The 50,979-nt window shown below is 67.8% G+C and carries 41 protein-coding genes, 3 pseudogenes and 6 riboswitches; of the genes and pseudogenes, 13 read left to right on the top strand and 31 right to left on the bottom strand.

Annotated features, from left to right (window positions below):
• The 13 genes from BMY19_RS26930 to BMY19_RS26865 form a co-directional block, all read right to left on the bottom strand.
• Positions 1-689 (bottom strand): ATP-binding cassette domain-containing protein (locus BMY19_RS26930; RefSeq protein ID WP_100252998.1); only part of this gene is annotated, 689 nt, incomplete at its 3' end.
• A complete protein-coding gene (locus BMY19_RS26925) occupies positions 686-1,468 on the bottom strand; it encodes an ATP-binding cassette domain-containing protein (RefSeq protein ID WP_100253511.1) in 783 nt (260 codons plus the stop codon). The genes BMY19_RS26930 and BMY19_RS26925, both read right to left, overlap by 4 nt.
• Positions 1,465-2,316: a nickel ABC transporter permease subunit NikC gene (gene nikC / locus BMY19_RS26920; RefSeq protein WP_100253510.1), complete on the bottom strand. Its 852-nt coding sequence runs from the start codon at positions 2,314-2,316 to the stop codon at positions 1,465-1,467. Before nikC ends, BMY19_RS26925 begins: the two co-directional genes overlap by 4 nt.
• Complete coding sequence (gene nikB, locus BMY19_RS26915) at positions 2,313-3,257, bottom strand: nickel ABC transporter permease subunit NikB (RefSeq protein WP_100253518.1); 945 nt, start codon at positions 3,255-3,257, stop codon at positions 2,313-2,315. Before nikB ends, nikC begins: the two co-directional genes overlap by 4 nt.
• 11 nt (positions 3,258-3,268) lie before the next feature.
• Positions 3,269-4,843 (bottom strand): nickel ABC transporter substrate-binding protein, encoded by a 1,575-nt coding sequence (nikA, locus tag BMY19_RS26910; protein WP_100253509.1) that lies wholly within the window; start codon positions 4,841-4,843, stop codon positions 3,269-3,271.
• Between the two features lie 283 nt (positions 4,844-5,126).
• Complete coding sequence (locus tag BMY19_RS26905; RefSeq protein WP_100253508.1) at positions 5,127-5,783, bottom strand: class I SAM-dependent methyltransferase; 657 nt, start codon at positions 5,781-5,783, stop codon at positions 5,127-5,129.
• A 20-nt stretch (positions 5,784-5,803) separates the two neighbouring features.
• A complete protein-coding gene (locus BMY19_RS26900) occupies positions 5,804-6,568 on the bottom strand; it encodes an ABC transporter ATP-binding protein (protein ID WP_100253507.1) in 765 nt (254 codons plus the stop codon).
• Positions 6,565-7,605, bottom strand: coding sequence for a FecCD family ABC transporter permease (locus BMY19_RS26895; protein ID WP_100253506.1), 1,041 nt, complete (start codon positions 7,603-7,605; stop codon positions 6,565-6,567). Before BMY19_RS26895 ends, BMY19_RS26900 begins: the two co-directional genes overlap by 4 nt.
• Positions 7,602-8,672, bottom strand: coding sequence for an ABC transporter substrate-binding protein (locus BMY19_RS26890; protein ID WP_244535030.1), 1,071 nt, complete (start codon positions 8,670-8,672; stop codon positions 7,602-7,604). The genes BMY19_RS26895 and BMY19_RS26890 overlap by 4 nt, the downstream gene beginning before the upstream one ends.
• A gap of 14 nt (positions 8,673-8,686) precedes the next feature.
• Positions 8,687-10,888, bottom strand: coding sequence for a TonB-dependent siderophore receptor (locus BMY19_RS26885; RefSeq protein ID WP_244535029.1), 2,202 nt, complete (start codon positions 10,886-10,888; stop codon positions 8,687-8,689).
• 109 nt (positions 10,889-10,997) lie between these two features.
• Positions 10,998-11,207, bottom strand: a riboswitch (cobalamin riboswitch).
• A 194-nt stretch (positions 11,208-11,401) separates the two neighbouring features.
• The gene (locus BMY19_RS26880; protein ID WP_100253504.1) at positions 11,402-13,510 is read right to left on the bottom strand and encodes a TonB-dependent receptor family protein; all 2,109 of its coding nucleotides are present in this window, start codon (positions 13,508-13,510) and stop codon (positions 11,402-11,404) included.
• Positions 13,511-13,951: 441 nt separating this feature from the next.
• Positions 13,952-16,288: a TonB-dependent receptor family protein gene (locus BMY19_RS26870; protein WP_100253502.1), complete on the bottom strand. Its 2,337-nt coding sequence runs from the start codon at positions 16,286-16,288 to the stop codon at positions 13,952-13,954.
• 104 nt (positions 16,289-16,392) lie between these two features.
• A complete protein-coding gene (locus BMY19_RS26865; RefSeq protein ID WP_100253501.1) occupies positions 16,393-17,769 on the bottom strand; it encodes a PepSY-associated TM helix domain-containing protein in 1,377 nt (458 codons plus the stop codon).
• A 686-nt stretch (positions 17,770-18,455) separates the two neighbouring features.
• On the opposite strand from BMY19_RS26865, the pseudogene BMY19_RS26855 reads away from it, so the two are divergent.
• Positions 18,456-18,857, top strand: a pseudogene (locus tag BMY19_RS26855) (transposase); the annotation flags it as partial.
• 26 nt (positions 18,858-18,883) lie between these two features.
• Here the strand turns inward: BMY19_RS26855 and BMY19_RS26850 are convergent.
• From BMY19_RS26850 to BMY19_RS26835, 3 genes and pseudogenes are all read right to left on the bottom strand, one after another.
• Positions 18,884-19,126, bottom strand: a pseudogene (locus BMY19_RS26850) (transposase); the annotation flags it as partial.
• 193 nt (positions 19,127-19,319) lie between these two features.
• Positions 19,320-19,634 (bottom strand): Crp/Fnr family transcriptional regulator, encoded by a 315-nt coding sequence (locus tag BMY19_RS26845; RefSeq protein ID WP_244535028.1) that lies wholly within the window; start codon positions 19,632-19,634, stop codon positions 19,320-19,322.
• A 192-nt stretch (positions 19,635-19,826) separates the two neighbouring features.
• The gene (locus tag BMY19_RS26835; RefSeq protein ID WP_100253499.1) at positions 19,827-20,144 is read right to left on the bottom strand and encodes a helix-turn-helix domain-containing protein; all 318 of its coding nucleotides are present in this window, start codon (positions 20,142-20,144) and stop codon (positions 19,827-19,829) included.
• 140 nt (positions 20,145-20,284) lie between these two features.
• Here BMY19_RS26835 and BMY19_RS30650 point away from each other — a divergent pair, with 140 nt between their 5' ends.
• Entirely contained in the window at positions 20,285-20,617 is a 333-nt protein-coding gene (locus tag BMY19_RS30650) for a hypothetical protein (RefSeq protein ID WP_139215714.1), read from the top strand.
• A gap of 241 nt (positions 20,618-20,858) precedes the next feature.
• Here the strand turns inward: BMY19_RS30650 and BMY19_RS26830 are convergent, their stop codons facing one another.
• From BMY19_RS26830 to BMY19_RS30645, 7 genes are all read right to left on the bottom strand, one after another.
• The gene (locus BMY19_RS26830; protein WP_244535027.1) at positions 20,859-21,053 is read right to left on the bottom strand and encodes a hypothetical protein; all 195 of its coding nucleotides are present in this window, start codon (positions 21,051-21,053) and stop codon (positions 20,859-20,861) included.
• A complete protein-coding gene (locus BMY19_RS26825; protein WP_100253498.1) occupies positions 21,050-23,224 on the bottom strand; it encodes an AAA family ATPase in 2,175 nt (724 codons plus the stop codon). Before BMY19_RS26825 ends, BMY19_RS26830 begins: the two co-directional genes overlap by 4 nt.
• Before the next feature lie 111 nt (positions 23,225-23,335).
• Positions 23,336-23,584: a hypothetical protein gene (locus tag BMY19_RS26820; RefSeq protein ID WP_100253497.1), complete on the bottom strand. Its 249-nt coding sequence runs from the start codon at positions 23,582-23,584 to the stop codon at positions 23,336-23,338.
• Positions 23,585-24,072: 488 nt separating this feature from the next.
• Positions 24,073-24,366 (bottom strand): hypothetical protein, encoded by a 294-nt coding sequence (locus BMY19_RS26815; RefSeq protein ID WP_100253496.1) that lies wholly within the window; start codon positions 24,364-24,366, stop codon positions 24,073-24,075.
• Between the two features lie 32 nt (positions 24,367-24,398).
• Positions 24,399-24,809 carry a hypothetical protein gene (locus BMY19_RS26810; protein ID WP_139215713.1) on the bottom strand — a complete coding sequence of 137 codons (411 nt, stop codon included), beginning with the start codon at positions 24,807-24,809 and terminating at the stop codon, positions 24,399-24,401.
• A gap of 573 nt (positions 24,810-25,382) precedes the next feature.
• Positions 25,383-25,583 carry a DUF1289 domain-containing protein gene (locus BMY19_RS26805; RefSeq protein ID WP_170863053.1) on the bottom strand — a complete coding sequence of 67 codons (201 nt, stop codon included), beginning with the start codon at positions 25,581-25,583 and terminating at the stop codon, positions 25,383-25,385.
• A 435-nt stretch (positions 25,584-26,018) separates the two neighbouring features.
• Positions 26,019-26,417 carry a hypothetical protein gene (locus BMY19_RS30645; RefSeq protein WP_139215712.1) on the bottom strand — a complete coding sequence of 133 codons (399 nt, stop codon included), beginning with the start codon at positions 26,415-26,417 and terminating at the stop codon, positions 26,019-26,021.
• Between the two features lie 190 nt (positions 26,418-26,607).
• Positions 26,608-26,819, bottom strand: a riboswitch (cobalamin riboswitch).
• A 267-nt stretch (positions 26,820-27,086) separates the two neighbouring features.
• A riboswitch (cobalamin riboswitch) is annotated at positions 27,087-27,285 on the top strand.
• Positions 27,286-27,416: 131 nt separating this feature from the next.
• Between BMY19_RS30645 and BMY19_RS26800 the strand changes: the two genes are divergently transcribed.
• From BMY19_RS26800 to BMY19_RS26770, 6 genes are all read left to right on the top strand, one after another.
• Positions 27,417-29,549 carry a TonB-dependent receptor gene (locus BMY19_RS26800; RefSeq protein ID WP_170863052.1) on the top strand — a complete coding sequence of 711 codons (2,133 nt, stop codon included), beginning with the start codon at positions 27,417-27,419 and terminating at the stop codon, positions 29,547-29,549.
• A gap of 503 nt (positions 29,550-30,052) precedes the next feature.
• Positions 30,053-30,266, top strand: a riboswitch (cobalamin riboswitch).
• A gap of 117 nt (positions 30,267-30,383) precedes the next feature.
• Positions 30,384-31,142, top strand: coding sequence for a methyltransferase domain-containing protein (locus BMY19_RS26790; RefSeq protein WP_100253493.1), 759 nt, complete (start codon positions 30,384-30,386; stop codon positions 31,140-31,142).
• Positions 31,142-33,316 carry a TonB-dependent receptor gene (locus BMY19_RS26785; RefSeq protein ID WP_100253492.1) on the top strand — a complete coding sequence of 725 codons (2,175 nt, stop codon included), beginning with the start codon at positions 31,142-31,144 and terminating at the stop codon, positions 33,314-33,316. Before BMY19_RS26790 ends, BMY19_RS26785 begins: the two co-directional genes overlap by 1 nt.
• Position 33,317: 1 nt before the next feature.
• The gene (locus BMY19_RS26780; protein ID WP_100253491.1) at positions 33,318-34,208 is read left to right on the top strand and encodes an ABC transporter substrate-binding protein; all 891 of its coding nucleotides are present in this window, start codon (positions 33,318-33,320) and stop codon (positions 34,206-34,208) included.
• Positions 34,205-35,185, top strand: a complete 981-nt coding sequence (locus BMY19_RS26775; protein WP_100253490.1) for a FecCD family ABC transporter permease — start codon at positions 34,205-34,207, stop codon at positions 35,183-35,185. Before BMY19_RS26780 ends, BMY19_RS26775 begins: the two co-directional genes overlap by 4 nt.
• Positions 35,182-35,934 (top strand): ABC transporter ATP-binding protein, encoded by a 753-nt coding sequence (locus tag BMY19_RS26770; RefSeq protein WP_100253489.1) that lies wholly within the window; start codon positions 35,182-35,184, stop codon positions 35,932-35,934. Before BMY19_RS26775 ends, BMY19_RS26770 begins: the two co-directional genes overlap by 4 nt.
• Before the next feature lie 28 nt (positions 35,935-35,962).
• Here the strand turns inward: BMY19_RS26770 and BMY19_RS26765 are convergent, their stop codons facing one another.
• Positions 35,963-36,142: a hypothetical protein gene (locus tag BMY19_RS26765; RefSeq protein ID WP_139215711.1), complete on the bottom strand. Its 180-nt coding sequence runs from the start codon at positions 36,140-36,142 to the stop codon at positions 35,963-35,965.
• A gap of 230 nt (positions 36,143-36,372) precedes the next feature.
• Positions 36,373-36,582, bottom strand: a riboswitch (cobalamin riboswitch).
• Between the two features lie 146 nt (positions 36,583-36,728).
• Here BMY19_RS26765 and BMY19_RS26760 point away from each other — a divergent pair.
• The 4 genes from BMY19_RS26760 (at position 36,729) to BMY19_RS26745 (ending at position 42,555) form a co-directional block, all read left to right on the top strand.
• Positions 36,729-37,439, top strand: a complete 711-nt coding sequence (locus BMY19_RS26760; protein ID WP_100253515.1) for an adenosylcobinamide amidohydrolase — start codon at positions 36,729-36,731, stop codon at positions 37,437-37,439.
• Between the two features lie 19 nt (positions 37,440-37,458).
• A riboswitch (cobalamin riboswitch) is annotated at positions 37,459-37,667 on the top strand.
• A 139-nt stretch (positions 37,668-37,806) separates the two neighbouring features.
• Positions 37,807-40,620, top strand: coding sequence for a ribonucleoside-diphosphate reductase subunit alpha (locus BMY19_RS26755; RefSeq protein WP_244535025.1), 2,814 nt, complete (start codon positions 37,807-37,809; stop codon positions 40,618-40,620).
• A 62-nt stretch (positions 40,621-40,682) separates the two neighbouring features.
• The gene (locus BMY19_RS26750; RefSeq protein WP_100253487.1) at positions 40,683-41,798 is read left to right on the top strand and encodes a ribonucleotide-diphosphate reductase subunit beta; all 1,116 of its coding nucleotides are present in this window, start codon (positions 40,683-40,685) and stop codon (positions 41,796-41,798) included.
• On the top strand, positions 41,785-42,555 hold the full coding sequence (locus tag BMY19_RS26745) for a (2Fe-2S) ferredoxin domain-containing protein (protein ID WP_244535024.1): 771 nt from the start codon (positions 41,785-41,787) through the stop codon (positions 42,553-42,555). The genes BMY19_RS26750 and BMY19_RS26745 overlap by 14 nt, the downstream gene beginning before the upstream one ends.
• Before the next feature lie 340 nt (positions 42,556-42,895).
• On the opposite strand, the gene prpC is transcribed toward BMY19_RS26745, so the two are convergent.
• From prpC to aceA, 5 genes are all read right to left on the bottom strand, one after another.
• Positions 42,896-44,080 (bottom strand): bifunctional 2-methylcitrate synthase/citrate synthase, encoded by a 1,185-nt coding sequence (gene prpC, locus BMY19_RS26735; RefSeq protein ID WP_100253485.1) that lies wholly within the window; start codon positions 44,078-44,080, stop codon positions 42,896-42,898.
• Positions 44,081-44,091: 11 nt separating this feature from the next.
• Entirely contained in the window at positions 44,092-45,201 is a 1,110-nt protein-coding gene (locus BMY19_RS26730; RefSeq protein ID WP_100253484.1) for an MmgE/PrpD family protein, read from the bottom strand.
• Between the two features lie 80 nt (positions 45,202-45,281).
• The gene (locus BMY19_RS26725; RefSeq protein WP_100253483.1) at positions 45,282-45,518 is read right to left on the bottom strand and encodes a hypothetical protein; all 237 of its coding nucleotides are present in this window, start codon (positions 45,516-45,518) and stop codon (positions 45,282-45,284) included.
• Positions 45,515-45,766 (bottom strand): hypothetical protein, encoded by a 252-nt coding sequence (locus BMY19_RS26720; protein ID WP_100253482.1) that lies wholly within the window; start codon positions 45,764-45,766, stop codon positions 45,515-45,517. Before BMY19_RS26720 ends, BMY19_RS26725 begins: the two co-directional genes overlap by 4 nt.
• Positions 45,767-45,842: 76 nt before the next feature.
• A complete protein-coding gene (gene aceA, locus BMY19_RS26715; RefSeq protein WP_100253512.1) occupies positions 45,843-47,153 on the bottom strand; it encodes an isocitrate lyase in 1,311 nt (436 codons plus the stop codon).
• Between the two features lie 146 nt (positions 47,154-47,299).
• On the opposite strand from aceA, the gene BMY19_RS26710 reads away from it, so the two are divergent.
• Positions 47,300-48,700: a short-chain fatty acyl-CoA regulator family protein gene (locus BMY19_RS26710; RefSeq protein ID WP_100253481.1), complete on the top strand. Its 1,401-nt coding sequence runs from the start codon at positions 47,300-47,302 to the stop codon at positions 48,698-48,700.
• Between the two features lie 329 nt (positions 48,701-49,029).
• Here the strand turns inward: BMY19_RS26710 and metE are convergent.
• Positions 49,030-50,688: pseudogene (gene metE, locus BMY19_RS26705) on the bottom strand (5-methyltetrahydropteroyltriglutamate--homocysteine S-methyltransferase); the annotation flags it as partial.
• A gap of 9 nt (positions 50,689-50,697) precedes the next feature.
• The coding region (locus BMY19_RS26700; protein WP_139215710.1) for a transposase at positions 50,698-50,979 on the bottom strand (282 nt) is incomplete at its 5' end.

Genomic DNA, 50,979 nt, shown 5'->3' with positions numbered 1-50,979 from the left:
ATCCGGCCGGCGTCGAGAACTACGACCCGATCCGCGAACCGGCGCGCCAGACGGATGTCATGCGTGACGAGCAGGAAGGCGGTTCCCTGTTCATGTCGCAGGACGGCGAGGCGGTCGAGGATCTCGATCTGTAGCGGCGCGTCCAGGTTCGAGACCGCCTCATCGAGCACGACGAGCGCAGGGCGGGTAGCCAGCGCCCTGGCGAGGCCGACGCGCTGCACCTGGCCGCCGGAGAGCTGGCTCGGGAGCCGCGCGATCACGGATGGGTCGAGACCGACGAGAGACAACAGCGCATGGACCCGTGCTCGCCTCTCCGTCGCCGAGAGGCCGGTCAGATGCCGCAACGGCTCCGCAATCGTGCGGCCTACCGTATGGCGCGGGTTCACCGCCGAGAGCGGGTCCTGAAGAACCATCTGGACCGCCGACCTGAATGCTCGCCGCCCCGCGTCGTCGAGCCTGGCTAGACCCATTCCGCGAAACCGCACGACACCGGCAGAGGGGCGTTCCAGGCCGAGGAGGAGGCGGGCCAGCGTGCTCTTGCCCGAACCGCTGCGTCCGATCAGGGCGACGCACTCGCCATCCTCGATGGCGAGGTCGACGTCTGCGAGGACGGGTCGTGGCGCGCCGCGGCGCCACCCGGTGCCCGCGTAGACTTTGCCGAGCCCATGGGCGGACAGGAGGGCCGTCACCGCGCGACCTCGTGAAGGGCTCGGTGAGCCGCGAGCAGCGCCCGCGTCTCCGGTCGGTCCGGCCGTGCGAAGACTGATGCCGTGCCGCCCGTCTCGACGATCCGCCCGTCCGCCATCACGGCCATGCGATCAGCGAGGCGGGCGACGACGCCCAGATCGTGCGTGACGATCAGGAGCCCGAGGCCTCTGTCGCGCACGAGGGCTGCCAGCAGGTCGAGGATGCGAGCCTGGGCGACGAGGTCGAGATCCGTCGTCGGCTCGTCGGCGACCAGGAAGGGAGCGCTCGCGAGCAGGGCGAGCGCGATCATAGCGCGCTGGAGCATGCCGCCGGACATCTGGAACGGGTAGAGGTCCGGCACCCGCGGATCGTCGCCGAGCCCGACGGCTGCCAACGCCTCGCGCATCGCCGCCCGGCTCTCGGTGCGCTGAAGTCCCACAGCCGCGCCGGTTTCACCCGCATGGTCACCTATCGTGCGCAGCGGGTTGAAGGCCGAGCGGGGAGCCTGGAGCACGGTGGCGACCGTCCGGCCGCGGAACTCAGCTGGCGCCACCGCCGTGCCGTCGAGGTGGACGCGACCGGCGACGCGCCGGGTCCCAGGCGGCAGCGTGTCGAGGAGCGCCGCGCAGGCCAGAGACTTGCCCGAGCCGCTCGTGCCGACGAGGGCCAGCACCTCGCCCGTGCGCAACTCGAACGACGCGTCCGCGACCAGCGGCACGGCCTCGGCTCCGCGCCGGGTCTCGACGCGCAGGTTCTCGGCCCGGAGCACCCGCGGGCTCATAGGCCACGCTCCGCAACGAGTGTCGGGTCGAGGCGGTCGCGCAGCGCGTCGCCGAGCTGGTTGAACGCAAGAACGGCGACGGCGATCGCGAGCCCCGGCCAGACGACCAGCAGGGGCCGTGTCCAGAAGAAGGCCCGGGCCTCGTTGATCATCACGCCCCATTCCGGGGTCGGGGGCTGCACGCCGAGGCCGAGGAAGGACAGGCCGGCGACGTGGAGCGCCATGTGGCCGACGTCCAGGGTGGCGAGCGCCGCGAGCGGCGGCAGGACCCCCGCCAGCACGTGCTCGACGAAGACCGCCACCGGCGATGCCCCCGCGATCCGGGCGGCCAGGACGTAGTCGCGCGTCTTGAGTTCGAGGACGAGACCTCGGACGATGCGGGCGTACCAAGCCCAGTGAGACAGCGCGATCGCCGCGATGACGTTGACGAGGCCGGTGCCGAACGCGCCGATCAGGAACAGCGCCAGCACGAAGGTCGGCACGGTGAGGAACACGTCGCACAGGCGCATGAGCACGGCGTCGGTCCGGCCGCCCAGCATCCCCGAGACGGCGCCGACCCCGAGGCCCAGCGCCACCACCAGGGCGAGGGCGGCCGCGACGGCGCCGAGCGTCGTCTGCGCACCGGCGATCAGCCGGGACAGGATGTCCCGTCCGAGATGGTCGGTGCCGAGGGGATGGAGGAGGCTCGACGATTCGAAGCGGGCCGTGAGGTTCACCGCCAGGGGGTCGTGCGGCGCGGCCAGCGGTCCGAGAAGCGCCAGCAGCAGGATCACGATGGCGAGTGCGCCGGGGACCGTGACCGATCCCAAGCCCGTGCGGGCCACCCGCATGGAAGCGTTCGGCCTCACGCCGTCGCCTCCCCAGCAAGGCGCATGCGTGGGTCGAGCCAGGCATAGGCGATGTCGACCGCGAGATTGCAGAGGACGAACACCGCGGTCATGACCAGGGTGAAGCACTGGATGACCGGGTAGTCGCGGTTGTAGATCGCCGAGACCGCGTAGCGGCCGACGCCCGGCCACGAGAAGATCGTCTCGACCACGAGCGCGCCGCCCAGGAGCTCGCCGACATGCATGCCGGTGGCGGTCACGACTGGCACCAGGGCGTTGCGGAAGATGTGTCGGCGTCGAACGGTTCGCTCGGGGAGCCCGCGCAGGCGCGCGTAGAGGACGTGGCGCGTCCCCGCGACCTCCAGCATGCTCGCGCGCAGCAGGCGCGCGTTGACCGAGAGGGACATCAGGCAGATCGCGAGCGCCGGCATGACGAGATGCGCGAGCGTGCCTCGGCCCATCGGGGGCAACCAGCCCAGGGTGACCGAGAAGAGGGCTACGAGGAGGAAGGCGATCCAGAAGTTCGGCAGCGAGACGCCGAGCACGGCGATCCCGCGCACGAGGCGATCCTGCCAGCCGCCGCGATGGGCGGCCGCCCAGGCGCCGAGCGGCAGGCTCACCGCGATGGTGACGGCGAGCGCGGTCCCGGCCAGTTCAAGGGTCGCGGGCAGGTAGCCGAGGAGTTCGGGCAGGACCGGCCGGCGCGTGACGTAGGAGAGGCCGAAATCTCCCCGCAGGGCGCGCCACAGCCAATCGAGGTATTGGACGACGGATGGCCGGTCGAGGCCGAGCAGGATGTGCGCGTCGGCGAGGGCGGCGTCGGTCGGCGGGATCTGCGAGAGGCGCAGGTAGTCGAGGGCCGGGTCGCCCTGGCCGAGCCGCAGCATCACGAACACGAGGATCGAGACGCCCAGCTGCATCGGCGGGATCAGCGCGAGGCGGGCGGCGATGAAGCGGAGCATCGGCTTGCCGTTCATCGGGCTGCCGGCCGCATCGCCGCGAAGGGGATCTCGTTGATCGTCGCGCCGAAGCCGACGCCCGTGATCGAGGAACGATGGACCTCGATGGCCACGGCGTGAGAGATCGGCAGGTAGATTGCGGCCTCGTGCAGGGTGGTCAGCAGCCTGGCATAGATCCGTTGGCGCTCGGTCTCGTCAGTCGTGGCGAGCACCTCCGCGATGGCCGCGTCGATGTCCGGCTTCTCCGGCAGCCCGACCTGCGTCTGGTAGTCTGCGTGCGACGGGGTGCGCATCGAACTGATGAAAGAGGCGGGATCGTAGGGCGGCCCCCAGGTCTCGCCGAAGATCAGGCCGAAGCGGCCGTCCTTCTGGCGGGCCAGGATCGAACTCTCCTCCTCGCCGATCAGCCGGACGTCGATGCCGACGCGGCCGAGATCGGCCTGGAGCACCTCGGCGATCGCGCGCTGCTGGGCGTTGGTCCCGACGAAATCGACCTCGACGGCGAGGCGGCGTCCGTCCTTCGCACGCACGCCGTCGCGCCCGAGCGTCCAGCCGGCCGCGTCGAGCATGCGGGAGGCCGCGTCCCGGTCGAAGCCGTAGCGCTTCAGTCCGACGTCGGCGTACGGCACGCGCGGCGCGAACAGGAAATCGGCCCGCGGCTCGATCCCGTCGAGGACCGTCCGGACCAGCGTGTCCTTGTCGACGGCGTGGTTGATGGCGAGACGGACCGCCCGATCATCGGTCGGGAAGCGCGCGGAGTTCATCGCCAGCACCCGGGTCGCCAGCGGCGGCGAGACCGCTGCGGCGAAGTTCGGAGCCATGTCCCGAAGGCGGACGAGGGCTTCCGAAGGAATCTGTCCGGCCGCGCCGTAGACGAGGTCGATCTCACCCGTCTGCAGGGCGATGACGCGGGTGTTGGGATCGGGGATGACCTTGACGACGAGCCGGTCGAAGATGGGTCTCGGGCCCCAGTAGCCCGGATTGCTCTCGAACGTGTCGGAGACGCCGAGCTGGGTGTCGACGAGCCGCCACGGCCCCGTGCCGGCCGGCGCCCCGATGCCGACGGCCGTCGTACCGCCGGGGCCCATGGCCCTCGGAGACAGGAACCGGAAGGGCCGCGGCAGGGAAAGTTCGAGCAGTGTCGGGTAGTGCGGCGCCTTCAGGACGAGGCGGAATGCCAGGGGCCCGACGATCTCGGTACGCTCGATCTGCTGGATGAGATCGAGCCACGCGTGCCGCGGGCGGTTGGCCAGGATCGCGTCGAAGTTCGCCTTGACCCCGGCCGCGTCGAAGGGCGTCCCATCGCTGAAGGTGATGCCGGGGCGCAGGGCGAAATCGTAGGTCCGCCCGTCCTCGGAGATGGTCCACGAGGTCGCGAGCCAGGGCTCGACCGTTCCGTCGCCCCGGTACTTCACCAGCGGTTCGTAGACGCTCGCCTGTGCGAACATCTGATTGGGTGCGTAGAGGTGCGGGTTCAGCGGTCCGACGTTCGAGGGCCACGAATAGGTCAGTTGCCCGGCGGCTGTCTGGGGCGGTCCGAGGGAGCTCGCCGTCATCGCGGCGACGGCGAGGGACGCCAACTTGAGCATGTACGAGTCACGGTAGGAGGATCGCTATGAAACGTCATACACGACCCTAGCTTGACCGTGAACTATTTCCGGGAGAGTGCCCGCTGTGTCCCGCCGGTGGAATGCCTCCTGGAAGGCTGCCCAGCACGCCCGACCGGCATTCTGCCGGATCGAGGTGGCGAGCGGCGGCCCGACCTGAAGGTACTATTCCTCTTCGGCTACCCAGAAAATGCCGCGGTGGGCAACGGCCACTTGGACCACGGCATTGTGGTGCTGACGAAGCTTTTCGTGCTGGCCGCCCATATCAGCTCGCGATGGCAGAGAGGACGAAGACGGGGACACCACCTGGGTAAGGCGGCGCTTGGAATAGATGCTGCCAAGCCATCACGGCGGTGAACCCGACTTCCGTTAAGAGCTCCCTCGCGTCCTCCTCGGTAAGCCCGGCATGGCATGGAAGGCGCCGTGCAAGCTCGGCGGTGTAGTCCGAGCGGTCCTCGGGCGCAGCCGACCACAGACCGTCGGAGACGACGACGCGGCCTCGCGGACGCAGGGTGCGTCGCGCGACCTCAAGCGCTTCGGCGGGCCGCTGCAACGTCCAGAGGACGTTCCGGACTGTGACGATGTCTGCGCTGGCAGGCTCCAGCGGCGCGTCCGCGATGAGGGCCTGGACGAACCGGACGTCGAGACCCGCCTGCCTCGCCGCCTCCCGCGCGACGCCCAGCATCCCCGCCGAGCCGTCATAGGCCCTTACCCGGTGACCCAGGGCAGCCGCTGCGAGCGCGCACGCCCCCGTGCCGGTCCCGAGGTCGACGACGTCCCTCGGCCCGTCCGCCGCGAATGCCTCGGCGAGGACCTCCTTCCAAAGGTCCGGGGTGCGGACATGCGAGGCCGCGCCGTTGAAGTGAGGGGCCCGGGCGTCCCAGTACGCGGTCACGCCCGCGGCGACCTCGGATGTGCTCATGCCGTGTGGCTCCTTGCCGTTCAGTCCGGACGGTACTCGATGTGGGGCCGACCGCTGTGCGCGGAGACGCGGACCTCGGCACGCACCCCGAACACATGCGCGATCATGTCGGGGGTCAGCACCGCCTCCGGCGTCCCCGAGCGGACCAGACGCCCTTCGTTCAGGACGGCGACCTCGTCGCAGAACAGGGCGGCCAGGTTCAGGTCGTGCAGGGCGACGATGCTGGTGACGCCGAGCCCTCGCACCAAGGCGAGCACGTCGAGCTGGTGGCGCACGTCGAGATGGTTGGTCGGCTCGTCCAGCACGAGCTCGCTCGGCTCCTGCGCGAGGGCGCGGGCGATCTGCGCGCGCTGGCGCTCGCCGCCCGATAGCGTCGCCCAGGGCTGGTCGCGACGCGCGTCCAACCCGACCCGCGCCAGGGCGCTCGCGACCGCCGCCTCGTCGGCCTCGGTCCAAGGGGCCAGGGCACCCCGGTGCGGCGTCCGCCCGAGGCGCACGACCTCCTCGACCGTCACCTGCGCCTGCGTTCCCGAATGTTGCTCGACCACGGCGACGCGTCGCGCGACGTCGCGTCGGGACAGGGCCTCGATGTTCGTGCCGCCGAGGGTCACGACGCCGCTCCCGACCTTCCGTAGGCCGCAGAGCAGGCGCAGCAGGCTCGACTTGCCAGAGCCGTTCGGCCCGACGAGCCCGAGCATCCGTCCCGGCGTCGCCTCCAGGCTCACGCCGTCGACGATGATCCGCCCGCCTGCCCCCCATCGCAGGTCCTGCGCCGCGAGCGTCATGCGGGCCGCCGCGCGCGAATTAGGATCAGGGCGAAGGCCGGAGCCCCGAACAAGGCCGTGACAACCCCGATGGGCACGACCTGCCGCGCGATCAGGACGCGGGACAGGATGTCGGCCAGCACTAGGAACAACGCCCCGGTCACGAGCGCCGCTGGCAGCAGGCGGCTGTGGCGCGGCCCGACGACCAGCCGGACGGCGTGCGGGACCAGGAGGCCGACGAAGCCGACCGCCCCCGCGATACTGACCATGACGGCGGTCATCGCGGCCGTCGTCCCGAACAGCACGAGGCGGACCCGGGACACCGACACGCCGAGCGCGGCGGCGGCGTCCTCGCCGAAGGTGAATGCGTCGAGAGTGCGGGCATGCGCGAGGCAGACCGCGAACCCGGCGAGCGTCACCGGTGCCGCCAGCCATACATCCGGCCAGCGCACCCCGCCCAGGCTGCCCAGGAGCCAGAACATCACGCCGCGCGCCTGCTCGGCGCTGGCAAAGGTGGTCACGACCGTGGCCGTCGCGGCGTTGAAGATCTGGGTTGCGGCCACGCCCGAGAGGATCACGCGCTCGCTGGTGCCGCCGGCACCCATGGCGAGAAGTGCGATCGTCACGAGAGCCAGGACGGCTCCGAGCAGCGCGCCACCCGAGATCCCGACCGCCGCACCGCCGAGCCCGAGCACCATGACCGCGACGGCGCCAGTGGAGGAGCCCGCCGAGATCCCCAGCAGGTAAGGTTCGGCAAGCGGGTTGCGGAGGAGCGCCTGAAGGATAACGCCGCAGACCGCGAGCGCGGCGCCGCAGCAGGCGGCGAACAGGGCGCGGCTCAGTCGGTAGTCGACAAGCACGCCCTGCTGGATCGGGTTCACCGCGTAGCCGAGGCCGAACAGCGCATTGCCGAGCGCCTGCAGCGTGACCGGAAGCGGAATACGCATCTCGCCGACCGTCATGGCGAGCGCGACGGCGAGACAGAGGAGTGCCAACGACGCGAGGGCCGTGGCCACCCAGGGCAGCCACCTGGAGTCCGGGAGCGCGGCTCCCCTCATCGAGCGAGCCCAAGCGCCTTGAGGTCGTCGGCCAGCGCACCGATGCCGTCGATGGTCCCGAGCCCTGGCCGTGTCGCCGCGACATCCATGACGATGATGCGCTTCTCGCGCACGGCGGTGAGCCGGCTGGCGACCGGGTCGGTCCGCAGGAAATCGAGCTTTGCCGCGACGTCGTCGGCCGGGAACAGGCGCCGGTCCATTCGCACCAGCACGATCACGGCGGGGTCGGCGGCCGCGATGCTCTCCCAGCCGACCAGGGGCCACTCCTCGTCCGTGGTGATCACGTTGCGGGCCCCGAGCTTATCAAGGAGGTAGGCCGGCACGCCCTTGGCGCCGGCCACGAAAGCGTCGCCCTTCACGTCCCGGCTGGAGAACCAGACCACGACGGGCAAGTCGCGCGCCGGGCGCCCGGCCATGGATGCGACCGCAGCGTCCTCACGTGCCATCAGGTCGGTGACCAGCGCCTCCGCCCGGGACGACACGTCCAAGAGCTGCCCAAGCTCGCGGATGTTGCGGTAAACGAGCTCCATGGCGAAAGGCCGCGTGCGCACGCCGTCGCCCGGCGCCGAGTTGTCCTTGCCGACGCAATCGGCCGGGGAGACGTAGACGGGTACGCCCAGGTCGCCGAACTGCTCGCGTCGGGCGACCGCCCCGTGCGGGCCGATGTGCCAGGCGAACGTCGCGGTCACGAGGTCCGGTGCTTCGCCAAGCACGGCTTCGAAGCTCGGCGAGTTGTCCGCCAGCCGCTTCACCCCGGCGTTCATCGCCTCGTAGGGCTTGGCCACGGGGCCGAACCACACGGCTGTTCCGACGACGCGGTCCGCGAGCCCCAGGGCGTACAGGATCTCGGTCTGTGTCTGGCCGACCGATACCACGCGTCGGGGCGCCGCCTTCACCGTCGTGGTCGCTCCGCAGTTCTCAAGAGTCAGCGGGTAGCGCGTCGGCTCGGCTCGGACCGCGCCGCCGGACGTCAAGAACAGGACCACCGCGAGGCAAATCGGGTCGGCCCGGCGCAGAGATGTCGATGCACTTCGGCTCATGAGAGCGTCCGCCTCAGGTTTTGCCATCGTCACTCCCTCGCTCAGAACCGCACCAGCATGGAGCCGGTGATGCGGCGGGGCGAGCCGGTGTCGACGCGGAACTGGCTGACGGAGCCGACATAGTAGGCGGTGTCGAAGACGTTCTCCACGTTCAGGCCGAAGCGGAAGTTCTCGTACTTGTAGTAGGCCAGTGCGTCCGCCACGACGTAGGGCAGCAGCTTGAACCCGGAATTGGCCGCGTCCCCGGCGCGCTCGCCGGCCGCGCGCACGCCACCGCCGATGCCTAGGCCCCGCAAGGGGCCGCTCTGGACCTCGTAGACGGCGAGCATGGTGCCGCTGTGCTCCGGGATATTGAGCAGCGGTGCGCCCACTGGGAGCACGTTGTCCTTGGTGATGAAAGCGTCGGTGAAGGTGTAGCCGCCGATCACGCGCAGCTCCGGCGTGAGCTGGCCTGCGGCGGTGAACTCGAAGCCCTGGCTGCGCACACCACCCACGGCGATCTGGAAGCCGCTGTTGCTGGGGTCGGCAGTGAGCACGTTCTGACGGTCGATGCGGAAGGCCGCGGCCGTCAGGAGGAGCGAGCCACCGTAGAGCTCGACTTTGGCGCCTGCCTCGTACCCGAGGCCGGTCTCCGGCTCGAAGGGCCGCGACTGCGCGCCGAGCCCGGCGTCCGTGCCTATGTTCGGCCGGAAGCTGGTGCTGACGTTGGCGTAGAGCGCGAGCTCGGGAATGGGCTGGTAGACGAGCCCCGCCCGCGGCGAGGCGGCCGCCCGCGTCTGCTCGGCGCTGTTTCCGCCGACGCGCTGCTTGTAGAAGCGCTCGAACAGGTCGAAGCGCACGCCGGCCAGCGCCTTCCACTGTGGGGAGAGGTCGATCAGGTCCTGGGCGTAGAAGCCGGTGTCGGTCACGCTCTCCAGGGTATTGGAGGCGCGCGTCAGCGGCGGCAGGGGCTGGCCGTAGCGCGGGTTGTAGATGTCGATCGCGTACGGGAACGTGTTGAAGTTCGAGCGCAGGTAGAGCTGTCGGTTGTCGAAATCCTCGCGGTCGAAGCCGAGCAGCAGGGTGTGGCCGATGTCGCCGGTTCGGAAGCGACCGACAAGCTCGGCCTGACCGATGGCCGAGTCGTAGCTGTAGTCGCGATAGTTGCGGTCGCGGATGACTGTGCGGTTGTCGGCTCGAAGACCACGCCCCTCGGCGCTCTCGCCGTTGAGGGTGCCGGTGTTGAACTGGGCGGCGAGCCGCATCTGCCAGTCCGCGTCGAAGCGGTGGTCGAGGCGGACCTGCAGCACCTCGTCCGACTGACGGGACACCTGCCCGGGCTCGCCGAGAAAGCGGCTGATCGGCACGAACCCGAGCTGCTTGTTCACGGCGACAACGCCCCGGTCGACAACGACGTTGTTGCGGGTGATGGCAGACTCGACCGTGAGCTTGGTGTCGGGTGTGATCTGCCAGCTGAGGACGGGCGCGATGAACAGCCGGTCGTCGCCGACGAAATCGCGATAGCTGTTCTGGGCGCCCCCGGCAAAATTGAAGCGGTAGAGCAGCGTCCCCTCGTCGTTGAGGGCGCCGCCGGAGTCTATGGTGCCCCGGAACTGCTCGAACGAACCCCAAAGACCACCCATCTCGACGAAGCGGGTCGCGGTGGGCTGCTTGGTGATGATGTTGACGAGCCCGCCCGGGTCGCTGCGCCCGAACAGCGCGCCACCGGCCCCCTTGAGCACCTCGATGCGCTCGATGTTCTGGGTGTCGATGAGCGGAGGCGGGCCGCCGCGGTTGGCCGCGAGCCCATTGCGGTAGATCTCGGCCGTGGTCACGCCGCGGATGGCGTAGGCGAAAGTGCCGAGGCCGCCGAAGTTGTTCGTCTGCGTGAGGCCGGGCACGTAGTCGAAGGCGCGGTCGACGCGGGTGGCGTTGACGTCGGTGATGAGTTCACGCGGGATGACCGTCACCACCTGCGGAACGTCGAGCTGGCGGGTATTCGTCTTGGTGGCGCTCACGGCTCTGTCGGACCTGAAGCCCGGCGTCGGTCCGATCAGGCTGATCGCGTCGACCGAGCGGCCAAGGAGGTCCGGCTGGATCGGACCGCCCGCGCTCGCCTCGACCGAGAGCGCGTCGAGGGCGACCCTGGCCTCTTGGGCCTGCGCCGCACCGGTCGACAGGCCGGCAGCGAGGACCGTGCCTCGGCACAGCGTACGCGCCAAGCATCGGCCCAGCGAGGGAAACGAGGGTAGTTCGAAGACCATCAGGCGAGCCCCACCGCTTGCCGGGGCCGCGTGTCGATGGAGAGCGCGTGCGCGACGAGGGGCGAGAGGGCCCATGTCGATCAGCAGCCCACCGGACACCCCGCCCGCGAGACGAAAACCACGCCAAGGCAGGTCTCCTGGCTCACGGGTCATCACCTCTGCCTGACCTTCCCAGTGCGAGGCACCAGTGGTCGTTCTAGGCAGCGGCTCGCCGCTCACAGTTGCGGGGGCAGCTTCGGTCTCGCCCTCACGGGCCTCACCGAATTCCCTCTTAGCTCACGGTCACGAAACCGTGAGAACCTTGACAATTCAACCCGCACCTTCCCGTGCCCGAAGTCAATGGACAAGGCGAATATCGGTCAGGAGGACGGACGGCCTTCCAGCTTGTCCGCTCCTGTGTAGCGACTTGGCCACAGCCCTTCTGAGTCCGCCTGATGGATGTCAGTCGCCGGCGGACCTCGCTCAGGCGGCTGACGTAGCCCGAACTCGGACTGCGAGCGGTATCCCCCACCGTCACCACCTGTATCGCAGGCCGCCATAGATTGCCCGGCCTATGCCAGGGTTGAAGATCTCGGAGCTTGCATTAGCCACGCCGGCGATGGCCACGCTTGAGATGTAGCGCTTGTCTAGGAGGTTGCGTGCCTCAAGGTAGCCTGACCAAGCCGAGCCCTGATCGAAGCCGATCCTGAGGTTCAAGAGCGCGTAGGCGGGCACCGTCAGGCTGTTGGCGTTGTCGGCGAAGTAGGCCTGCGGCGACCACTCCACGTTGGGCCCGGCGTAGAAGCCGCTCGGGTGCCGGTAGAGCACCTCGGCGCGCAGGTAATGGGTCGGCACGCCGGGCAGGCGGTTGTTGCCATACAGCGCGTCGCGAACGAAGAAGAAGTCGTTGTAGGTGTAGGCGGCGTTGAACCAGACACGGTCTTCAACCGTGACGAGCGACTTCAGGAACGCCACCCCGAGACCGGCCTCGACACCCTGGTGAACGGTGCGGTCCGCGTTCACGATGCTGCAGGGGCTGAAGATTGACGTCGTTAGGCACTGCAGTTCGTTCCGGATCTCCGAGCGGTAGAGCGAGATGTCCCAGGTGAGGTCTGGCCGAGCCCCACGCGTACCGATCTCGTAGGTGGTCGCGGTCTGAGCACGCAGGTTCGAGGTTGCGAAGGTTGCGAAGGAATTCGCGTCGAAGGTCGGCGCTTCGGCGCTGCCCGAGACGTTGCCATAGACCTGCCACGTGGGGTCGACGTCCCAGAGCACGCCGAACTTCGGCTTCGCGATGTCGTAGGTGGAGCGGCCCGACTGGTCGCCGTCGCTCAGGAAGCGGTCTTTCCGGTCACGGACGGCGTGCAGGAAGAAGCCGCCTCCGACGAGGGCGATGTTCGGCAGGACGAAGAACGAGTTCTCGGCATAAGCCGATATATTCTCCGAACGGTCGAGGGTCGAGAAGGTCAGGGGCCCCTTCACGGCGCCGTTCAGGTTGACGAACTGCCTGTAGTCGATGGTGCCGTTGTCGACGTTCACGCCCACGACCAAGCGGTTGCGAAAGCCGCCGATGATCCTGTCGTCGGTCGCGCGGACGAAGCCGCCATAGTCCTGCACCGTGTAGTCGAGGTACTCGTAGATCGGGTGGTCGACGTGGCGCTGGACCGTGAAGACGCCGAAGTCCACGGTCGTCTCGTCGAAGCGCAGCGTGGTCTTGTTGGCGAGGCGCACCGAGTCGATGTTGCGCTGCTGGTCCTGCAGGACCCACACCGGGTTCGCGGCACGCGGGTTCGTCAGCGCGGATTGCCGGGTCACCTCGCCGGGGATGCGCTGGTTGATGGTGTTGGCGTTGACGTAGAAGCGCGTCTCGGCATCCGGCGAGAACCGGTAGCCGAAGTTGGCGTTGCCCCGAACCGAATTTCCGTCGCTGTGCTCGCGGAAGCCGTCGAAGCGGTCGCCGGACAGCGTGAGGAAGTAGTCGAATGGGCCCGACACCCCTCCGGTGGCGGCCTGCCCCTTCAGGTATCCGAAACTGCCGGTATCGATGCGGGCCTCGAAGGGGAACACGTCGCGGCCAGTCGGCGTGACCAGGTTGATCGCGCCGCCGAGCGCATTCGCGCCGAACCGCAGCGCGTTGGCGCCCCTGAAGACCTCGACGTAGCGGTAGGCGGTCGGGTCGATCTCGAAGAAGTCGACGAGGCCATCGGAGGTGTTGATCGGGATGCCGTCCTGGAAAACGTTGATGCCGCGGTTGCCGTAGTTGCGGGAGAGGCCCGAGCCACGGATGGACAGCCGGGCGTCCGAGCCGAACCTCGGCTGCACGATCACGCCGGGCACGAAGTCGAGCACGTCCTTGAGCGTCTGGGCCGGCCTGTTCTTGAAGTAGGTGTCCGGGACAAGGGCGACCCCGCCCGGCGTGCGCTGGAGTTCCGCGCGCGCCTGCTCGATGGTCGGGACAGTCAGGCTCGCCGCCTGGGCGGCCGGTGGAAGCTGCGTTTCGGCCAGCGGCCCGGCGGCGCCGGAGACGCTGAGTTCGGAAAGGGTGACGGACTGCGTCGCGGCGGTCTGGGCGAAGACCGATGTGGTGGCGAGCAGCGTCAACAGTAGGGCGGCGTACAGCTCGACCCGGGGAATTCGGTACATGACAAGAGGTCCGTGGCCTAGAGGATCGGGGTGATGCGACCGATCAGGCTACGGGTGGCGCGCGTGCGCTGGCCCTTGCTCCCGGGGGCCCGCGCGGACAGACGAGGACCTCCGGACGCCAGGTCAGGGCAACGGCTTGGCGGAGAGGCCAAGCGACGGGAACAGCCTCCATGGACGGGACGGCCGCGGATCCCACCAGATGGCTGACGACGCAGCACTTCGAGTGCCCATGGTGCGAGAGGGGCGTCTTGGCGGGACCCTCGTCGATGGCTACGTCCGGCTGGCAAAGGACGTGGGCAGAGTCGGAAAGGGCCGTGAGGCCAGCGCCGCCGAGCACCGCCTGAAGCGCGAGCGCGTACAGAGCGACCACCGCGATAGCCGCGCGGAAGACACGCCGTCGCAGGGCCTGCATGGGTGCGGGCGCTGCGCTCCTCGGCGGCATCAGAACGCCAGCCGCATGCCGCCGACGAAGTTGCGCGGGGCTCCCGCGAACACCGAGCCGGTGGTGTTGGCCAGGACGCTCGCTCCGCTCTGCAGGCCGGAGGTCGCACTGATCGAGTTCGCGAGGTTCTGGGCCGAAGCGATGTAGGTCTTGTCGAAGACGTTCCGCGCCTCGAAGAACAGGTTCAGCCGTTTGGCGTAGCCGACCAGCTCCGTCGTGTAGTGGACGTTCAGGTTCACTATGGCGTAGCCGGGCGCCTTCAGCAGGTTGGCGTTGTCGATGAAGAAGTCGTCCTGGAACACCGTCTCGACATAGGCGCCCAGACCCGCCAACGGGCCTGTGGTCTGCTCGTAGCCCACGCGCGCGAGAAGCTGGTTCGCGGGCACGCCGGGGATGTGGTTGCCCGCGCGGTCGAACCGCCTGGTTAGGCTGCCGGCGCTGAGCTGCTCGACGTACTTGGTGTAGATCTGGTCGTCGAAGGTGTAGGCGGCGGTCGCCCGCCAGCCCGGCGCGAAGGCCCAGTCTGCCCCGACCTCGACGCCGCGATGCTCCGAGGCCGGTGCGTTGAAGGTGTAGCTCAGGAGGCCGGCACCGGGCGATTGCGTCACGAGCTCATTGCGGAAGAACTCGTAGAAGCCGGTGACGCTGAACCGGACGCCGGGTAGCGGCGTCCAGTCGGCTCCGAGGTCGAAGCCGAGGTTCTCCTGTGTCTGCAGTTGCCCGTTGTTACCGGGCACGCCGGCGGAGGTGACGGTGAGGTTCGAGGCCGAGGGCGTGGCGTAGCCGGTGGCGACCCGACCCCGGAACTGCCAGTCGGTGTTGGGCCGGTAGACCAGCGCGAGTTCGGGCGCGACGTTGAGGAAGGTGCGGTCGAGGTTGGCCAGGGTGGTCGTGAAGCCGCCGGCGGCCGGGAAGCCGTAAGTGATGTTGCGGCCGTTGATCGTGGTGTTCTCGGCACTGATTCCCGCCACCGCGGTCCACTGCTCCGAGAGCTGCACCTCGATCCGCGCGCGCCCGCCGAGATTGGCCTGCGTGGCCTCAAGATCGGCGGTCAACGCGCCGAGCCGCGGGCCGCCATAGGGCGCGCGATTGTAGGTCAGGCTGTGGCTGTCCAGGGTGTTGTAGGCGAGCGCCAGGTAACCGGTCGCCGGAAGGCCGAACAGGTCGCCGCGCCGGGTCAAGTCGGTGAGGAAGTTGAAGCCCGGGAAATCACCGCGTCCCGAACTCGTGTAGAAGGGCTGATTGATCTGCCGGTCGTCGAACACGAGCTGGGTGCGCCAGGTCGTGAAGGCGTCGAAGTCGTGCTCCCAACGTCCGCCCACGATGGTGCGCCGGTCGCCGCGAAAAAAGGCGCCCTCGTCCGCGGTGACGGGCACGGTGGCGCCGTTCCGGCCGTTCAGGAGCAGGTTGTAGGTCACGCAGCCGGGTGCGGCCGCAGCGGCCGTGGCGCAGCCCCGTTGGAAGGGGTTGAGCCGGAACTGGTTGAGCGAGCCGCGCCCCGGCAGGTCGGTGGCGACCTCGTTGTTGATGATCTTCAGCGTGAAGCGGTCGTCAGCGGTCGGCGCGTAGGTGCCCAGGAAGTTGATGGTCTGGGTGTCGAACGAGTTGTGGCTGAGGAAGCCGTTGCCGCGGGTGTCGCTGGTGAACAGGCTGTACTCGAATGGGCCGCTGACCCCGCCGAAGGTGGCGTAGTTGTTGAGGTAGCCGAAGCTGCCGGCATCGACCCCGTACTCGACGCCGTTGATCTCGGACCCGCGGCGGGTGACGAAATTCAGCGCCCCGCCCGTGGCGTAGTTGCCGAAGAACGGCGACTGCGGCCCGCGGAACACGTCGATGCGCGAGTAGGCCCGCGGGTCGACGAGGTCGAAACGCGAGGAGCCGTCCGCCTGCGTGACGGGAAAGCCATCCTCCAGAACTACGAAGTTGCGCGAGACGCCGGTGGCGCGGGCGTTGTTGCCGCGGATCGAGACGACGACGTCGCGAGGCCCGTTGCCCTGCCGCACGGTCACGCCAGGGCTGTTGCGCAGGATGTCCGCCACGGTCGTGGCGGCGCGGTTGTCGATGACGCCCTCGCGCCCGAGGCTGGTGACGACCTCGCCCACGGGCCTGTCGAGGGGTGTCGGGGCGGAGACCGGCGGCAGGCCGGGTCCGCTAGTGCCGGCCGACGCGGCCAGCACCCCGCCGCCGGCGCCATTCCCCTCCGAGGTGACCGAGAGCTCTTCCAGGGCCACGGTCGAACTGCCGCCTTGGGCCTGCGCGGCGGTGATGGCTAGCGGGCTCGCGGCCAGGAGCAGGCTGAGCGCGCGGGCTCGATGGCCAGGTCGGCGATGGGACATGACGGACACTCGTCGAGCGGCGGCAAGCGGATGCGACCGCTGCGACCGGGAAAGGGGGTGGGACAGGGGCTCGGCCGGGACGCGCTCGTCCCGGACCAAGCGGATCAGGGCGCCAAGCGCGGGCGTAGGACCTGGACGGCGAGGTCGACGGCGACCATGCCGAGGATGGCGAGGCCGGTCAGCGGGAACAGGGCGCCGAGGCCGAGCACGATCGCCGTCACGGTGGCGGCGACGCGCCGGTCGCGCGGCCAGGGCGGGACGCCGAGGCGACCGGCGGCCCGGCGCTTCCACCACATCACCGCAGCCGTGACCGACAGCAGGATGGTGGCGAGGCAGAAGGCCAGCATCGCGAGCTGGTTGGCGCGGCCCCAGTGCTCGCCCTTGTGGATGCCGATGCCGTACTGTATGGCCCGAGCGACCCCGCCGAGGTCACCGAAGCGCACGTCGACGAGCGGCTTGCCGGTGTACTGGTCGAGCGAGATCATCCGCTGCGCGGTCACGTCCTTCGGATAGGCGGCCGCCGCGTAGACGCCGGTCTCGCCGACCGGCAGCGAGATCTCGAAGCCGCGGGGCATCCCAAGACCGCGCAGGATCTCGACGGCGCGCGCGAGGCCGATGGCAGCGGTCGCGCTCGGCTGCGAGACCGGCACCGGCGCGTCTTCCATCGCCCACCCGGTGGTGGTGAGCATCTCCTGCATCGGCACGTTCGAGACGGGCTTGTTCGCCCACAGCGCGCGCGGTTGGCCGACGCCGGCCTCGTTGGACAGGATGCGGACCTGCTGGCCCCACCAGACCGACCACGGCAAACCGGTCGCGGCGAGGAAGAACAGGCCGGCCCCCGCGACCAAACCCGTGACCGCATGAAGGTCGCGCCACCAGACGCGCTTGCGCGGCGTGCCGCGGACGCTGACGACGCCGCCAGTCTGATGGCGCGGCCACCACAGGTAGGTGCCGGTGACCACGAGGATGATGGCGAACCCGGCCACGACCTCGATGAGGCCGTTCGCGACCGTGCCGAAATAGGCTAGGCTGTGCAGGCGTCGCACGACCATCATGAACTCGCTGTCGCGGTCCACCCGGTCGAGCACGTCGCCGTTGTAGGGGTTCAGGTAGACGAGAGTCCTGCGCGGCCCCTCGGCCATCGTCACCACGGCCGTGGCGGCCGGATCGACGGGGTCGGCCAACGACACCGGCACGGCCGTCGGTACGGCTTCCGTGGCGTTGAAGAGCAGGACGTCCGGGCTGAGGGGACGGCCCGCCTGGGGCGTCACCGTCGTCCGGTAGGCGAACACCGTGCCGTTGATCTCGTCCTTGAAGAGGTAGAGCGAGCCTGTGACGGAGAGCAGGATCAGGAAGGGCAGGCAGAGCAGGCCGGCGTAGAAGTGCCAGCGCCACACGGCGCGGTAGACAGCGTCATGCGCCGGGCGCGCGACAGCAACGGCGGTGAACGCCGTCGCGTCGCCCTGGAGAGACTGTGACATTGGTGAGGTCCGGGTCTGAGCGATCTGGGAAGCGGATCGGTCAGGCGGTCGGCGGACCTCGTGGACTGACGGATTGGTCGGGTGGCGCACGCGCCTGGACCGAACCTGTGTCGCGCCACGGGGCGGAAGCCACGTGGATAGGGGACCAAGCTACCGTCGCGGACGTCGAGAGCAGAGGAGGAAGCAACTGCGCGGCCTGCGCCGCCGTGCAACAGGCATGTTGGTGACAGGACGTCCCTTGATCACTGGGTGCGTTTGTATCGCCATGGTCGGCGCAGATGAATCCGCCGACCGGTGCTGACGGCAGCGGGACGAGACCACCCAGGAATGCCTGCAGGACAAGCGCGTAGAGCGCGATCACCCCGATGATCGCGCGGCCTTGCATCTTCCGAGGCAGGCACCCACGCATTCGTCCACTTACGGTTCGGCGGAACGCCGGGTCAATCCACTGAGGGCGTTTAACGAGGAACAGGTCTTAGAGAATGCCCGCCAGTGGCAACCAAGAGACCATCGTGTTCCCAAGCTGGTCGTGTCCCGGGTGATGGTGTAGCTCGCCAGTAGCGGGAGAGCCCGCCTGCGTGCCGTTCACAGCGCTGTAGCAGGCGGGATCTCTCGCGGGGTGGTCATCGGCGGTTGCCGGGTAGGGTCGAGTTGCGAGCGCCAACCTCGAACTTGAGAGACCCCCGATGACCGACGAGATGATGGCCCTGCGCGGGCTGATGGAGAAGAGCGCCGACGCCGATCTGCTGCGCGAGATGATCGGCTTTGCGGCCGAGCGGCTAATGGAGCTGGAGGTCGGTGGCCTGACCGGCACGGCCCATGGCGAGAAGAGCGCAGAGCGGCTGGTCCAGCGCAACGGCTACCGCGACCGGGATTGGCAGACGCGGGCCGGCACGGTCGAGCTGCGCATCCCGAAGCTGCGCAAGGGCAGCTACTTTCCGGGCTTTCTGGAGCCGCGACGCATGGCCGAGAAGGCGCTCACGGCTGTGATCCAGGAGGCCTACATCCAGGGCATCTCGACCCGCTCGGTTGATGACCTCGTCCAAGCCATGGGCGGCACGGGCGTGTCGAAGAGCCAAGTCAGCCGGTGACCTTGCCCCCTGTTTGCCCCCGTTCATGACCAGAGTCCGTTCTGGTCCTGCTTGGACCGGGTTGCAAACGCGTTCGGGGTGAGCCCGCCGAGGCTCGTGTGCGGGCGGCAGGCGTTATAGTCGACCCGCCACGCCTCGATGATGGTCCGGGCCGCCGGCAGGCTCCGGAACAGATGCTCGTTCAGGCACTCGTCGCGCAAGCGCGCATTGAGGCTTTCGACAAAACCGTTCTGCTGCGGCTTGCCGGGCACGATGTAATGCCACTCGCCCACCCTGGCAGCCTGATCCTCCCGGCCCAAGCCGGTGATCGTGGTGGCCCTCAACGAGCTACACCACGCCAGGGGACACGACCTGCTTCAGGAACATCGGCCGGGAAAGCGGGCGGCCTCCCATTGAGCGAACCCTGCCGAAGAACCCGCGTCGCTTGAAGCTTCGAAGCGTACGCAGGCCCGACGCACATCACCGCCGGCCAGCGGCGGCCGCGCTGACCCGATCAACAATCTTGACCGCGCCGCGCCGGAGTTCGATCAGACCTGCCGCGGCCCATTGCGCCAGGATGCGGCTGACCACCTCGCGCACGCTGCCGACCTCGTCCGCGAGCTTCTGCTGGGTCACCGTGGCGACGCCGCGCGGGTCGGCATCGGCCAGGAGCCGTTGGGCGAGGCGCTGCCTCAGCGGAGCGAACGCGACCTCGTCGATCAGCGTGAACAGGCTGGGCATCAGCCGCGTGCAGTCGTCCATGACGAAGCCGCGAAAGTTGGCGCTGTCGCCCATCAGGTGCCGGTGCCAAGCTCGCGGGCGCGAAGAGGTTCGGCACCACCGCCCGAGACGCCAACCTCAACGGTGCCGATCTCAGCCGCTCCATGCCCATCGGCGACTTCAAGAGTGCCAATATGAGCGGTACGACGCTTGTCGACCTCAAAGTTTGCCGCTGCAGGCTGCGAACCGGAACGAATCGATGACGCTCTAGCGGATGTCCCGATGGATCTCGAGCCATCGTTCGACAGCGCGGACGAAGTCCGGACCTGAGCCCTCGGAACTCGCTCGCGCGTACATGTCGCCGAGCACGGATGCCAAGTCCGAGCACGATTGCTTCACCGGACGACCCTGCACGGGTAGCATCCCGCAACGCTCGATGAGGTCGAGGATATGGATGGCGTAGGCCGGTGGACCTCGCTCGACCCAGAGGTGAACGGTTCGTCGGGAAACTCCAATCTCCTGCGCGAAGCCGATCTGGGTGCGCCCGAGCCGACGCAACGCGCCTTTGAATTCGGCTCCTGTCATGACGATCGTCGTCTTTCCGAACGAGGCGCAGGAGGCGATCCCTACCGTCCACGCTCCGAGAATGCGAATTCGTTCGTTGCTTCGATCGGACGCCCTGCGGAAGGAATGGTAACATCTCGTACAGCCGTTCTCCGATAGGAGTGGAGTTCTCGATCCACGAGCGATTCCAAATCGGGCGCGCGCATATGGGATTCAAATACGACCCCGAGGCCGATCGCCTCGAAGCCGAGGGCTCGGTGGGCGAAGAGTCCGAGTTTCCATCCGTCGTGCGGCGCAGGACGGTCGTGGTCGAAACCAAGGGACGGCGCACTGCAGGATCCGCTGGCGCGGCACCGATCACCTCTTCGGCATTGACGTCGATCGAAGTCGTTCAAAAGATTAGAAGGGAGAAACGTCCGGCGGATGCGATCGAAAGACGGGCGCCTCCGAAGATCGCATCTCCTCCGCCCCGGCTGCCATTTGCAAAGAAATAGCGCTCGAAGGTCGGAGCCGATCTCGAGCGGCAGCATGGGACCGGATCGGTGGTTCGGAGGCGAGCCGTCGAATGCCCGATGGCCCCATCGCGAAGGATATGCGTCCTCGCGACGGGAGCCGAGCTATGGTCTGAACGCAACCACGCGGAGTGTTTCGACCGACGGAGCGCGAAAGCCAGCCACTCTCCAGGGCTTCGGTAGGCCGAGCCGGCTTTTCGACTGCGGCGGACCTTGAAGGTTCCTAGTTCCGGATCGCTCCATGATCCAGATCCAGCCTGCAATCTTCGAATTCCGCTCGCCTCCTCACGATTTCGGCCAAACCTTCTATAAGAGCCCCGCGATCGCCATCGAGCACGTCGCACAGCAGGTCGATCGCGTCGGAGAGAGACCGCAGGTCGCCGGCGTCCGGGTCGGTAGGTGGCAGCGCGAACATCATCGTACCTCCTCGGCATACGCGAGGGATCCGCCGGCCTTCGGATCCGGGTCAGGACCGACCGAGGCCAACGCCGGCTCGAGATCTTCGCGCGACAGGTAGCCGCTCTCTTCGAGCAGGCGAGCGATCGTGCCGAGTGTCGGCCTGTGTGCCGTCAGGATGGTGCGTGCCCGCTGGCCCGCGCGATTCAGGCGCTCCGTCACGGCCGGCAGCAGGCCTGCGATCATGACCATCTCGCCGGAGACGTGTTCCAAGTGAATGTTGCCGAGGTGGCCGAGGCCATAGCGGAGCTCGATGTCGCGGGCCAGCCGTGTCGCACTGGCGAGATCGGAGCCGGATCCGATCCCGGAACCGATCGAACCGGAATCGAATTCGATCTCTTCCGCAACCCTACCCGCCAGGAGAAACGACAAGGCCGCCTCCAGCCTCGTCAAGGTCGCCGCACCGTCGGCAACCAATTCCAGGCACGCCTGCCCCCCGTCGTCGTGCAGCGAGAGGTCCATGACGGCACCGAAGCCCAATGCGCGACTGACGATCGCATGGCCGGCCTCGTGGATGGCCACGCGATGCCTGACGGCAGGAGCAAGCGGGGGGCGCCCCTGACGGATCTCGACGAGCAGGTCCTCAAGTGCGACCTCCCGGCCGTTGCGGCGCGCCGTGCCTTTGGCTCGCCGGACGAAAGCTTCCACGTCCGCACCCGTCATGCCGCGGGCAGCCAGCGCCAGCGGGAGCGTGGAAGCATCGGACAGGACTTCGCGGCCGAGATGGTGACGGAAGATCCGGGCGAGCGCCGTCGTGTCAGGCTTCTCGATTCCAATTTCACGATCCAGGCGACCCGCCCGCTTCACCGCAGGATCGATCTTCTCCGGATGGTTCGTCGCGGCCACGACCACGACGCCCGGCCGCTCGTCCACGCCTGAGAGCAACTCGAGGAACAGGTTCACGATCTGCGTCCAGTACTGGACAAATTCCCCCCGGATCTGGGCACGATCGGAGATGCCGTCGAGCTCGTCGATGAACAGGATGCAGGGTGCCTGCGAACTGGCCTGGGCAAAGACCTTGCGGATGGCCTGCAAGGTCCCGGACAGGTAGTCCGACGCGTTCCACTCGGCGACGGAGGTCGCCACCAGCGGCACGCGCGCGCTCTTTGCCAAGGCTCTAGCGAAGCTCGTCTTTCCAACGCCGGGTGGGCCCGACAGGAGAAGCCCGCGATGATCGATCTGCGCCCATCCCAACCGTCCCGCGCGATAGGCCCGAAGATCGGCGGCGGCAGCCAGCCCCCAGATCTTGGCCTCGCCGTAGCCGTCGAGCACCTCCAGTGCCGGGCCGTCCCCGAGAAAGTCGGCCTTGGAGGCGAGGATCCGCTCAAGCGCGTCGATACACGCATCGGGCGTACCGGTTCTCCGAAATGCGACGGGCAGATCGGCGATGTCGATCATGCGCAGAAGGTCCGGATCGAGTCTCCGCGAAGGAAGGCCGCCGACGACGGCTTCGACCACGAATGCGAGGCCAGTCTGATCCAATCCGGGCAATGCGATCCGGTGCTCGGCCGAGCGCATCAGGTCTCGTGGCAGTTGTCGCTTCGGGTCGGGCGCGATGCCGACGATCGGAATACGCACATGCAGGGCGCTGCCGATCACCTCGTTGCCTTTGTCCGGCCGAGCATCGCGACCGATCCCGTCGCAGACGAAAAGCGCGGCATGCCGGCGGCTCAGTTCCCGGCCGCCTCGCCCCACGGCGAGGTCGACGACCTTGGTCTGGGAGCGGAACAGGCACTTTTCGGCGACGATCCGGACCGGCTCGACGAGGTCGGAGACATTCGTCGCGAGCGCGACCACGGGCGCCTCGCGACGTAGACGGCGGACCAAGCCGGTCTCGGCCGCCACGGCCCTTGCGAGCATCACGGCCACGGCCGCGAGATCGGCCGGGATGGGCACATGTGCCGTCTCGGCACGGTTCGCCTCGTCCTGAGCGACGATCTGCTCGACGGCATCGCTGTCGTCGAGCGGAGCATCGTCTTCGAACGGGTACGACGTGGAGCGATGGCCTGCCTTCAGGCGTTTCCGCTCATCTTGCGCGAGCTGCTGCAGGAAGGCGCGGGCGAGTTGGTCGGAAGCTTCACCTTCCGCCGGTGCTGAGATCGCAGGGGCGAGTGCATATGATGAGACGAGCATAAAAGATCTCCCTCGGCCGTACGCGGGAGCGCCGGCCGGCAGCGTGGATGCTGGGGGTGATGAGGCGACGCGGCTGTCTCGATGGAATCGAGACGATCTGCGGGCGTCGCGTCAGGAGATCACCTGCGCCATAGGCGATGCCGGTTCATGGAACATATCATGAACGAACGCCAGCGGACGCAAGGCTTGTCCACAAGCGAACGGCGATAGTCCTGCGGCCACGACGGCCGGCAGCGCTGGCGGCAGGGCCAGGATCGTGATGCGCAACGCCGCGCCCGCAGCCCACAACAGAGCGAGGGTGATTCCGATCTCCCAGGAGCGGAGCTCAACGGACCTCGGATGGGCCATCGGGGAGGTCATCAGTCGAGCCTGATCCGCGGATGTCCATCGAGCGCGCGCGCCGTCCTCACCACGGCTGGACCACGTGGATGGCGAGCTTGATGCCCAGCCGGTCCAGCATCCGCCGGAAAGCTGCCGCGCTGTAATCGGGGGTCTCAGTCCAACAAGCCGAGCGTCCGGCCCTCGCCCGCCACTGAGAGGGGTGCGATCGCCGCGACGGCCTCGTCGAGCGGGTCGAAGAGCGCGCAATTCGGCCGGGCTCTATCGATGAAGGCGCGCAGCCACGGAATGTGTGTGATCCTCTCAATCAGGTCGGTCCAAAGCCGGCCGGTCAGGCCAGTTCATTGTGGTAGCCGTCCATCTGGGATGAGATAAACTATTTATCGCAAAGAAAAAATAATGTTCCGTGTCGCAAAATCTATAACGCAGAATCTCGTCTTGTACCGCCTGCGGATTGTGAGACACCTCACCCAAGGGCGTTCAAGCGCTACCAGGGGGCCTGGCGCCCTTCATACGGTGAGAAGATCGGCCCAGGCGCGCGTGAGAACCGCCTTGCGCCGGGCTCGGCGCAGAGGGTCGAGCGCTGCCAGCGTGTCGATCAGCGCCGCCACCTGGACGGGGTCGCCGCCAAACCACCCGCCAATCTGCTTCAACCGCGCATGGGCGTGAGCATGTTCATCGCGCTCGACCTCGCAGCTCGTGAGCACGGCGAGGCAGGCGTCGGTATGAAGTTCCACAGCTTCGGGGACGTCAGTCGAAACGTGACGGTCGATCAGGGCGCCGAGGGTCTGTTGGGCGAGCATGGCGTCAGGATTTGCTGGCAGCCGGGCTGTTCTCAGAGAGCATCATCGGCTTCGGGATCATCCAAAAGTGCGGTCAGCACCGCGAAAGTAAGCGCGAGGGCTGGCGTCGGCAGGGCTTCAGCGACACGGCGCTGGTAGGCGGTCCTTCCCCAGGAGCGCCACACTGCGGCGCAGAAGCCAGCTTCAGGGCGGCTTTCGGTATGCACCTGCCAGGACCAGCCCGGGAGCGCACGTGTCAGCAACGCCTGCGCGGCATCGAGGCTCGCGGTGACGGCCGGGCAACTCTCTCTGCCGTGGCGGAGAACCGCCCCGTCCGGGCCGTGGCCCCAGACCATCTTAGCGTCATCACGGTAGGGCCGCCACTCGATCCGGTAGATGGCGGTGTCGATCTGGCAATCCAGATCGCGATCCGGCCCCTCGGTCTCGTGCAGGCGCGCGACCAAGCCTCGCAGCACTATGGCGCTGGTCGCGACTGGGCTGCGCCTGCATCCCTGCAGTTGAGAACGCATCAAGCGTCTTTGACGCTCAGTGGGCGAGTGCGGATTTGCGATAGCTCGCCCGCATTCGCCGCGCGGTCCCTTGCGAAGCGCCTTGCCATAGTCGCTATGTACCGGATGTAACGCGCGAAGCTTGCCATGATCCGCTTAACCGGCGTGTAGTTGTCGTTCGAAGGAAGGGATAGCCTCATCGGCCACAGCCGTACGCCGCACGAGTACTTGTATCGCTTGGGCAGCGTCCGGCTGTGGCCGATGACTGGAAAAGGATATCTCAGCCGTTCGTACATCAGAACCTCGTGTGATCGGCTGTCATTTGGATGCGTCTGCGATCGAACTCACATTTTAGAGCGACCGCGCCCGCCTGTTCGGCCATCCAGCGTGAAGCATAAGCGTACCCATCGAGATCGAGAGGCACGCCACGGCGCAACACCTTCCATCGAAAGTGGCTCGGAAGAAGCTCACATCGTCGAACAACCACGGTGTAATCGGTCAAAGAATGATCCGCTTCGGACAGCAAACTCATGATTTGACCTCGTTCTGACGGATGCTCGTGAGCAGGCGAGATTCAAGTTTACTCATAGTACGACGCCGCTCTACCTCCGACATGCCACCCCACATTGCGATTTCTTGACGGGTTCGACCGCATCCGCGGCATAATCCGGTAGCGCCATCGAGGACACAGACTTTCGTGCAGGGGCTCGACGGCTTGCTCGAACTCATGGTCAGCAAACTCTACGGAAGCAGGAGGATCGCGGCGTAGATTTGCTTAACTGTTCGGTTTGACCTCTCGTCGTCCGGACGCCTGGTCGAGGCGACGCAGGAGCTTGTGGGCATCGGCAGAGGTCCAGATCCGGCTGCCGCGGGTCTTGCTCAGACCGCGACAGGTCATCTCGCCTGCGATCTCGGTCGCGGACCACCCGGTTTGGTCGACGATCGCCTTCAAGATAGGTTCAAGGCTGTTCGTGTAGAGGCGTGCTCGGGTCGAAGCTGCCGCCCCCCCCTGGCCTCACCGATGCGATAACGGGGCCGACGCGCATCGACCGGTTCCTGATCGTCACGGAGAGTGCGCATTGTCAGCCTTGTCGAGGAGTAAGCCGGCCGGCCGGCGGACCGGATCGGGGCTCGTGCGTTGCCAGAGGGGCATCAGGCCAATCTCTAAGCCTCCGGTGTCGGGCTGCTATCGATCTGGGGCGCAACCTGCCGACGAAGCAGTCCACGCAGTTCGGGACGACGGGCGACATAGAAGAGCGCAGCACCGGCTGTAACCGCTGTCGCTGCAGCGAGGCCAGGCCGACGGCGGACAGCCGCACCGATCGCATTCGTGATCTCGCCGACAGATTGCTGCGCGAGGCTGTCAGCGAACGCATCGACGTCGCGCGCGGCCCGCTCGCAACTCGCTTTGATCCATGGGAAGCCGTCGAGGTTCTTACTGGTGACCTTGAACGCAGTGGCGACATCCGCAGCGGCTTTGGCGGCCTGGTCCTTGCGCTGCGTGGCGTAGGCTTGCACCTGCGCACGAAGATTCTGTCCGACCGCTTCGGCCTGAACACTCACAGTCGTTGCGCCGCGCGCCTGAGCACCTTCAGGTACGCCGGCAGGAGAGAGTGGATCGTGAGAGCGAAGATCGGACACTGGCGAACCCCGACAGATTGGGGCGAAGGCCAGGCGGACGCATTGCATCTCGGTGCGGATACGCCATCCCGACGCAGCCGCTGCAAGCGACCCACCGGGACACCCCGCCCGAGAGACGTTCATCGATCGAGGCAGGTCTCCTGGCTCACGGATCACCGTCTCTGCCTGGCCTTCCCGGCGCGAGCGCCAGTGACCATTGTCGACAAAGACTCACCGCTTACAGTTGCGGGGGCAGCTCCGGCATCGCCTTTTCAGGCTCACCGAATTCCCTCTTAGCCTCGACCCGGCGAGCCGGTTCGAGGAACCACGATAGCCAAGCATGGCGCGAAGCTATGGAGTTTGTCAAAGCGGCTTATTGATCTGCCTCGGCCACGGCCGACCGTGTCCGCGGCGAGAGCCCCCTTCGGGGTTCAAGGACATCGATGTGTCGAGACCGATCGTTCAGAAGGCCATGAACGATCCGAGGCAGGCAATCGTCCGCCGTCAAGGGTGGCGACACGGCGGCGTATCCGACCCGACACACCACCCGGATGAAAATACGAGTTCAAACGTAGACGCAGGATTGCGCCTTGACGGCGAGCGCCGCCCGAATGCTAAGCCTTGCCGGACGGTTCCCTTTGGGGATCAAAAGGGAACGTGGTGAGGGGCTAGTCCCGAAGCCACGGCTGCCCCCGCAACTGTAAGCGGCGAGCCCAGCACCACCGCGTCACTGGATGCGTGTCATTCGGGAAGACGGTGCAAGGGCGACGACCCGCGAGCCAGGAGACCTGCCGTCAGCCGTGGTCACACGCGAAACGCGTTGGGCGGGGTGTCCTGACGGGTGTCGAATCGCTGGGCTGCTGCCGAGCGCGGCGACTTCATTCGCGGTGACGTGCCACTGCCGCCGTCGAGGCTTACGTGTCCCGTCGTTCTCTTCGCGCCATGCTCGCGCTTTCAGGTTGCAGCCTCGTCGTGCTGTCGACCGCATCCCATGCGCAGGATCGTCCTGCACAGGCCACTTCCACCGCTGAGACAACGTTGGAGGAGATCTCGGTCACCTCGGAAACGGTAGCCACGAAGCCGCAAACCGCGCCTGCCGCAAGCGCCGGATATGTCGGCGGTGTCACGGGCATCGGCGGCTCGTTGCTCAGCGTGGACTCGGCCAGCTCCGGGATCCTGACCGGGGCGCAGGTCAACAACCGGCCCGTGACCCGCCCCGGCGAGGTGCTGGAGGCCGTCCCGGGGCTCATCGTCACGCAGCACTCGGGCGAGGGTAAAGCCAACCAGTTCTTCCTGCGCGGCTTCAACCTCGACCACGGCACCGACATCGCCCTGTTCCTCGACGGCATGCCGCTCAACATGCGCACCCATGCCCACGGACAGGGCTACGCCGACATCAACTTCCTCATCCCCGAACTCGTCGGCGCGGTGGAGTTCCACAAGGGGCCGTACTTCGTCCGCGACGGCGACTTCGCCTCCGCCGGTTCGGTGCGTATCGACTACCTCGACAGTGTGCAGAAGAACCTCGCGCTCACCTCAATCGGCTCGTTCGGCTACAAGCGCGCCCTATCAATCGCCTCGACCCCGTTCGCTGAAGGCAACCTACTCGTCGCCGCCGACGCGCAGGTCTACGACGGGCCCTGGACCGTGCCGGATGCCCTGCGCAAGATCAGCACGGTCGCCCGCTACAGCCAGGGCACGGCGCTGGACGGGTTCTCCGTCACCGGTATGGCCTACGCTGCCCGCTGGACCGCCACCAACCAGATTCCCGAGCGGGCCATCGTCTCCGGGCTGATCAGCCGCTACGGCACCATCAACCCGACCGATGGCGGCGACACCTCCCGGTTCTCCCTGTCGGGCCGGTTCAGTGCGACGGACGATACCGGGGTCACGAGGGCCTCGGCCTACGTGATCCGCTCGCAGCTCAACCTGTTCAACGACTTCACCTACTTTCTGAACGATCCCGTCAACGGGGACCAGTTCCACCAGCTCGACCAGCGCATCATCGGCGGCGGCGAGGCCTTGCACATCTTCCAGGGCGATCTGTTCGGCCTTCCGATGGAGAACGAGATCGGCGTGCAGACCCGCACCGACTCGATCCGCGTCGGCCTGTTCAACACCACCAACCGGCAGTACCGCTCGGGCATCCTCGACGACCGCGTACTGGAGACGAGCGGTGCCTTCTACTTCGACAACCGCGTGCGCTGGACCGACTGGCTGCGCACCAGCCTCGGCTTCCGGGCCGATGGCTACTACGCGAGCGTCGTGTCGGACACGCCAGCCAATTCCGGGAAGGCGCGGGATGGGATCGTCAACCCGAAGCTCGGCCTCGTCCTGGGCCCCTGGTTCGACACCGAGCTCTACGTGAACTACGGCGGCGGCTTCCACTCGAACGACGTGCGCGGCGTGACCGCCACCGTCGATCCGACCTCGTCGCTGTTTAACACCACCCGCTCGCCCTTCCTCGTCCCATCCACCGGCTACGAGATCGGCCTGCGCAATCGCTCCATCGCCGGGCTGGAGACGAGCCTGGCCCTGTTCCGGCTCGATTTCGCGTCGGAGAACCTGTTCCAGGGCGACACCGGTACCACCGAGCCGAGCCGCCCGACCCGCCGCTTCGGCGTCGAATGGACGAACCGCTACACGGTGACACCGTGGCTGTCGCTGGAGGGCGACCTGACGATCACCAACGCCCGCTTCTCGGACTACGACCCCGTCGGAAATCGGGTGCCGGAAGCGCCGACGACCATCGCCTCGGCGGGCGTAACCTTCGGCCAGCCATTGGGCTGGTTCGGCTCGCTCCGCTTCCGGTATTTCGGGCCGCGCCCGCTGATCGAGGACAACTCGATCCGCTCGCGTCCGACCGCGCTACTCAACGGTCGGGTCGGCTACAATTTCGAGAATGGCGTGAGCGTCTCGCTGGACGTGCTGAACCTGACGAACAGCAAGTCGGACCAGATCACCTACGCCTACGTCTCCCGCCTGCCCGGGGAACCGGCCGAGGGACTTGTCGACCGCGTCCTCCATCCTGTCGAACCGACAGCCGTACGCCTCACTATCGCCGGGCGGTTCTGATGCGTGCCCGGGGTTCGATCTCCGTCGCGCCCGGTCCGACCCGGGGCGATGCCGGGCGTCGTGCCGGATCGGCCCGCGCGCAGCGCTACGTCGCCGGCATCACTCCGGTGCTGGAAGCGATCATGCGCGACCAGGGACGCAGCGCCCAGGCCGTCGCGATCGAGTTGACACGCCGCGCCGTGAGAAAGCCGCGCGGCGGCGTCATTTGGACGTCGGCGGACGCGCAGAGACTTTTGCGCCGATTGAATCTCCGTCCAGCGCGGCACCTCGGTCATAAGCACCGGGAACGAGAGACCTCGTCTCCGGCGTTCTGCGCGGTTTGCGCAGTCATCGACTTGGTGCCTGTCGGTATCAGGTAGCGATTTCTGCGCATAATTCGGCGCGACGCGGATCTATATCTTGACCGGGAAAGCGCGTCGTTACCCTGCCGAAATTCTCCGCGATCGTGCAAATCTATTCCGTCACGTTGCAAACGCGTCATTGACAACGGTGCTGCGCCCAGGCTTGTGGCGAATGGTCAAGGTTCTCGCCATCACAAGGTGGCGAGCTAAGAGGGAATCCGGTGCGGCGCTTCGGCGCTCATGCCGGAGCTGCCCCCGCAACTGTCAGCGGCGAGCTATCCGTCGATCGGCGTCACTGGTGAGGTTTCACCGGGAAGACCAGACGGATGGCCGCGACCCGCGAGCCAGGAGACCTGCCCTGACCACGACATGTCTCGCGGGCGGGGTGTCCTGACGGGTCGCATGTGGGCAGCGAAATGCTGTCTCCGCATTGCGTCCGTGTGCGGCTCCCTCCCCAAGGTTCGGGGAAGGACCGTTGAGCCCAATACGGAAGTTGAACGCGGCCGCCGCCCCTTCGCCCGAGGAGGCGCGCCTTGATCCCCTTGAACTGTACGCAGCCGGGATCGACGGGTCCGATTACGTCGCCAAGCTCGCTCTCTTGCTGAGGGCGGCGGTGTCGCGGATCGGGGATCTGCTCGATATCGGCGCAGGAGGCGGTCAGCTCGGGCAAGCTATCAGAAATCCCAGCGCGTCATGGATCGCGGTGGAGCCCGCCGCCGCGATGCAGCAGCGGCTTCGCACCCTCATCCCTCCGCCACGGCTGATTGAAGCGGATTGGAGGCGGGCTGATCTTCCGCCGGCATGCGCGGATACGGTGCTCGCTGCGAACATGCCGGCGCCTCTGACTGACGCGGCGGAATTCCTCGCGCGGTGTCGGTACTGGGCCCGGCGCAGCGTCGTCTGGGTCGTACCGGCTCAGAACGGACCGCGCGGCCTCTGTCTCGCCGGTTGCTTGCCCCGCACTTGGCACGACGAGGACGAGACACCTGGCGTCGAGATCGTGCTGCGCGGCCTGCCGCCGCGCGACCGCCCCGCCATCGCCGCCCGGGCGGACTGGACCTTCAGCGTGGTCACTCCCGATCTCGCACGCCTGTCGGCCTACCTCGCCGACCGCTTGCACTGGCCGCCCGACGATCCGCGTCGCCCCGAGATTCACGACCATCTTGCCGCGCAGGCCGTCCCCGTCGACGGCGGCCTTCGACTTTCTGTCCCCCGCGCCTCGGCCCTTCTCGTTTGGAGACACGACTCGTGATGCCCCGCCGCTTGCTGCCCGTCGTTGTCTCGATCGCCTGTGGGAGTGCTTTCTCGACCATCGCTGCGGCCCAGGACAACGCCGAAGTTAGCCTGGACCAGCTCGTCGTCACCGCCACCGGCCGTCCCGAGCCGCGCTCGGAGATTGCCGGGACGGTGCAGGTCATCGACCGGTCGATGATCGAGAACTCGACCGCCAAGTCGATCACCGGCGTTTTGGAGGACTACGCCGTCGGCTTCTTTTCGGAATGGACGCCCGGCCAGACCTCGATCAACATCCGCGGCGGCGCCACGGACGGCCAGGGCAAGGATTTCAAGAGCCAGGTCCTCGTCCTGATGAACGGCCGGCGAGCCGGGACGGCCAACCTCTCGAAGCTGTCTATCGCCGATGTCGAGCGTATCGAGATCATCCGCGGGCCCTCCTCGGTGATCTACGGCAGCCAGAACATCGGCGGCGTGATCAACATCATCCTCAAGACCGGGCGGACGGCCCCCGGCACCCTTGTCCAGGGCATCGGCGGCAATTGGGGGCTCGCCGACGGATGGGCGCAGACCGGCGGCGTCGCCGGCCCGTTCGATTACTATCTCGGCGTTTCCGGTGCCCAGCGCGACGACTATTATGCCGGTTCTGGCGGCGGTCGCATGGCTAACACGCAGTGGAGCCGCATGGGCATCACGGGCGGCCTCGGCCTGCAGATCGACCCGAACAACCGCTTCGATTTTACGTTGCGCAGCGACGGGATCTATGGCGTTGGCTTCCGCGGCTCCGGTGGCAACCTTTACAGCAAGGACGACCGCGTCAACGGCTCGTTCGACGCGAGCTACACCGGACGCTCGGACGACGGCCGTATGAGCCTGTTCGCGCAATTCTACCGCGTCAACGACGAAGACCGTTTCAAATGGGCCTCGCCGGTCCAGCGTGGGGGGACCGGCCTTCCGGTTCGTGGCACGGCAGCCGACTTCAACACCCGCTACCTCGACATCACCGGCACCCGCTTCCAGCCCCGGTTCACCCTGTTCGCCGGAAACGACCTGCTGCTCGGCTGGGACTGGGAGACGAGCCAGCTGCGCTCCGACCGCTTCCGGGTCGGCGTGCCGGGCAATCCGCTGGCGCAGGTCTCGCCCCAGGACAACAACCAAACCGACCAGTTCCACGCCCTCTACCTGGAGGACACGCAGCGCCTGTTCGATGACCGCGTGATTCTGCGGGGCGGCGTGCGCCAAACCTTCGGAACGACGAGATTCGATCCTACGCCCTACCTCACCGGACAGGTGAACGGCTCGCGGCCCTACGAGGCGACCACCTATTCGGTGGGCGCGACCTTCAAGGCCACCGACTGGGCGGCCTTCCGCGTCGGCGCCTCCTCGGGATTCCGAGCACCGACGGCGACCGAACTCGCCGCCGACTTCAACACGCTGGGTGGCGGGCGCGTCTTCGGCAATTCCAACATCCGGCCGGAGACGAGCGAGCAGATCGAGGTCGGCATGACGCTGACCAATTCCTTCTCACGCCTCGACGTCGCCCTGTTCCAGAACATCATCTCGAACCGGATCATCACCCGCGCGCGACCGGGCAACGTCAACACCTCCGACTACATCAACAATCCCGGCGACGTGGTCGTGCGCGGCATCGAGGTGCAGTACGAGACAGACATGCTGCGCATGCTCGCCTGGGAGCCGGGCGTCTGGCGCTGGAAAGCGTATGTCAACGGCAACTACAATTTCGACATGAAGGATGAGGGCTCACTCTCGGTCACCTCGGCCAACACCCATCGGGTGGAGCGGGTCTATCTCTACCAGCTCGCGCTGGGCACGCGCTTCGGGCAGTCGGACGTGCCCTATCCGTGGACGGTCCAACTCCAAGGGGTGCTCAATGGGCCGGTGTGGTACAATACCGAGGAGAACCTGCTTGTACCGGCGGCCGAGCCTTACCGGGAATACATCTGGCGCAAGGACCCATTCTTCCTGGTAAACGTGCGTAGCGAGGTCGAGGTGCTGCCCGGCGCGAAGCTGTTCGTACAGGTGCGCAACCTCTTCGACGTGAACTACCACCCGCTGTTCATCGCCACGGCCGGGGCCGGGACGGCGCTCGCCGACCTGCGCTTCTACAACGGAAGCGGCGGCACCTCGGCGCCGGGCCGCGATGTACAGGTCGGCTTCCAGGTTCGGTTCTGAGATGCGCGCCGCGATCGGAGGTCTAGTCTCCCTCTGCATCGCGGGAGCCCCGCTGTCGGCCGCGCCGGTCCACTTGATCGACGCCCTCGGCCGGGCAGTGGTTCTGCCCGAGCCGCCCCGGCGCATCGTCACGATCTTCTCCTCGAACACCGAACTGGTGGCGGCACTCGGCCTCACCGATCGAATAGTCGGAATCGACGCCTTCACCCGCTATCCGGCGGATGCGGCGACGAAGCCGGTGGTCGGTGGACGCCTCGGCTTCTCGGTAGACGCGGTGGTGGCGCAGGCGCCCGACTTGGTGCTGGTGACACCCGCCCGCCAGGCGGCGTATCAACTCGTCGCGCCGATGGAACGGCTCGGCGTGCCGGTCCTGGTGCTCACCAGCCGCAGCGTCGAAGAGGTGCTTGGCAACATTCTCCTCGTCGGCCGTGCCATGGGCGAGGCGGAGCTAGGTCGGCAGGTCGCCGATGCGCTGGAGGCGCGTCTCGCCCGTGTCGCCGCCGCCGTGAGCGCCAGGCGATGTCCGCGGATCGTTCTCGTCACCGGGCGGCTCGGCAACGGCCTGTTGTTGATCGCCCGGCCGAACACCTACACCGCCGACGCGCTGGCACGGGCCGGCGGCTGCCCGGCGCTGACCGGTCGCGGAGATCTCGCGCAGGTCTCGCCAGAGGCGCTGCTCGCCGCCGATCCCGACGTCCTGCTTCTGGCAGGCCGCATGGACGAGTTGCGGGAACTGACCGCGCGTCCGGGCTTCCGCGAGATGAGAGCCGTGCAGGAAGGACGGGCCTTCGTCGTGCCCCGCGCCGAGTTCCTCATACCGGGGCCGCGCACCGTGGATGGCATCGAGCGCCTCGCGGCCCTTCTCCATCCCGCGACCGGGCGCCGGCCGTGAGGCTCGCACTTCGTCTTCTTCCGCTCCTCGTCCTCGCCCTGGCCTTCGGGATGAGCGCCGGGCACGACTGGGCCGGCCCGGCCGACCTTCTTCATGCGTTCGCCGGAGGCGACGACCTGCGCAGCCGCCTCCTTCGCGAGTGGCGCCTGCCGCGCGTCCTGGCCTCCGCCTGCGTCGGGGCGATGCTGGGCCTCGGCGGCGCGATCTTCCAGGGCGTGTTCCGCAATCCACTGGCCGAACCCTACCTGCTCGGCTCGGCCGGCGGCGCGGCGATCGGCGCGACCATCGCCTTGCTGGTTCCCCTCGGCATTCCCTCCGCGCCGGCGCTCGCCGGCCTCTCCTTCGCCGGCGCCTGGGGCGCGACGGTTCTGGTGCTCTCCGTCGCCCGCGGTGCCGCGACCGCGGATGCGGCGGGGCTGCTGCTCGCCGGCGTCGCGGTGGCGGCAATGCTCGGGGCGGTGCGCTCGTTCCTAATGCTGGCCCTTTCCGACGAGAGCGTGAGCCTTCAGGTCGTGCTGAGCTGGACGCTCGGCGGCATCCAGACCCCAACCTGGCCGAGCCTCGCGCTAATGGTTGCCCTTTCGGCCGGAGCCCTGGCGCTGAGCCTGCCCCTCGCCGGCGGCCTCGACCTGCTCGGCCTAGGCGAAGAGCAGGCCCGCGCTTTCGGCCTCGATGCGCAGCGCTTCCTCCACCGAGCGGTGCTCGTCGGCGCGGCGGTGGTGGCGTTGGCGGTGGCCTATGGCGGCCTAGTCGCTTTCATCGGGCTGGTCGCGCCGCATGTCGCTCGCTGGATGGTCGGCCCCCGCCACCGCCGACTGCTGGCGGTCTCGGCGGTCGTGGGCGCCATCGTGGTGACCTTGGGCGACGGGCTCGCCCGGTCTCTGCTGCCTCCCGCCGAAATCCCCCTCGGCCTGATCACGGCAGCGGCCGGCGGTCCGTTCTTCTTGATCCTCCTGCGACGGCGGATGCGCCTTTGAGCCGTCTCGTGGCCGAGTCCGTCACCGTGTCGGAGCGAGGGCTCCGGCTCCTCGACGCGGTCTCGCTGACCCTCGAACCGGGGCACCTCGTCGGGCTGATCGGCCCCAACGGCGCGGGCAAATCGACCCTGCTGCGCAGCCTCGCCGGGCTGAGGGACGTGTCGTCGGGCCGGATCGCCCTCGACGGGCATGCGGTCTCCGGGATGGGCGCCGCGGAGCGCGGCCGTCGCATCGGCTACCTGCCGCAATCCTTCCAGCCGGCCTGGGACTACACGGTGCGGGAGGTCGTCGAGCTTGGGGCAAGCCGTCGGCCAGGGGCGGGGGCCGGGCTTCCGGCGTCGCTGGCCGAGCACGAACTCACGGCGCTCGCCGACCGGCCGTGGTCGCGCCTCTCGGGAGGCGAACGGGCGCGAACGCTGCTTGCCGCGATCCTGATCGCCCAGCCGGACGTAGTCCTGGCTGACGAGCCGGGCGCCGCCCTCGACATCCGGCACAGCATCGACCTGATGCGGCGTCTGTCCGCCTATGCGCGCGACCACACCGTGGTCGTCATCCTGCACGATCTCGATCGCGCGGCCCGCGATTGCGGCCGGCTCGTCCTCATGGAGCGCGGCCGGATCGTCCTCGACGGTCCGGCTGAAGACGTCGCCGGATCGCCCGTCCTCGACCAGGTGTTCGGTGTGCGCTTCGCGCGCCGAACACCCGAGCCGGGGGCCGACGCCGTCCTCTGGGTCGGTCCCGGCCAATGACGAGGCGCAGTCGACGCCCTCAGCCTCACTACGCCACGGTGTAGGTTACCTCGGCGGAGAGCGGGCGTCCGAGCTGCCACTTGTTGCCGATCCCGTTCACGGCGTCGCCGCTGACGGCGTAGACCTTGTCGAACAAGTTGTAGACCCGGCTCGGGATCCGTCGCATGGCAGGCGCGTGGAACGGCGGCATCGGTCGCGTCTCGATCACCGCGACCCGCTCCATTGCGACGATACATCGGCTCTCGGAGTTCCGGCGCGAGGCGACCGGACGAGCCCGAAGGCCCGGTGTCGCGCGTGCGACGAAGAAAAATGTGCAGGTCTAAAGACGCGGGCGCGCAGGCAGTGGCACGTCACCGCGAACGAGGCCGGGCAGACCGCCTCCTCGCAGGATACGCTGCGACTCGACACCCGCCGGAACACCCCGCCCAGCGCGCTTCGCGTGCGACTACGACTGACGGCGGGTCTCCTGGCTCGCGGGTCGCCGTCTGCTCGTCGTCTTCCCCGGCGCAGGCCCAGTAACGTGATGACGAGAAGCCTGTCCGCTTACAGTTGCGGGGGCAGCCGCGGCATCGCGCCAGGATCGAAACCCGGCACCTCACCGCGTTTCCATTTTGCTGCCCGAAGGAAACCATCAAGTTTTTGACAGATGAGTTGATCCGCCAATCAATGCGTGGATTCGCATGCCGGTGGAATGTGTCTTAAGCGACACGCTTGAAACGAGAGGCAACTTCGGTTGCGCACCCTCATCCGCAAGGATGACATCGCACCTGCGGGACGACAGGATCGACGACGCCATGACGCTCCCGTTCCATGTCACCTTCGACCGCCCCTTCCTTGTCGCTGCCTTCGAAGAGCCGCAAGCGATGCTGAGTTGGGCCATGACCAAGCCCGGCTTCCGGACAGGCCGGACGGTCGCGTGGCTGGAAGTCCGCAACGCCGACCTTCCGCCTACCGTCGATCCCTTCGCCTTCCTTGACCGGAGGATGGCAGAGGCCGGCCTCGTCGATGCCATCGCGCTGATGACCTCCCGCGACGTGCGGCATCATCACTTCGCCCAGGCAGAGGTGGAGGGAATCACCGCGACATGTCTTGCGACGGTCGGCCTCTCGAACGGAGGACGGGTGGGCGTGCCGCGATCGGCGATGCCATCGCGGATCGGGACGATCAACGTCCTCGTCCACGTCTCCAGCACCTTGTCGGAGGCCGCCCTGGTCGAGACAATCTCGATCGCGACGCAGGCACGGACGGTGGCGCTGCTCGACCTCGGCCATCTTTCGGACGGCCATGTCGTCTCGGGGACGGGCACGGACTGCATCGTCGCGGCCGCACCGGCTCGCGGTGAAGCGGAGCGGTTCGCCGGCCTCCACACGCCCATCGGCGAAGCGGTGGGGCGCGCAGTGGGCGCGGCGATCACGGAGGGCGGCCGCCTCTGGTGCCGCGACTGGAACGCAAGCGCGAACTTTTCTGCTCCCCGTCATCCACAGGACGTGAACACAGCATCTTGAGTTTGTGGCGCATCTCCATACAATCCCTAGCGTTCGAGGTTCCCCCGGTCGTTTCGGTCGGGGGCTAAGAGGGAATCCGGTGAGCCCGCTGGGGTGACGCCGGAGCTGCCCCCGCAACTGTGAGCGGCGAGCTTCTGCCGAAGACGGTCACTGGCGTTCGCGTCGGGAAGGCCAGGCAGGGGCGACGACCCGCGAGCCAGGAGACCTGCCTCGATCGACGAACGTCTCTCGGGCGGGGTGTCCCGGTGGGTCGCATGGTCGGTGTACGCCCGTCGGCGTCGCATCGCGCAGGCGCTCCTTCGGCACGCGGCCCCCAATCATTGGGGTTTTGCACGTGTCTTCCCTTCATATAGATCCGCCCGTTGCCTTGGGGCAGCTACCAGGTCTTGCTGCGGAGCGGACATCCGCGACCGCCGAGCCTCCCTTCAGGGTGATCCGCCGCAACGGCGGCGTCTCGCCCTTCGATCCCGCAAAGATCGCCGTGGCCGTGACCAAGGCCTTTCTGGCTGTAGAGGGCTCCGGCGCAGCCGCCTCCCGCCGGGTCCACGATGTGGTCGCGCGTCTGTCCGACAGCGTCGTCGCCACCCTGACCCGCCGGGCCGAGGCGGAGCGCGCCTTGCACATCGAGGATATCCAGGACGCGGTGGAACTCGCGTTGATGCGCGAAGGGCACCACAAGGTCGCTCGCGCCTACGTCCTCTACCGCGAGGCTCGCGCCCAGGCCCGCCGGGAGAAGGCAGCCGAGGCAGGCGCGCAGGCCCCCGCGCAGACGTTGCAGGTGCGCGCTCCCGACGGCAGCCTCGCGCCGCTCGATGCCGCTCGCCTGGCGGCGCTGATGGCGGAAGCCTGCGCCGGTCTCGACGGAGTCGCTCCCGGGCCGATCCTCGCCGAGACCCTGCGCAATCTCTACGACGGAATCACCGCCGACGAAGTGGCGCTGGCCGGCATCATGGCGGCGCGGACCCTGGTGGAGCAGGAGCCGAACTACGCCAAGGTCAGCGCGCGCCTGCTCCTCGACCGGCTGCGCGGCGAGGCCCTGAGCTACATCTTCGCTTGCCCTGCTGCGGCGAGCAGCGCCGAGATGCAGACGCTCTACGCCGAGTACTTTCCGGCCTACCTTTCGCGGGCCGTGGAGGCCGGCCTAATGGATCCGGAACTGCTGCGCTTCGACACGAGCCGGCTCGCCGCCGCTCTGCGCCCTCAGCGGGATGGGCAGTTCGAGTATCTCGGCCTCCAGACCCTATACGACCGCTATTTCCTTCAGACCGGCGGGGTGCGCTTTGAGCTGCCGCAGGCCTTCTTCATGCGCGTCGCCATGGGGCTCGCCCTGCGCGAGGTCGACCGGGAGGCGCGGGCGATCGAATTCTACGACCTGCTCTCGTCGTTCGACTTCATGGCCTCGACGCCGACACTTTTCAACGCCGGCACCACCCGCCCACAGCTCTCCTCCTGCTTCCTCACCACGGTGCCGGACGAATTGGAAGGCATCTTCGGCGCAGTGCGCGACAACGCGCTACTCGCAAAATATTCGGGCGGCCTGGGCAACGACTGGACGCGGGTGCGCGGGCTGGGCTCGCATATCAAAGGCACCAATGGCGAGAGCCAGGGTGTCGTGCCTTTCCTGAAGGTCGCCAACGACACGGCGGTCGCTGTCAACCAGGGTGGCAAGCGCAAGGGTGCGGTCTGCGCCTATCTCGAGACATGGCACGTCGACATCGACGCCTTCCTCGACCTGCGCAAGAACACCGGCGATGATAGGCGGCGCACCCATGACATGAACACCGCGCACTGGGTGCCTGACCTGTTCATGCAGCGCGTCGCCGAGGACGGCAGTTGGACGCTGTTTTCGCCGGACGAGGTGCCGGACCTGCACGATCTCACCGGCCCGGCCTTCAAGGCGGCTTACGAGTCGCACGAGGCGCGGGCCGCGGCGGGCGGCGTCAAGGTGTTCAAACAGGTACGGGCCGTCGACCTGTGGCGGCGCATGCTGACCATGCTGTTCGAGACCGGCCACCCGTGGATCACCTTCAAGGACCCCTGCAACCTGCGCTCGCCGCAGGGCCATGCCGGAATGGTGCATTCCTCGAACCTCTGCACCGAGATCACCCTGAACACGTCGGACGACGAGGTCGCCGTCTGCAACCTCGGTTCGGTGAACCTCGCCGCCCATGTCACGCCGGAGGGGCTCGACCACGCCCGCCTGCAGCGAACCATCGCCACGGCGATGCGGATGCTCGACAACGTCATCGACATCAACTTCTACACGATACCGCAGGCCCGGCGCTCGAACCTACGCCACCGGCCGGTCGGCCTCGGCATCATGGGCTACCAAGATGCGCTCCACACCTTGCGCCTGCCGGTGGCGACCGACGAGGCGGTGGCCTTCGCCGATGCGAGCATGGAGGCGGTCAGTTTCCACGCGATCTCCGCCTCCTGCGATCTCGCCGCCGAGCGCGGGCGCTACCCTTCCTTCGATGGCTCGCTGTGGAGCCGGGGCGTGCTTCCGATCGACTCGGTGGAGATCCTGGCGGAGGCTCGTGGCGGCCTGACCCTTGACCGCTCCGCGCGCCTCGACTGGGAGAGCCTGCGAGAGCGCGTCCGCACCACCGGCATGCGCAATTCGAACGTGCTCGCCATCGCACCGACAGCGACGATCTCGAACATCTGCGGCGTCGCGCAGTCGATCGAGCCCGCCTACCAGAACCTTTTCGTCAAATCGAACATGTCCGGCGACTTCACGGTTGTGAACGCCGCCCTGGTGCGCGACCTCAAGGCCCGCGGCCTCTGGGACGCCGTCATGGTCTCCGACCTGAAATACTTCGACGGCAGCCTCGGGCAGATCGACCGGGTGCCCGACGACCTCAAGGCGCTCTATGCCACCGCCTTCGAGATCGACAGTGCCTGGCTGATCGAGGCGGCCGCCCGCCGCCAGAAGTGGATCGATCAGGCGCAGTCGCTCAACCTCTACATGGCCGAGCCCTCGGGCCGGAAGCTCGATGCCCTCTACCGGCTCGCCTGGGAGCGCGGCCTGAAGACCACCTACTACCTGCGCTCGCGCGGGGCGACCGCAGTCGAAAAATCGACCCTGCGCGGCACCGACGGGCGGCTCAATGCCGTCGCGGTGGCGGCGCCGGCCGCCTCGTGCAGCCTCGACGATCCGACCTGCGAAGCCTGCCAGTGACCGTCCTTCCCGGAGGCGCCACGCCTCCGGGTTCCCTTCGCTCCCGCTATCCCGGATCCGCCATGCTCGACTGGACCACGCCCTCCGCTCCCGCCCCCCTCACGCCTCCCGCCCCGCTTCCCTCGGATGGGACGGGGCTCGGCGCCATTCCCGCCGATCGCGGTCGCGTTCGCGTCGACGACAAGGCGATGATCAACGCCCGCGCCGACGTGAACCAACTCCTGCCGCTCAAGTACCGTTGGGCCTGGGAGAAGTATCTCGCCGCCTGCAACAACCACTGGATGCCGACCGAAGTCGGGATGCAGGCCGATATCGCCCTGTGGCATTCCCGCGACGGCCTGAGCGCCGACGAGCGCCGGGCGATCAAGCGCAACCTCGGCTTCTTCGCCGCCTCGGAATCGCTGGTAGCCAACAACATCGTGTTGGCGATCTACCGCCACCTGACCAATCCCGAATGCCGGCAATATCTGCTTCGGCAGGCTTTCGAGGAGGCGGTACACACCCATACCTTCCAGTACATAGTCGAGAGCCTCGGCCTCGAAGAGGGCGAATTGTTCAACATGTACCGCGAGGTGCCCTCGATCACCGCCAAGGCGGCCTGGGCGCTCAAATACACCCAGCACCTCGACGACCCGTCGTTCAAAACCGGTACGCCGGAGGCCGATCAAGCCTTCCTGCGCGATCTCGTGGCGTTCTATGTCGTGTTCGAGGGGATGTGGTTCTACACCGGCTTCGCGCAAATCCTGTCGCTTGGGCGGCGCAACAAGATGATCGGTATCGCCGAGCAGTATCAGTATATCCTGCGCGACGAGAGCCTGCACCTCAATTTCGGCATCGACGTCATCAACCAGATCAGGGCCGAGAACCCGCATCTCTGGACGCCCGCTTTCCAGGACGAGATCCGGGGCATGCTGTCCGAGGCGGCGGAATTGGAGGCTGCCTACGGGCAGGACACCATGCCTCGCGGCTTTCTCGGCCTGAACGCGGCTCTCTGCGAACAGTACATGCGCTTCATCGCCAACCGGCGCTGCGCCCAGCTCGGCCTGAAGGCGGTCTTCCCCGAGACCGAGAACCCGTTTCCCTGGATGTCCGAGGCGATGGACTTGAAGAAGGAAAAGAACTTTTTCGAGACGCGGGTGATCGAGTACCAGAGCGGGGGCGCCCTTGCCTGGGATTGAGGCCGGCGGCATCGCCGTGGTGCTCGTGGCGCGCAGCGCGATCGCGGCGGCACCGCGGGCGGAGATGGAGCGCTTGGCCGGGCAAGTCTCCGGCCTTCACGAGATCGCGCTTGCGACCTACGCCTTCACCGAGCAGGGGCAGCCGGCCCTGCGAGAGGTGGTCGCGAACCTGCGGCGCCGACCCTTCCGCGAGATCCGCCTCGTTCCGCTCCTGTTCCCGATGGAAGCGAGCTTCCGGGCCTGGATCGGGCGCACGCTCGCCCGGTGGCAGCTGGAATGGGATACGGAGGGGCCGGCGATCCGGATCGGCCCGGGCCCCAATGCCAGCGAACGCCTGACGGATCTGGTTTCCGACCTCGTGGAGACGGCCGGCCGGGAAAAGCCGTTCATGCCCGCCGAGCACCCGGCCACCACTGGATCGGTGGTCGCGGCTGCTCACCGCCGCGTCCTCGTCTGCCAGGGCGGCCCGTGCAACGAGGCCGGCGCCGCGGCAATCTGGGGGCACCTGCGCAACGAACAGGAAGGTCAAAGCCTGCGCACTGCGGGATCAGGGATGATGAGCGCGACGACGAGCTGTCTCGGCCCGTGCAGCCTCGCGCCTGTCGTGCAGGTCTGGCCGGAGGGAACGGTCTATGGCGGCGTCAACGAGGCCGGTATCGACGCCATCATCCGCGAGCATCTCCTGGGCGACAGACCGGTCGAGTCTTTGGCCTACCCGGCCAATGGCCGCAAGCAGGCTCTGCGATTGCGCGAGTGAGGTCGGTGACCCCGGTTGAACACGAGATCGACGGCACCCCTCCGGCGACCCACGTAACGATCCGCACCCGGGTCCGCAGGAGCCGCGCGACGAACGGGCGGTGGTTGCTGTTGCAGGGGCGCGGCAGGCGGGCCGGCCAGACGCACACCGTCCGGGCGCTGACCGGCCACCAGATCAGGCTCGCGGGCCAGAAACGCTCAGGGGAGCCACCGTAAGACATCGACGCAACGTCTCTCGCTTTCTTGGATAGTGCGGAGCGGAGTGCTCGCACACGAACGGCGCAGACCCCGCAACGCTGCGGGATCCGCGTTGACAGGAGGTATCGTTTCGGCCTGCGGCCTCAGACGACCTGCGACAGAGCGACAATGGACGCGGCGCGGGCAGCCAGCGGCACGAACGGGCGGTTCTCCGGTCCGACGTAGTTGGCGGAGGGCCGGATGATTTTCTTGTCCGCCCGCTGTTCGATCACGTGCGCGCACCAGCCCGAGGTGCGGGCCATGACGAAGAGCGGCGTGAAAAGCGGTGTCGGGATGCCGAGCAGGTGGTAGGCGACGCCGCTGTACCAGTCGATGTTGGCGAACATCTTCTTGCTCTCGCCCATGACCGCTTCGACGCGCTCCGCGATTGCCAGCAACTCGCCCTCGCCCGAGTCCAGCGCCAGCGTGCGGGCCACGTCGTGAATGATGGCGTTGCGCGGGTCGGCCACGGTGTAGACAGGATGGCCGAAGCCCATCACCACCTCCTTCGCCTCGATCCGGCGGCGGATGTCGGCTTCCGCTTCGTCCGGGTCGGCATAGCGCTTGAGGCTGTCGAGGGCGATCTCGTTGGCGCCGCCATGCTTGGGGCCGCGCAGGGCGCCGATCGCGCCGGTGATCGCGGAATAGAGGTCGGCGCCCGTTCCGGCGATCGACCGGGCGGTGAAGGTCGAGGCGTTGAACTCGTGCTCGGCGTAGAGGATCAGCGAGACGTGCATGGCGCGGCGCTCGATCTCGCTCGGTGCCCGGCCGTGCAGGAGGTGCAGGAAATGCGCCCCGATAGACTCGTCGTCGGTCTCGACCTCGATCCGGCGCCCGTGCCGCGTGTAATGATGCCAGTAGAGCAGCATCGAGCCGAGGGAGGCGAGCAGTCGGTCCCCGATCTCCCGGACGCCGGCAGCGGTTTGCTCTGGTGCCTCCGGCAGGACGCAGCCCAGCGCCGAGACGCCGCTGCGCAGCACGTCCATCGGATGGGCCGCCGCGGGTAGTGCCTCCAGGGTGGTGCGGACGATGGCGGGCAGTCCGCGATAGCCCTGCAACCGACGCCGATAGGCGGCGAGCTGAACGGTGTTCGGCAGGCTCCCGTGGATTAGGAGGTGGGCGATCTCCTCGAAGGTGCAGTCGCGGGCGAGGTCGCGGATGTCGTAGCCGCGATAATGCAGGTCGTTGCCCGACCGGCCGACAGAGCACAGGGCGGTGTTGCCCGCCTGGACGCCGGACAAGGCGACGGACTTCTTCGGGGCGGCGCGAATCGCGGTGACTGTCTGCACGGGCGTTTCCTTCAGGTGGGTTCGACGAGGCGGAGGGCGGGAGCGGGGCGCGTCGGGAGCGGCGGGGTTCCGGTTCGCCCTTCGAAGAGTCCGACGCGGCGGGGAGCGGGGAGCGACCCGGGCGGAACGGAGAAGGTCAGACCGAACAGGTCGTTGGCCGAGAGCCGCGGCAGCCGATGGACCGTGTTGAGGAAGCGGTCCTGCTCGAAATCTGGGACGACATCAGCGCAGCGCGCGCGGAAGGCGTCGTCCGGCCGCCGGAGCGTTCGCGCAGCCGGACTGCCGTCGCGGATCGCCGTGCGCGGGGCACCTCTGGCGGGAAGACGTATTTCGTACTCGGCGGCCTCGCCTCGCAGCATCCAGGCGAAGATGCCATCTTCACCCTCGTAGGCCGGTGCCGGCGTGGGCGCACCGCGCATGGCCCGATCGACTGCCTCGATCGCGGCCTTGCCGGCAAAGGCCGGCGCCGACGCCCGCCACCAGGAGAGATCCCTTCTCGGCGGCGGTCGTGTTGCGGTGACGTCGAGCGCCGCCCGAATCGCCCGGTCGATGGTGTCGACCGGAAGCGCGAGCAATGCGCCGATGCCGGCCGCCACCGCCGGCGCGAGATGTATGGCCGTGTCGAGGCCGTGCTCGTTCGCGCCGATCCCGCGCGCCAGGGCGGTCTGCACCTCGGCCGCCGCTGCGATGCCGCGGATGAGGTCGGTGCCGCTGCGATCGCAATGCTGGGCCACTGCCAGGATCGGCCCGATGCTGTCGAGCGGCTGCGCGTCGCCGCCCGAAACGGCGCTATCGTGACCGCGGGCGTCGCGCACGGCGATGCCGTTGGCCCAAGCGGCCCAGTCCGGCGAGACCCGCCTATGGATCGACAAGCCATAGACAGTCGCGCCGGGCCGTGCGGAGTGCAGGGCCGCCTGCACCCGGGCGCTCATTGTCGCTCCGCGTGCTAGGGCGGCGGCGGCGCGGGCGGCGTTGTCGATGATACGCTCGCCGATTATCGCGACGGCCTCGGCCGGGACTGGTGCCCGATCGGCGGCGACCTCCGCCAGCGCCCAGGCGAGCTGGCGGTGATGCTCCAGCGGCTCGGCAGAGTGATGCGTTCGAACGCGCAGTACGGGCATCTCGTGACCCTTCTCGAGAACCGGAGACCAAGGCGAGCCTCCTCCGGTTGGTGCAGGGATCGTCGTGCTGGCGGGGGGTGTCAGCGCCCCCTGTAGGGTACTCGCAGAGGCGGGTCCGATTCCGGCCAGCCTCTACATCCGTCGTCGATGAGCGCCACGATGACCTCGGGCTTCTCCAGGACGGTCAAGAGGGCGCTCGTCACCGTGCGGATCACGGCACCCGGACCGTTCCCCGCAGGCTCGCGGCCGATCGACTCGATCGCCGCGGGGTTGAGGTAGAGGCTGTGGCCATCTGCCTTGTCCGTCAGCCGGATCATGCTGCGGCCTGATCGGTGACGTCGGCCTGTGCCTCCCGCACGCGCACCAGCGGCACCATCTGGTCGCCCCAGTTGCCGCTGCCGTCATGGTGCCGGGAGGCCCGCACCAGTTCGACCGACAATCCGGCGTCGACGGCGCGGATCACGGCGAGATTGAGGTGATGGACCGCATCCGCCATCCGGCGCAGAGCACGATCCTGATCGGATTCGGCAGGCTTGAGCAGGCGCGAGAAATCGGGCTCAGACATGGTCGGGCTCCTGGTTATGGGCGGGAGGCACCGCTCGGCGGACAGGCCGGGCGGCGACGGGTTCATGCCGTGCGCGTCACTCCGCGGCGATCGCCGCGGGGGCAGGCTTGCCGTCCTCGAACTGAGCGGACTCGGTGGAATGCGCCATGGCGGTGGTGGAGGAGGCGCCGCCGGTGATCGCTAGGGACACGGCGTCGAAGTAGCCGGTGCCGACCTCGCGCTGGTGGCGCGTGGCGGTGTAGCCGTTCGCCTCGGAGGCGAACTCGGCCTCCTGCAACTCGGAATAGGCCGCCATCTGCCGCGAACGGTAGCCGCGGGCCAGTTCGAACATGCCGTGGTTGAGCTGGTGGAAGCCGGCCAGAGTGATGAATTGAAAACGGTAGCCCATCGCCGCCAGCTCGCGCTGATACTTGGCGATGGTGGCATCGTCCAAGTTCTTCTTCCAGTTGAACGATGGGGAGCAATTGTAGGCGAGCAGCTTGTCCGGATGCGCCCGGTGCACCCCTTCCGCGAAGCGGCGGGCTTCGTCGAGGTTCGGCTTCGAGGTCTCGCACCAGATCAGGTCGGTGTAGGGCGCGTAGGCGACGGCGCGGGCGATGCAGGGCTCCAGGCCGTTGCGTACCCGGTAGAAACCCTCGGCGGTGCGGCCCGCCTCGTAATCCACGAAGGGCTGGTCGCGCTCGTCGATGTCGGAAGTCAGGAGCAGGGCGGCTTCCGCATCGGTGCGGGCGATGACCAGGGTCGGCGTGCCCATCACGTCGGCGGCGAGCCGCGCGGCGGTCAGGTTGCGGATGTGGGCCGCGGTCGGGATCAGCACCTTTCCGCCGAGATGGCCGCACTTCTTCTCCGAGGCGAGCTGGTCTTCGAAATGCACGCCCGCCGCGCCGGCCTCGATATAGGCCTTCATGATCTCGAAGGCGTTGAGCGGGCCGCCGAACCCGGCCTCGGCATCGGCGACGATCGGCGCGAACCACGTCTCGACGCTGCGCGCGCCTTCCGCATGTTCGATCTGGTCGGCGCGCTGGAAGGTGCGGTTGATCCGGCGGGCGAGTTCCGGCCCGGCATTGGCAGGGTAGAGGCTCTGGTCGGGATACATGGCACTGGCGGTGTTGGCATCCGCCGCGACCTGCCAGCCGGAGAGATAGATCGCCTTGAGGCCGGCCCGAACCATCTGCATGGCTTGGTTGCCGGTGACGGCGCCGAGCGCGTTCACGAAGGGCTCGTCCTTCAGGAGTTGCCACAGCCGGTTCGCACCTTCCTCGGCGAGGGTGTGCCGGATCCGCACGGAGCCGCGCAGGCGCTCCACCTCGGCGGGGGAATAGGGACGCTCGATGCCCCGGTAGCGGTCCTCGGCGGCCGCCGGGACGAGATCTCGGAAAGTCGACACGGTCATATTCTCCTCGCCTTGCGAAGCCCCTTGCGCTGGAGGCCGGCTAGGTGAAAAGCATACTTTCATCAGTAGCTTGAAGGCCTGAATTAGCGAAGATCCGTCTCGGTTTCAGGCTGGTTCTGCGAAGTTTGCGAAGGTGACGCGTGAAAAAGGTCTTCGTCGGCGGACGGCTACGGCGCCTGCGCGAGGAGAGGGGAATGACACAGGCGGCCCTGGCCGCCGCCCTCGATCTGTCGGCGAGCTATCTCAACCAGATCGAGAAGAACCAGCGCCCGCTCACGGTGCCGGTGCTGCTGCGCATCAACGCGGCCTTCGGGGTCGACGTGCAACTGTTCTCGGAGGGGGACGAGGCGCGGCTGTTCGCCGAACTGCGCGAGATCCTGTCCGATCCGCAGGTCGGCGAGGCGAGTTCCGCGACCGAGATCCGCGATCTCGTCGCCAACATGCCCGGCATCGCCCGCGCCTTGACGATTCTGCACCGCCGTCTCCGCGGCGAAACGGACCGGGCCGAGGCCCTGGTGGCGCATCTCGGCCTGCGCTCCGGTGAAGGCGTGTCGGACCAGCCCGCGGCCTTCGAGGCAGTCCGCGACTTCTTCTACGCCCATCACAACTACTTCGATGCGCTCGACACGCACGCCGAGCGGTTGTTCGGTGAGGCCCGTCTCGGGATCAGCGAAACGGAAACCGGCCTCGCCCGGTACCTCGCCGGGCGTCACGGCATCCGGATCGCGATGGCGGACGAGGGGCCGCTGCGCGTCTGGAACGAGGCCGAGCGCTCGCTGCACCTGCTGCGCCGGCTTTCCCCCGGCCAACGTGCCTTCCAGATGGCGACGCAGCTCGCGCTGATCGAACTCGACGGACCGATCGACGCGCTCGCCCGCAGCGCCGGAGGCGGCGAGACCCACCGCCTGGCGCGGATCGGGCTAGCCAACTACGTGGCGGGGGCGCTGATCATGCCCTACCGACCGTTCCTGGCCGCGGCCGAAAAGCTTGGATACGACATCGAGTGTCTCTCCGAGCGGTTCGGCGTCGGCTACGAGGCGATCTGCCATCGCCTCAGTTCGCTCCAGCGGCCGGAGGCGCGGGGCGTACCGTTCTTCCTCATCCGAGTGGACCGCGCCGGCAACATCTCCAAGCGGCAATCGGCAACCGACTTCCATTTCTCGCGGGGCGGCGGCACCTGTCCCTTCTGGAACGTCTACGAGGCCTTCGCGCAGCCAGGCCGGGTCCTCACGCAGATCGCGCGGATGCCGGACGGGCGCGCCTACCTCTGGGTCGCCCGCACCGTGGAGCACGGCACGCCGGGCTACGGCGCCCCGCGAAAAACCTTCGCCATGGCGCTGGGCTGCGACCTGCGCCACGCCGACAGGCTGGTCTACGCCAAAGGGCTCGATCTCTCGGACCCCAACGCCGCGACGCCGATCGGTGCGGGCTGCAAGGTCTGCGAACGCGAGGCCTGCGTGCAGCGTGCCTTTCCCTTCGTCGGCCGGCCGCTGGCGGTGGACGAGACCCGGAGCCTCCATGCCCCTTATGCGGGTGGCTGACGGTCGGAGAACCGAGATTGCGATGCGCCCTCTCGCTCGCGTTCCCGGGCGAGGTGGCATTGCAGGGCGACGAAGCCGGCGCGCTCGGCCATCCAACGGGTGGCGTAGGCATATCCAACGAGATCCAGCGGACCGTCCGGCGAGACGATCCGCCAGCGGAAGAGTTCGGGATGACGGGGGCAAGAAACGACGGCGACCGTGAAGGCTACGCCGGGATCATGTGAGGACATCGGGACCGACGCTTCGTCGCTGGGAGAGCGGCCCCGGTCGATCCGGGGCCGCGTTCGTTCAAGGGAAGCGGGTGTTCGCGCCACCCGCTCCCCCTCGCGTCATCGGGCAGAGTCCCGCAAGGTCTGGGCTGCCGCGACCATGTTGACGAGGGCCGGCTTCACCTCGGCCCAGCCACGGGTTTTGAGGCCGCAATCCGGGTTCACCCAGATCTGGTCCGGTTCCAGTCGCTCCCGCGCCCGGCGGAGCAGGTCGACCATCTCGGCCGTCTCAGGCACCCGCGGAGAGTGGATGTCGTAGACGCCGGGGCCGATCTCGTTTGGGTAGCGGTAGCGCGTGAAGGCGCCGAGCAACTCCATGCGCGAGCGCGAGGTCTCGATCGAGATCACGTCGGCGTCCATGTCGCCGATGGCGCCGATGATGTCGTTGAACTCCGAGTAGCACATGTGGGTGTGGATCTGGGTCGCGTCGTGCACGCCCGAGGCGGCGATGCGGAAGCTCTCGATCGCCCAGGCGAGGTAGCCCGCCCAGTCCGCCTTGCGCAGGGGCAGGCCCTCGCGGAGGGCGGCCTCATCGATCTGGATGATCCGCGCGCCGGCGCGTTCCAGGTCGACGACCTCGTCGCGGATCGCCAGGGCGATCTGCCGGCATGCGGCGGAGCGCGGGATGTCGTCGCGCACGAACGACCAGTTCAGGATCGTCACCGGCCCGGTGAGCATGCCTTTCATCGGCCGGTCGGTGAGCGACTGCGCGTAGCGCCACCATTCCACGGTCATCGGCTGCGGGCGGGAGACGTCGCCGTAGAGGATCGGCGGCCGCACGCAGCGCGAGCCGTAGGATTGCACCCAGCCATGCTTGGTGAAGGCAAAGCCGGCCAATTGCTCACCGAAGTACTGCACCATGTCGTTGCGCTCGAACTCGCCGTGGACGAGCACGTCGAGGCCGATCTCTTCCTGCCAGCGCACCGCGCGTCCGGTCTCCTCTTGAAGGAAGGCACGGTAGCCTTCCGCGTCGAGGCTGCCCTTGGCATAAGCCGAGCGGGCCTTTCGAACCTCGGCGGTCTGCGGGAACGAGCCGATGGTCGTCGTCGGGTAGGCGGGCAGGCCGAGGCGCTCGCGCTGGAGCGGACGCCGCTTCTCGAACGGGCGTGTACGGCGGGCCATCGTTTCGTTCACGTCTTCCGCGCGGCCTGCGACGGCGGGGTCGTGGATGCGCGGCGAGGTTGCGCGGGCGGAGGCAGCTGCGCCGGACGCCTTGAGGTCGTCGGCGACGGAGGACCGGCCGTCCACCAGGGCGCTCCGCAGCACGCCGAGTTCGTGCATCTTCTGCACGGCAAAAGACAACCAGCCCTTCAACTCGGGATCGAGGTCGGTCTCGGCTTGCGTGTCGTAGGGGACATGCAGGAGAGAGCAGGAGGGCGCGAGAGCCAGACGCTCGGCTCCGCGCTTCGCGACGATCGGCTCCAGGCGGTCGAGAAGCTCGGGCAGGTTCGCCCGCCAGACGTTGCGGCCGTCGATGACTCCCAGCGACAGGACGAGGTCCGGCCGCGCACGGGCGAGCGCCGGTTCCAGCTGTTCCGGAGCCCGGACGAGATCGAGGTGCAGACCCGCCACCGGCAGCGACAGCGCCGCGTCGATGTTGTCGCCGAGCCCGCCGAAATAGGTGGTCAGGTGCACGGCGAGTTCGGGCACTTCGCGCGCGATGATCCTGTAGGCGGTGTGAAGAGCTGTGTGGGCCTGCGCGCCGATGTCGAGGACTAGGGTCTGTCGTCACCTGAGGTGATCTATTGCGGCGGCGAGGCAGAGGACGCCGCTGAAGCTGGCGGCGGTCTTTTCGTAGCGCGTGGCAACGGCTCGCCATTCCTTTAGCCGTGCCCAGAGCCGCTCGACGATGTTGCGGTTGGTGTAGATCCATTCTGGGCAGCGCGCGGGAGCCTCGTTGCGCTTGGACGGGATGGCAGGTTTTGCCCCGGCGTTTCGGACGTGCTGCCGGAAGCGGTGGCTGGAGTAGCCCCGATCGGCCACGATCCATCCCGGAACGCCCGGTAGATG

The sequence above is a fragment of the Methylobacterium sp. UNC300MFChir4.1 genome (genome assembly GCF_900110155.1).
In the GTDB taxonomy this organism is placed as follows: domain Bacteria; phylum Pseudomonadota; class Alphaproteobacteria; order Rhizobiales; family Beijerinckiaceae; genus Methylobacterium.
Note: the sequence above shows the minus strand (reverse complement) of the source record. Positions and strands in the feature narration are given on the sequence as shown.

What these genes read in the sequence shown, in the direction of transcription:
- BMY19_RS26800 (WP_170863052.1), top strand. Translation starts at nt 27,417, where the DNA reads ATGCTCGCGCTTTCAGGTTGCAGCCTCGTCGTGCTGTCGACCGCATCC.
- BMY19_RS26725 (WP_100253483.1), bottom strand. Translation starts at nt 45,518, where the DNA reads ATGATCCGGCTGACGGACAAGGCAGATGGCCACAGCCTCTACCTCAAC.
- BMY19_RS26865 (WP_100253501.1), bottom strand. Translation starts at nt 17,769, where the DNA reads ATGTCACAGTCTCTCCAGGGCGACGCGACGGCGTTCACCGCCGTTGCT.
- BMY19_RS26895 (WP_100253506.1), bottom strand. Translation starts at nt 7,605, where the DNA reads ATGAGGGGAGCCGCGCTCCCGGACTCCAGGTGGCTGCCCTGGGTGGCC.
- BMY19_RS26730 (WP_100253484.1), bottom strand. Translation starts at nt 45,201, where the DNA reads ATGCCCGTACTGCGCGTTCGAACGCATCACTCTGCCGAGCCGCTGGAG.
- BMY19_RS26780 (WP_100253491.1), top strand. Translation starts at nt 33,318, where the DNA reads ATGCGCGCCGCGATCGGAGGTCTAGTCTCCCTCTGCATCGCGGGAGCC.
- BMY19_RS26785 (WP_100253492.1), top strand. Translation starts at nt 31,142, where the DNA reads ATGCCCCGCCGCTTGCTGCCCGTCGTTGTCTCGATCGCCTGTGGGAGT.
- nikA (WP_100253509.1), bottom strand. Translation starts at nt 4,843, where the DNA reads ATGCTCAAGTTGGCGTCCCTCGCCGTCGCCGCGATGACGGCGAGCTCC.
- BMY19_RS26880 (WP_100253504.1), bottom strand. Translation starts at nt 13,510, where the DNA reads ATGTACCGAATTCCCCGGGTCGAGCTGTACGCCGCCCTACTGTTGACG.
- BMY19_RS26815 (WP_100253496.1), bottom strand. Translation starts at nt 24,366, where the DNA reads ATGCTCGCCCAACAGACCCTCGGCGCCCTGATCGACCGTCACGTTTCG.
- BMY19_RS26805 (WP_170863053.1), bottom strand. Translation starts at nt 25,583, where the DNA reads ATGAGTTCGAGCAAGCCGTCGAGCCCCTGCACGAAAGTCTGTGTCCTC.
- BMY19_RS26870 (WP_100253502.1), bottom strand. Translation starts at nt 16,288, where the DNA reads ATGTCCCATCGCCGACCTGGCCATCGAGCCCGCGCGCTCAGCCTGCTC.
- BMY19_RS26890 (WP_244535030.1), bottom strand. Translation starts at nt 8,672, where the DNA reads ATGGCAAAACCTGAGGCGGACGCTCTCATGAGCCGAAGTGCATCGACA.
- BMY19_RS26905 (WP_100253508.1), bottom strand. Translation starts at nt 5,783, where the DNA reads ATGAGCACATCCGAGGTCGCCGCGGGCGTGACCGCGTACTGGGACGCC.
- BMY19_RS26925 (WP_100253511.1), bottom strand. Translation starts at nt 1,468, where the DNA reads ATGAGCCCGCGGGTGCTCCGGGCCGAGAACCTGCGCGTCGAGACCCGG.
- BMY19_RS26885 (WP_244535029.1), bottom strand. Translation starts at nt 10,888, where the DNA reads ATGGTCTTCGAACTACCCTCGTTTCCCTCGCTGGGCCGATGCTTGGCG.
- BMY19_RS26835 (WP_100253499.1), bottom strand. Translation starts at nt 20,144, where the DNA reads ATGACAGGAGCCGAATTCAAAGGCGCGTTGCGTCGGCTCGGGCGCACC.
- BMY19_RS26720 (WP_100253482.1), bottom strand. Translation starts at nt 45,766, where the DNA reads ATGTCTGAGCCCGATTTCTCGCGCCTGCTCAAGCCTGCCGAATCCGAT.
- BMY19_RS26760 (WP_100253515.1), top strand. Translation starts at nt 36,729, where the DNA reads ATGACGCTCCCGTTCCATGTCACCTTCGACCGCCCCTTCCTTGTCGCT.
- BMY19_RS26820 (WP_100253497.1), bottom strand. Translation starts at nt 23,584, where the DNA reads ATGACCTCCCCGATGGCCCATCCGAGGTCCGTTGAGCTCCGCTCCTGG.
- nikB (WP_100253518.1), bottom strand. Translation starts at nt 3,257, where the DNA reads ATGCTCCGCTTCATCGCCGCCCGCCTCGCGCTGATCCCGCCGATGCAG.
- BMY19_RS26900 (WP_100253507.1), bottom strand. Translation starts at nt 6,568, where the DNA reads ATGACGCTCGCGGCGCAGGACCTGCGATGGGGGGCAGGCGGGCGGATC.
- BMY19_RS26830 (WP_244535027.1), bottom strand. Translation starts at nt 21,053, where the DNA reads ATGATGTTCGCGCTGCCACCTACCGACCCGGACGCCGGCGACCTGCGG.
- BMY19_RS26750 (WP_100253487.1), top strand. Translation starts at nt 40,683, where the DNA reads ATGCTCGACTGGACCACGCCCTCCGCTCCCGCCCCCCTCACGCCTCCC.
- BMY19_RS26845 (WP_244535028.1), bottom strand. Translation starts at nt 19,634, where the DNA reads ATGGGCGACAGCGCCAACTTTCGCGGCTTCGTCATGGACGACTGCACG.
- BMY19_RS26825 (WP_100253498.1), bottom strand. Translation starts at nt 23,224, where the DNA reads ATGCTCGTCTCATCATATGCACTCGCCCCTGCGATCTCAGCACCGGCG.